The following is a 56,373-nucleotide window of genomic DNA, read 5'->3' as shown; positions in this document are numbered from 1 at the left end:
GATGTTGCCCCACCCCTTGTGGAAAACGGTGAAATAGCCCCGATTGTCCAGAGCATCATAGCCCAGGCGCACCACGGACAGGTCCTGATACACCGTCTGGATCAGACAGCCGTTGCCCAGATTGGGGTCCATCATGATGTTCCAGCCTTCGACGAACCCCTTGTCGACCAGTTGCTGTGACCACGCGGAAGTGGCGGTGAAGGCGGCGAAGGTCAGGGCGAGAAGGCGTTTCATGGCGGGTTCCGATATCAAATGGGTCAGGCTAGGGCATAGTACACGGTGGGGGGTCGACGGAAAGATCATTCTAGGCCTCGGCAGCAGTGCATGATGATCTATGTGCATGGAACAACACGGCTTTGCCTTGTGGGGCGGGCGCTTGAAACAAGGACGTTGCAAAATACGTCTTGCCCAATAGACCAAGGAGCAAGCCATGCCTCAACATCCAAGAACATTCTCTCACATCGGGTTGTCCGTCCCGAACGTGGACGAAGCCGTGAAATTCTATTCCGAGGTTTTGGGATTTTACGTGATCATGCCGCCAACCGACGTGGTCGAGGATGACACGGACATCGGCGTGATGTGCACGGACGTGTTTGGCCCGAATTGGAAAAAACTGCGTATCGCGCATCTGGCGACCGCCGATCGTATCGGGATCGAGCTTTTTGAGTTTGATGGAAACTACGCGCCGGAAAACAACATCGACTTTCGCAGGAACGGGACGTTCCATTTCTGCGTCCAGGATCCTGATGTCGAAGGCTTGGTGGAAAAAATCGTGGCGGCCGGCGGGAAACAACGCATGCCTATCCGATACTACTACCCCGGCGAGAAACCCTACCGCATGGTCTATGTCGAGGATCCGTTTGGGATAGTCTTCGAGATCTACAGCCATTCCTATGAATTGACCTACTCGTCGGGTGCCTACACCTGACCGATGGGTAAAGTGGTACCTTGCAATCGAGGAGGGGCGAGAGCGTGCTGCTTGCAGGCAGCACGCGGCGGCTACAGTTCTTTCCGCGCCCGCAGCGCTGCGGTGATGGTCCCGTCATCCAGATAGTCCAACTCGCCCCCGATCGGCACGCCCTGCGCCAGCGAGGTCAGGCGGACCTGTCCTTCCAACTGATCTGCGATGTAATGGGCCGTGGTCTGCCCGTCGACGGTCGCGTTCAGGGCCAGGATTACTTCCGTGATGTTTTCGGCGGTGACGCGGTCGCGTAGGCGGGGGATGCGCAGGTCTTCCGGGCCGACGCCGTCCAGCGCCGAGAGCGTTCCGCCCAGCACATGGTAGCGGCCTTTGAACACGCCCGCGCGTTCCATCGCCCACAGGTCGGCCACGTCTTCGACCACGCACAGCTCTCCGGTGGCGCGGTCTTCGGAATTGCAGATGTCGCAGATGTCGGTGGTGCCCACGTTGCCGCAGTTCAGGCATTCGCGTGCGGTGGCGGCGACCTGCTGCATGGCGTCCGACAACGGCGTCAGCAGCAGGGCGCGTTTGCGGATCAGGTGCAGCACCGCCCGCCGGGCCGAGCGCGGTCCCAGCCCCGGCAGCTTGGCCATCAGATCGATCAGGGCGTCGATGTCACTGTTCGAACTCATGGCCTGTCCTGCGTGGCTTTGGCGGCGGGGGTTTGAGGGGCGAAGATCAGAACGGCAGCTTGATGTCCGCCGGCAGGCCCATGCTTTCGGTCAGCTTGGCCATTTCTTCCTGCGACCGCTCGGCGGCTTTGGTCTGCGCGTCCTTGATTGCGGCCAGGATCAGGTCCTCGACCACTTCCTTGTCGTCGCTGTTGAAAATCGAGGGGTCGATGTCCAGACCTTTCAGTTCGCCCTTGGCCGAGGCCGCGGCCTTGACCAGGCCCGCGCCGGATTCGCCGACGACCATGATGGTGTTCAGCTCTTCCTGCATCTGCGCCATCTTAGTCTGCAGTTCCTGCGCGGATTTCATCATCTTGGCCATGTCGCCCAGACCGCCGAGTCCTTTGAGCATCTGTATGTCTCCTGTCATTCGATTTGCGGCCTAAATACGGGCCGTCTGCGTCCTTCACAAGGGCAGCGCGCCTTCTGCGCGGATGATCAGTCTTCCTCGAACGGGTCCCATTCGTCTTCGACCTCGGGCAGGGCTTCGGTTTCGACCTTGGCCGCACGGTCCTCGGGTGTTTCAATCCGGGTGATGCGGGCCATGGGGAACTGTGTCAGAACCGCCTGAACCAAAGGGTGTTCTTCGGCCTTGGCCTTCAGCGCCAGCTCGGCCGCGTCGCGCAGTTCGGCGATGGTGGGCGCGTCCCCGTCCGAGACGATCGAGACCGCCCAGCGATTGCCGGTCCAGCGCTGCAGCGCGGACCCGAGCCGCGCGGCCAGGTCGGTGGGCGCCTTTTCGGTGGGCGTGAACTCGATCCGGCCCGGCTGGTACGAGACGAGGCGGACGCCGTTCTCGACCTCGACCAGCAGCTTCACGTCACGGTTGGAGCGGATCAGCTCGACCACATGCTCAAACGTTGGATAACGCGCCAGCGCGGTCTGCACGTCTTGGGCCAACGCCGCCGTGGGCGCGCCGCCCGCACCGCGCGGGGCCGGCGCATGGGCCGAGGCCGTCGCAGTCACGGGCGGGGCGCTGTTTCCGGCGACCGGAACGCCGCCCCCCGGCCCGCCGGCGGGCGGCGGAGGGCTGTCCTGAAGGCGCTTGATCAACTCTTCCGGGCTAGGCAGGTCGGCCACATGGGTCAGGCGGATCACCGCCATTTCCGCGGCCATCATCGCGTTGGGGGCGGCCGAGACTTCCTCGAGCGCCTTCAGCAGCATCTGCCACATCCGGGTCAGCACCCGCATCGGCAACGCCTCGGCCATCTGCTGGCCGCGGGTGCGCTCATCGGGCGAGACGGTGGGGTCTTCGGCCGCGTCGGCGGTGATCTTCACCACCGAGACCCAATGCGTGATTTCGGCCAGATCGCGCAGCACCGCCAGCGGGTCGGCGCCCTCGGCATATTGCGCGCCCAGTTCGGTCAGGGCCCCGGCCGCATCGCCGCGCAGGATCATGTCCATCAGGTCCAGCACGCGGCCCCGGTCGGCCAGTCCTAGCATTGCGCGCACCTGATCGGCAGTGGTTTCTCCGGCACCATGGCTGATCGCCTGATCCAGCAGCGAGGTCGCATCCCGGGCCGAGCCTTCGGCGGCGCGGGTGATCAGGGCCAGCGCGTCATCCGAGATTTCCGCGCCCTCGGCGGTGGCGATCTTGCGCAGCAGGCCGATCATCACCTCGGGCTCGATCCGGCGCAGGTCGAACCGTTGGCAGCGCGACAGCACGGTGACCGGAACCTTGCGGATTTCGGTCGTGGCGAAGATGAATTTCACATGCTCGGGCGGTTCCTCCAGCGTTTTCAACAGCGCGTTGAAGGCGCTGGTCGACAGCATGTGGACTTCGTCGATGATGTAGATCTTGTAGCGCGCGCTGGCCGCGCGATAGCGCACGCTGTCGATGATCTCGCGGATGTCGTTCACGCCGGTGCGGCTGGCGGCGTCCATTTCCAGCACGTCCACGTGGCGACCTTCCATGATGGCCACGCAATGCTCGCACTGGCCGCAGGGTTCGGTCGTTGGGCCGCCATTGCCGTCGGGGCCGATGCAGTTCATGCCCTTGGCGATGATCCGGGCCGTGGTCGTCTTGCCGGTGCCGCGGATGCCGGTCATGATGAAGGCCTGCGCGATCCGGTCCGCCTCGAACGCGTTTTTCAGCGTGCGCACCATGGCATCCTGACCGACCAGGTCGGCAAAGGTTTCCGGGCGGTATTTTCGGGCGAGAACCTGATAGGCGGGGCTGGACTGTGTGGTCATGTCTGCTCTGACGGATTCGTACTGACGATGCAGGGTAGAGTTCCAGGTGCCCCGCGTCCACAGCACCGGTGCAGGTTTTTCGCTTTGGCGAGCGCGCGGTGTGAGGCATACTGCGCGGATCAAGTTCAATCAGCCAGTTTCGGGGGGAACGTCTGATGACAAATCTTGTGGTTCATGCATTGCAGGTGGGTGGCGGCACGCTGGCCCTGACCTCGGTTCCCGGCGGTGGCGGCGACTATGAAGGAGACCTGGACCTGATTTCAGCCTGGGCGCCGGGGCTGGTGATTTCGATGACAACCCTTGCCGAACTGGTTTCTGTGGGTGCAGGCGAATTGGGCTGTGACATTCATCGGCGCGCCTGTCGGTGGGCGCATCTGCCGGTCGCCGACTTCTCGGCGCCGTCGACCGAGATATCCGGCCGCTGGCCCGAAGTCAGCGCCGCCGCCCGCCATGCGCTGTCGGGCGGCGGGCGGGTACTGGTCCACTGCCGGGGCGGTTGTGGGCGGTCTGGCATGGTTGTTCTGCGCTTGATGATCGAGAGCGGCGAGCAGCCGGAACAGGCCCTGAAACGCCTGCGGGCCGTACGCCCCTGCGCGGTCGAGACTGATGCTCAGATGGACTGGGCCGTCGCCCCGGCGCGCGAGGCACTGGCGACCTGACCTTCAGGCGGTTGCGCGGAACTCGCGCTCGGCCCTGACCACGGGCATGATCGCCGTGGCCTGCAGCATCGCACAGGGTCGATCACTGATGACCTGCGCAGGCAGGGCGTCGCTCTGGTCGTCAAACAGCATGTCGGCGTAGGTATCAAGGCAGTCGGACGGTGTGTCGGCGGCCGCTCCGCAATACACGCGGATCCGTTCGGGACGTGCATCGAACCGCGCCGTGCAGCCATGTTCGCAATGGGCCAGTTCGCTACTGCCTTCCACTTGGAAGTCGGGGGATGTAGCGGCCTGCGCCGTCGCCATTGCCTGCGCGATGGCCCGTGCCATGCGCGCCAATGCCGGGCAGGTCTTTCCGGTGCGCTGGCAGATGGTTGCCGCGAATTCATGGGTATCGGTCTTCCAAATCATGTTGCGCCCTCCGCGCGCTGGGCGAGGTGGATTTGGACAGACGCCGGTTTCAAGGCCAGACCCTGCCCGGACACCCCGTCCGAGTTTCGGTTTCACGTTTGATGGCAGGTCTCCTGACTTGCGGGTCTTTGCTTTGCCGACCTTCCCAACCTTGCGGTCAGTGGTATTTAGGCATCGCTCTCCGCCTACAGTTGCGGGGGCAGTCGCGGCCTTGGTCCGCTCCGGAGTTCCGGGTTGGACCGCACCGTGTTCCCTTTTCATCCCGGACCGAAACGGCACGGGAACCATCCCCTCATCGCTAGCGGTGTATCCGGGATCGAGTCAAGACGGTTTCAGCCCGGTTGCCGGAGTGAGTCCCAAGGGAACAGATCAGGCAGTCTGCGCAGCACATTCGAATCCCTGCGGGCACGGGCCAATTGCCAGCCGCCTTGCATCACGATGAACAGGGTGTCCGCAGCATTTTCAGGGTCGGAAACTCCGAACCGCGCGGCGTGGTTTCGAACTTCGATGATCCAGCTTTCATACAGACGGTCGGCATGTTCCCGAAACGCGCGGTTGTCGGGGCTTTCGAACAGGGTGGCGGCGATCGGGCAGGTCTCCCATTGGGCCGAGGTGTCGAACAGCTTCGCGATCTTGTGGCACAGGGTGGTGACCCCGTCGCGAAAATCCGCGGCGTCGTCGAATGCCGCAGCAATCATGCTCAACATCCCGTCCGAGGCCCAACTGGCCGCCGCCAGGGCCAGATCCGGCTTGCCCTTTGGAAAATGGTGATAAAGCGAACCCTTGGGGGCTTGCGCTTCGGCCAGCAATTCCGCCAGACCGATACCGTTATAGCCCGAGCGCTGGAACAGTCGGGCGGCAGTCACGATCAGGCGATCTTTGGTGTTTGGTGGACGTTGGGTCATGCAGGCCAAATATTGACAGGCCTAGACCAATTGGTCCAGACACAAAGTATTAGACCGATCGGTCCAGAGTGTTTGGAGGCAAAGATGTTGGATTCGCAGCACGCGGTTGACGTGGAAGACTTTAAGTTTCCGTCGGGCCAGACCCAGCTGGCGGCGCGGCTTTACACTCCGGCGGTCGAGCCGCAAACCGTTGTTGTGCTGAACGGCGCAACAGGAGTGCCACGTGACTACTATCAGCACTTTGCTCGCTGGCTGGCCGCCGAGCGCGGTATGGCTTGCCTGACATATGATTACCGGGATTTCGAGCATTCGCTGACCGGGCGGCTGAAAGACTCGAAGGCCACGATGGCGGACTGGGCGCTGATCGACATGCCCGCAGCGCGTGCCGAGATGCGCCGTCGATACCCGCAGGCAAAACTGTGGGTGATCGGGCATTCGGTCGGTGGAATGCTGGGTCCGCTGCAACCGGAAATCGAACAGATCGACCGGATGATCTGTGTGTGCGCAGGTTTGGTGACGGTGGCCGATCACCCGTGGCCCTACAAGGGCTTGGCGACTTTGTTCTGGTATGGCCACGTGCCACCTCTGGTGCGTCTTCTGGGGTACCTGCCGGGGAAACTTCTGGGATTCGGAGCCGATTTGCCGGCGGGCGTCTATTGGCAATGGCGCAAGTGGTGTACATCGCCCACCAGCTATCTGCCCGAATTGGGAGACACGCTTCCCCAAGCGGATTGGAGTCGGGCGAACGCCACGGCGGATATCATTGCGTTCGAGGATGACCAGACTGTGCCACCGCCCGCCGTCTGGCGGCTGGCTGAACTCTATGGTCCGACCGCCCGTCGGCATTTGTTGGAGCCGAGGGATTTCGGACTGTCCGAAATCGGTCATATCGGCGCCTTCGCCCGGCGCAGCAGTGCCGTTTGGCCGCGATTGATCGCCTGACCCGCCCGCAAGCGCGGTTTTCAGGAACAACGACGAAATACAGAGGTTGGATTGACCGGGCCGAATACGTGGCGTGGCGTCAAGTGAGAGGTTGGACATCGACCCAAGCGGGGCTCGTTGTGGCTGCTTCCTTCCGGACCTGACCAGGTTGGCGAGGCGCTTGCCCGCGCCAACCTCTCGACCGACGATATAGGCATCACGCACCCGCTTGGCAACCCGTCACAAAGACAGGCGTACCCTAAGAAACCCGCGCGCGTCCTGCCCGTCGGTGGTGGCTGCAAAGTGGTCGAGCTCGCGCAGGTAGTTTGCAGCGCGTGGCCCGGTCTTCAGAATCACGGACCGGCCCGCCTGCGGAACAAAGGAAAAGCTTTGGGCGGTGTTTTCCACCGGATCCGGACCCAATCGTCCCGCCAGGTAGTCGCGCAAGATTCCCTGGAGGCTCAGCGGCGGCACCGGGATCAGCCGGGCCGGGTCTGGGACGGGAAAGTTGCCGCCGCCATTGGCTCGGTAGCTGTTTGATGCAACGACGAATTGTTCATCCGGATCGACGGGGCGACCCTGATAGGCAAGATCGCGCAGGCGGGAATGGGACGTGTCGATCGACTGGCCGCCCAAATCATATCGCGCGGGCTGCGTCAGATCGAACCTGTAGGTCACCCCATGCAGCACGTCGAAATTGTGCCCGGTGCCCTCGGGGTTGATCAGAACCTGCTCGTCGCTATCGCCAAGTTGCGAGAATTGGGCAGCCGACATCTCCAGCCAATCGGCGATCTGGCGGCCATCCAGCAGCATGGCGGCCAATTGGTTCGGGAACACATGCAAGTCCGAGACATGCCGTACGGTGACATCGCCAGCCGGGACTTCGGTGTAGTGTCTTGGGCCGGCCCGGCCTCCGAATTTCGAAGGTGCGGCTGCGGACAGAACTGGCAGAGTCTCAAAGGCCGTCCCGGCCAGAACCGGTCGCAGGGCTGCCGCCTGGGCTGCGGCGACCAAGTTCAGCCCCTGATCCACCCCGCAGAAGGTGAAATAGCTATGCAAAGGACGATTGATCCGGCCCACCGGCTGGGCAGCGGCTTTGCGGGTCACTTTGTGGGCTGCGGCAAAAAGTTCGACCATCTCAGGGTCTTCAGGAACGACCCAATCTCCGGCTTCAGCCCCGCCCGGGCAGATCGCGCGCAGATGCGCTCTGCGACCAGCAATTCTCGCTTCTCCCGCGGCGTTCATAGCAAGCGTGAGGTCGATCACCCCCAAATGCGACCCCGCTGATCCGGGCATGACCACGGGTCTGGCCTGCTGCGGGTTACCATCGCTTGGGTCGGGCAGTGTCAGGTGCGTGTGTCCGGCCACGATTGCATCAATACCGCCCAGAGCAGAAAGCTGTGCGACCACATTTTCCGACATCGGCGCGACGTCGGGCTCGCCTAGACCAGAATGTGCAAGAGCCACAATCAGGTCGCAGCCCTGACGACGCAAATTCTCGGCCATCCGGCGCGCCGTGGCGACGGCATCCTCGGCTGCAACCTGGCCTTCCAATTGTGGTGCTTCCCACTTCACCGTCTGCGGTGGCAGGATCGAGAACACGCCAATTCGGACAGGAGTGCTTTGGCCGTTGATGTGGACATGACGGGTCAGGATGGCCTGTTTCTGCCAGGGCGCTACCCCGGTCAGACACTGCATGTTGCTGCACAAAACCGGGCAAGGTGCCCGAGAAACGATCCGGCCCAGAGCTGGCAGACCAAAGCCGAAATCGTGGTTCCCCAGCGCAATTGCGTCGTAGCCCAAGCGCCCAAAGGCGGACATCAAAGGGTGGGTCGCGTCGGTCTGTTCGACCGCCCAGTCACCCAGAAGTGTCCCCTGAAGGGAATCGCCGTTGTCGAACAGCAGGACAGTTGCATTTGCCTCTTCCGCCTCTCGACGTGCAGAGCGGATCAAACTGGCGGTTCGGGTGAAGCCCACACTCGGTTCCGGCCGGTCAGCATAATAGTCGAAACTGGTCAGATTCATGTGCAGATCGGTCGTTGCAAGAATCCGGATGTGCGCGGTTTTCAAGTGGGGATGTGCCTGAAGCAGGGAGGATTTCAGAGCCAATTTTCTTCTTTTAGGTGCTGTTGTGCATACGTTTTCACTGAAAGGTAGAATACAGGTAATCGTCAGGGCTTCCATGCGTCCTTTGCGACAACGATGCTTTTTGCGAGTGTGAATTCCCATTGCACCAGTGCCCAAGTCGTGGCAGCCCTTGTGCAAATTCCAAAGGGACAGGCATGAAACGGGCGGAAAGCGTGACATTTGGCAGCTCTGGACTGGACCGGGCGGCGCAGATCCGTACCGATGCCAGAGCTTTGGAGGCAGCACGGTCCGATCCCACGGCGCGGTGCATCCTGATGTGGCGGGGCAAACCGCTGGTCATGGGCGAAGCGCTGGACCAGTTGGCCTTGGTTCCGATGGACCACGATCTGGTTGCGAACGGACCCGGCGGGGCGGTTGACCAACCGATCTTGCTGGGGCGCAGTGATGCGGGTGCGCCGCTGTTTGCAATGGACATTTCGAATTGGTCTGCCGACGGGTTGGACCTGTCGGGCGTTGGAGCGTTCGTGGACCGAACCGAACAGCAGCATCCGGGGCTGCCCGTGGGCCACGTGTTCGCCGAGCTTCGTCGGATCATGACCCGGCTGTCGGCCGGGGACGCCGAATTGGCAGCCACCGCCAAGGCCGTGATCGGCTGGCACGAGACGCACAGGTTTTGCGCGCGCTGCGGCAACCCGACCAACATTTCACAGGCCGGGTGGCAACGGCTGTGCCCGGCCTGTGGCGGGCAGCACTTTCCACGCACCGATCCGGTGGTGATCATGTTGGTCACGCATGGTGATACTGTCCTGATGGGCAGATCTCCGGGGTGGCCCGACGGTATGTATTCACTGCTGGCCGGTTTCGTCGAACCGGGCGAAACCCTTGAGGCCGCCGTGCGACGCGAGGTCATGGAGGAGGCCGGCGTTCCGGTCGGACCCGTCAGCTATCTGGCAAGTCAACCCTGGCCATTTCCGTCGTCGCTGATGTTCGGGTGTGCAGCGCAGGCGCTGTCGCGCGAGATCACGATCGACCCGGTCGAGATCGAGGACGCGATGTGGGTCACCAAATCCGAGATGATGCAGGCTTTTGCAGGCGAGCACCCCAAGCTTCTGCCAGCGCGGAAGGGGGCAATCGCGCATTTTCTTTTGCGTAACTGGCTTGCAGATACGCTGGACTGACGAAACACTGGCACCCTGACTGAGCAGAAAAGGCCGACATGCAGGTTTCAGCACGCGAAGATATCCAGGCGCCGATCGATGCGGTGTTCGACATGGTCGCGGATTTCGAACGGTTCGAGCGCATGGCGATGCGCCGCGGTGTCGAGGTTCGACGCACCGTCGAGATGCCGGGTCACTGGGTCGGGTCGTGCTGGGAAGCCGATATCATGATCCGTGGCAAGCCCCGCCACGTCGCGGTCGAGGTGGCCGAGTTCGATCGCCCCACAGCCATGCGGTTTCGATCGACAAGCAAGGGGATGAACGGCCTGACCACGATTGATCTTCTGTCGCTGTCGCAGAAGCAGACGCGGCTGAGCATCGAGATGTCACTGGCGGCCAAGACCTTGCCTGCGCGTCTGCTTCTGCAGTCGTTGAAGCTGGGCAAGGCCAGATTCCGACGCCAGTTCCAGATGCGACTGAGCGATTTTGCGCGCGAAATGGAAGAACGCTATCTGCACGGGGCTTGAGAGCCGGCATTTGACCGGCCTCCAGCAGTCCCAAGCGGCTTGCGCGTGGGAGCAGACTAACCGCGTGGTCGAGCAGCGGGGTACACGCCCAGCACTTCCACATTCGTGGTGAAATGCTGCAGTTCATCCATCGCGAGTTGCACGTTGCGGTCTTCCGGGTGGCCGACGATGTCCGCGTAGAACTGAGTCGCCGTGAACGAGCCATCAACCATGTAGCTTTCCAGCTTGGTCATGTTGATGCCGTTGGTGGCAAAACCGCCCATGGCCTTGTACAGCGCCGCCGGAATGTTCCGGACCTGGAACACGAAGCTGGTGATCATCCCGTGCTCGCCACGGCGGCTGCGGTCGTCCTCGCGCGACATCACCAGAAAGCGGGTCGTGTTGTCGTCGCTGTCTTCGATGTGGCGCGCCAGCAGTTCAAGGCCATAGATTTCGCCAGCAAGCTCGCTGGCCAGGGCCGCCGAATGTTTCTCACCCGCTTCCGAGACCTCACGCGCCGCGCGGGCGTTGTCAGGGCTGACCCGCCCGCGGATGCCATGGGCCTTCAGGAAGCTTGCGCATTGCGGCAACAGCACCAGATGCGAATGGGCTTCGGTGATATCTTCGAGTTTTGCGCCCGGCACGCCCAGCAAGTTGATGTGAACCCGCACGAAGGCCTCGTCCACGATGTGCAGCCCGCTGTGCGGGAGCAGGCGGTGGATATCGGCCACTCGTCCATAGGTGCTGTTCTCGACCGGCAGCATGGCCAGATCGGCCTCGCCCGAGCGCACCGATTCGATCACGTCCTCGAATGTTCGGCAGGGTAGGGCCTCCATATCCGGACGCGCATTGCGACAGGCTTCGTGACTGTAGGCGCCGGGTTCCCCCTGAAAGGCGATGCGTTTGGTCATTTGGTCGATTCCGTGCAACAAGTTCCAGAATTGGGCGTTTCGTCGCGGTGTCTATACCTTGCCTCTTGCAAGGGGAAGCCTTAGACACCCCGAAGACAGCTGAAATGGACTCGCGATCAATGTTCGACACGATGACAGTTACCAAGGCCGCAGCCGGCCTGTTCGGTGCCTTCCTTGTACTCCTCCTGGCAAAATGGGGGGGCGACGTTCTCTACCATGTCGGCGGGCACGGCGAAGCCGCCTATGTTATTGAAACCGAAAGCTCGGGCGAAAGCGCTGACGGCGAAGAGGTGGTCTTTGCCGATCTGCTGGCCGCAGCTGACCCGGAAAAGGGCGCGAAGGTTTTCCGCAAGTGTTCGGCTTGCCACAAGCTGGAAGAAGGCGCCAATGGCACCGGTCCCTACCTGTATGGCGTCGTGGACCGCCCGGTCGCGGCGGCCGCGGGCTTCGGCTACTCGGCGGCGATGCAGTCGCACGGCGGCAACTGGACCCCGGAAGAGCTGGATGCGTTCATTGCAAACCCCAAAGGCTATATCCAAGGCACTTCGATGAGCTTTGCCGGTCTCAAAAAGGCTCAGGAACGCGCAGACCTGATCGCGTACCTGCAGACGATTGGCGGCTGATCTGCCCATCCAGACACCGAAATGCGAAAGCCGCTGCCATGTGCAGCGGCTTTTTTTGTCTGAGCAAAACTTCACAAAGCGCTCACGCATTCTAAACTTGCAAGTGTCAGTGCTGGGCTTTTAGCTTGCCCACAAGGACATGGACAGAAGACAACATCGAAGGATGACCCGTATGATTTCCCATCTGCCTGGCGCGCGCGAACAAGGTTTTCGTCATTGGGTCGCGGCATTGGGCATTTCGGCGGCGTTGGTTCTGGGGCAGGCGGGGCCAGTCCGGGCCGACGAGGACCAGATCATTCGCAGCCATGGCTACTCGTACTTCGGCAATCTCGACTACCCCGCCGACTACACGCACTTGAACTATGCCAACCCGGATGCACCCAAGGGCGGCGAGCTGTCATTGGCCGCATCGGGCACGTTTGATTCCCTGAATCCATATTCACGCAAAGGTCGCCCCGGAGCGTTGACGACACTGCAATACGATCGGCTGATGGACAGCACCGATGACAGTGTCGGCCAGTACTACGGCGTATTGGCTGAGAGCCTGGAGTATGACGCCGACCGCAACTGGGTCATTTTCCACCTGCGCCCCCAAGCGACGTTCTGGGATGGCACGCCCGTCACCGCCGAGGATGTGGTCTACAGCCACCGCCTGTTCATCGAACAGGGCCTGCCGTCATATGCGCAGGCCGTCGGGCGGATGGTGACCGGCGCCGAGGCGCTGGATACGCACACGGTCAAGTTCACGTTCAATCCCGAATTGACGGCCCGCAGCCGGATCGAAACCGTCGGCGCGACGCCCGTATTTTCGAAAGCGTGGTTCGAGGCCGATCCGTCCCGTCGCCTCGACGAGCCGCGCCTGGAAGTGGCCGTTGGATCTGGGCCGTACAAATTGGAGAGCTACGATATCAACCGGCGCATCGTCTACAAACGCCGGGACGACTACTGGGGCAAGGACTTGCCGTTCAACAAGGGCCGGCACAACTATGATACCATCCGAGTCGAGTATTTCGCGGACCAGACAGCCGCCTTTGAAGGCTTCAAGGCAGGCGAATACACGCTGCGGATCGAAAGCGATCCCAAACTGTGGGCGACCGGCTATGACTTCCCCAAGTTGAAAGAGGGCTATGTCGTCAAGGACGCGATTGCGAATGGCAGTCCGCCGACCCCGTCGGGATTTGTGTTCAACCTCGCGCGTCCGCAATTTGCGGACAAGAATGTTCGAAAGGCACTGGCGCTGGCATTCAACTTTGAATGGGCCAATGAGTCTCTGCTGTTCGGGCTGAACTCGCCCCGCGATTCGTTCATCGAAGGCACGCCGCTTGAAGCGATGGATACACCGCAGGGGCCAGAGCTGGCATTTCTGCAAGCTTTGGGCGACGTGGTTCCACCCGAGCTGTTTTCCGAACCGGTGACGACCGTTCACGAATCCAACCCGGCGCGCCTGAACGATCGGCGCAACCTGCGCAAAGCCTCAAAACTGTTGGACGAAGCCGGATGGCCGGTGGGCGACGGCAACTTGCGCCGCAATGCTCAGGGTCAGACCCTGCGGGTGAACATCCCCTATCCGTCCAACCTGCCGACATCGACAGCCACGATGATCGAGACCTTTGTCCAAAACCTCCAGGCGCTGGGCGTGGATGCGTCGGCCGAAAAGGTCGATCCGGCGCAGTACACCCTGCGCAGCCGCGAGCGTGACTATGACATGGTTTATTCAACACGCTATGGCGCGTTCCTGTCCACGGGCGGTGGCCTCAGTCAGATGTATGGCTCGAAAGAGGCCGAGTTCAGCCTGTTCAACCCGGCAGGCCTTGCCAGCCCGTTGGTGGACGCCATCATCGAGGCGTCTTTCGCGACCAACAATCAAACTGATCAGGACGCAGCGCTTATGGCCTTGGATCGCGCCTTGCGCTATGAGTTCTTCATCATACCGGATGGGTATATCGCGGAATACTGGACAGCCTACTACAACATGTACGAATACCCCGATCAGTTGCCGCCCTATGCGCTGGGATACCTTGATCTGTGGTGGATCAATCCCGAAAAGGAAGCGGCCCTGAAAGCAGAAGGCGCGCTGCGTTAACATGGGCGCATATATTCTTCGACGCCTGTTGCTGGTCATTCCGACCCTTCTGGGCATCATGATCGTCAACTTCACGCTGGTGCAGTTCGTGCCCGGCGGTCCGGTCGAGCAGATCATCGCCCAGATCGAAGGGCAGGGCGATGTATTCGCGGGTTTTGCGGGGTCCGGTGACGCGGGTGCCGGGGCCGAACCCGGCGGTGGCGTTTTCGATGACAAATACGTGGGCGCCCGCGGCCTACCGCCGGAATTCATCGCCGAACTGGAGAAAGAATTCGGCTTCGACAAACCGCCGGTCGAGCGGTTCCTGAACATGATGGGCAACTATCTGACGCTGGATTTTGGCGAAAGCTACTTCCGCTCGGTCTCGGTGATCGACCTGGTGCTCGAGAAGATGCCGGTCTCGATCTCGCTGGGCCTGTGGTCGACGCTGATCGCCTATCTGGTCTCGATCCCGCTGGGCATCCGAAAGGCGGTCAAGGATGGTTCACGCTTTGACACATGGACCAGCGCGACCATCATCGTGGCCTATGCGATTCCCGGCTTCCTGTTTGCGATCCTGCTGCTGGTGCTGTTTGCGGGCGGCTCCTACTGGCAGATCTTCCCGCTGCGCGGGCTGACCTCGGACAATTGGGAAGACCTCAGCCTGCTGGGCAAAGTGGCCGACTACTTCTGGCACATCGCCCTGCCGACCATCGCACTTACGATTTCCGCGTTTGCCACGCTGACGCTACTGACCAAGAATTCGTTTCTGGACGAGATCAAAAAGCAATACGTCATGACCGCTCGCGCCAAGGGGCTGAGCGAGCAGCGCGTTTTGTACGGCCACGTATTCCGCAACGCGATGCTGATCGTGATCGCCGGCTTCCCGGCGGTGTTCATCGGCGTGTTCTTCGGCGGGTCGATCATCATCGAGACGATCTTCTCGCTGGATGGCCTCGGTCGTCTGGGCTTTGAGGCCGCAGTGGCGCGCGATTATCCGGTGATCTTCGGGACGCTGTTCATTTTCGGTCTGCTCGGTCTGGTCGTCGGCATCATCAGCGACCTGATGTATGTGCTGGTCGATCCGCGCATCGATTTCGAGAAACGCGAGGGGTAAATGGCACTTTCTCCTCTGAACCAACGTCGCTGGCGCAATTTCTGCCGCAACCGCCGGGCCTTCTGGTCGCTGATCATCTTTTCGGTGCTGTTCGGTCTGTCGCTGTTCGCGGAATTCATCGCCAATGACAAACCGATCCTTGTGAAGTATCGGGGCGAGTTCTATACGCCCATCTTCAACTTCTACGCCGAGACCGAGTTCGGCGGCGACTTCCAGACCGAGGCGATCTACCGCGACCCCGAGGTCCGCTGCCTGATCGACAGCGGCGGGCTGGAAGACTGTTTCGATGACCCCGAAGGCATCATCGAGCAAATCAAGGCGGGAACGTTCCAAGCCGAGGGTTTCGAGCGTGGCTGGGCCATCTGGCCGCCGATCCCCTATTCCTACAACACCAGCGTCGACCGTCCCGGAGCCGCGCCCCTGCCGCCCAACGGGCAGAACCTGCTGGGCACCGATGACACCAAGCGCGACGTGCTGGCGCGCGTCATCTATGGCTTCCGCCTGTCGATCCTGTTCACCCTGATCGTCACCGGCGCGGCCAGCCTGATCGGCATATTCGCCGGCGCGTTGCAGGGCTTTTTCGGCGGCTGGCTGGATCTGATCTTCCAGCGCATCATCGAGATCTGGTCATCCACCCCGTCGCTTTACGTCATCATCATCATGTTCGCGGTGCTGGGGCGCAGTTTCTGGCTGCTGGTGATCCTGATGGTGTTGTTTTCCTGGACAGGCCTGGTGGGCGTGGTGCGGGCCGAGTTCCTGCGCGCCCGCAACCTGGAATATGTGCGCGCGGCCAAGGCGCTGGGCGTGGGCAACCTGACCATCATGTTCCGCCACATGCTGCCCAACGCGATGGTGGCCACGCTGACCTTCATGCCGTTCATCGTGACCGGCACGATCGGCGGGCTGGCCAGCCTCGATTTCCTGGGCTTTGGCCTGCCGTCCTCGGCACCCTCGCTGGGTGAACTGACCCTGCAGGCCAAGCAGAACCTGCAGGCGCCGTGGCTGGCCTTCACCGCCTTTTTCACCTTTGCCATCATGCTGTCGCTGCTGGTCTTCATCTTCGAAGGCGTGCGTGACGCGTTCGACCCGCGAAAGACCTTCTCATGAGCTTGCTGGATGTCAAAAACCTGAAGGTCTCGTTTCGTCAGGACGGGCAGGTGACCACCGCGGTTCGGGGCGTGTCGTTCCATGTCGATCGCGGGGAAACCGTTGCGCTGGTGGGCGAGTCCGGGTCGGGCAAATCGGTCACCGCGCTGTCCACCGTGTCGCTGCTGGGCGACAGCGCGATCGTCGAAGGGTCGGTCACCTATGACGGGCAGGAGATGATCGGCGCATCCGAGCAGCGTCTGATGGAGGTGCGCGGCAACGACATCAGCTTTATCTTTCAGGAGCCGATGACCTCGTTGAACCCGCTGCACACGATCCAGAAGCAGATGGCGGAATCGCTGGCCCTGCACCAGGGGCTGACGGGCGACGCGGCGCGGGCCCGGATCGTCGAATTGTTGAACAAGGTCGGCATCCGCGACCCCGAGGAACGGCTGGACGCCTATCCTCATCAGCTGTCCGGCGGACAGCGGCAGCGGGTGATGATCGCCATGGCGCTGGCCAATCAGCCCGACATCCTGATCGCGGATGAGCCGACCACCGCGCTGGACGTGACCATTCAGGCGCAGATCCTCGAACTGCTGGCCGAGCTGCAGAAATCGGAAAACATGGGGATGCTGTTCATCACCCATGATCTGGGCATCGTGAGGCGCATCGCTGACCGGGTCTGCGTGATGAAGGATGGCGAGATCGTCGAGACCGGCCCTGTGGCCGAGATCTTCGACAACCCTCAGCATCCCTATACGCGCAAGCTGCTGGCGGCCGAACCCACGGGCATACCCGACCCGATCGACCCCGCGGCCGAAGAAGTGGCCCGGACCGAGCATCTGAAGGTCTGGTTCCCGATCCAGCGCGGGTTCCTGAAGCGCACGGTCGGCTATGTGAAGGCCGTGAACGACGCTACGCTCAGCGTGCGGGCGGGCGAAACCGTTGGGATCGTGGGCGAAAGCGGCTCGGGCAAGACCACGCTGGCGCTGGCGATCATGCGGCTGATCGCCTCCGAGGGCGGGATCACCTTCCGCGGGCAGGATGTGCGCCGCTGGTCCACGCGTGAACTGCGCCGCCTGCGCAAGGACATGCAGATCGTGTTTCAGGACCCGTTCGGCAGCCTCAGCCCGCGTATGACCTGCCAGCAGATCATTGCCGAGGGTCTGGCGATCCACAAGGTTGATCCGCACCGCGCCCCGCGCGAGCTGGTGGCCGAGGTGATGACCGAGGTGGGCCTGGACCCGGCGGCCATGGACCGCTACCCGCACGAGTTTTCGGGCGGGCAACGCCAGCGCATCGCGATTGCCCGCGCCATGGTGCTGCGGCCCAAGCTGTTGGTTTTGGATGAACCTACCAGTGCGTTGGACATGACGGTGCAGGTGCAGATCGTCGAACTGCTGCGCGACCTGCAGAAGAAATACGGGCTGGCCTACCTGTTCATCAGTCACGACCTGAAGGTGGTGCGGGCGATGTCACACAAGGTGATCGTCATGCGCAACGGAGACGTGGTCGAGATGGGCGCTGCCGAAGACCTCTTCGTCAACGCCCAGGATGACTATACCCGCGAACTGATCGCAGCGGCGGGCTAGGCGTTGGCCGCTTCGCGCGCCGCCGATTTCGGCACCGGGCCGCGAAGCTCTTCATAGTGGTCGAATTGCAGCTTGACCCAGCCGGTCCCGCGCGTGGCGCTGGCCAGCGTGCGGTGCAGCTCGTCCTCGGCCACGGCGGGCAGTTTGGCGTTGAAGATTTCCCAGCCCGGCGCGTTCGGGTTGCCCTCGAACCCCAGGACCTGCCCCTGAAGCGAACTGATCGTGGGTACCAGATCGCCCACGAAGGCCGACGGAACATGGATCTCGGCGTTCAGGATCGGCTGCAACACGACGGGTTTGGCCTGGGGCAAGGCCTCGCGCACGGCGTTTTTGCCGGCCGTCCGGAAGGCAAAATCGGAACTGTCCACGTTGTGATGCTTGCCGTCATGCAGCGTGACCTTCACATCCACCACGGGAAAACCCTCGGGGCCCTGCGCCAATGCATCGACCGCGCCTTGTTCGACTGAGGGGATATAGTTCTTGGGCACCGCCCCGCCCTTGACCACCTCGTCGAACTGAAAGCCAGATCCGCGCGGTAGCGGCGCGACCGAGATCACCACGTCTGCGAACTGCCCCGCGCCGCCGGATTGCTTGCGGTGGCGGTGCCGGTGTTCGACGGTGGCGCGGATGGTCTCGCGATAGGCAGTCTCGACCGGAGAGGTTTCGATCTCGATCCCGAAATCCTCGGCCAGCTTGGCGACCACCCGACGCATATGCTGCGGGCCTTGCGAGCCCAGAACGGCGTGGCCGCTCAGCTCGTCCTGTTCCAGCGTCAGGCCCGGGTCGATCTCGACCAGCCGGGACAGCGCGTTGGACAGGCGCACGTCGTCGCGTTCATGGGCCGGCGACACCACCTGCCGATAGGCGACCGGATGCGCCTTGGCCCAATCCGGCAGCGGCGTGGAGCCGCTGCTGTCATAGATATTGCCGGGGTTGAGGTGATCGGATTTCACCGCCAGCCCGATCTCGCCGGCCTTCAGCCCGTCGATCTGGGTTTTGGCGTCCAGCGCGGTCAGGTTGCCAACGGTTTCGCCGCCCAGCGGGTCATGCGCCTTGATCCCGTCGCCCAGCCCCCGCAGGACGATGATCTTGCCGATGTGCTTCTTGACGTCGGCAAACCCGGCGATGGCGCGGGCGGCCTCGGGCGCCGCGTCCCGGTCGGCGGCGATGTCGAACTCGGGCGCCTCGTGCCGCAGGGCCTTCATCAGGCGGGTCAGCCCGTTGCCATGGCTGGCCGCGCCCAGGCAGGCCGGGATCAGCTGGTGGTTCTGCAACACCTGCGCTGCCAAGTCATAGATCTCGGCGCTAGGCGGCTGTTTGTCCTCGATCAGCTGCTCGAGCAAGTTGTCGTCGAAATCCGACAGGGTTTCGAGCAGTTCGGTGCGGGCTTCGGCCTCGCGATCCGCAACCGATTGCGGCAGTTCGATCAGCGCCGAGGGCTGACCTTCCTGATATTTCCACGCGCGCTCCGAAATCAGGTCGACGGCCCCGATGATGGTTTCGCCTTCACGGATCGGAACCTGCCGCAAGGTGATGTGATGGCTGCAATAGGTCTGCAGCGCGGCGATGATGTCGCGGATGCGGCCGTTGGGGTTGTCCATCCGGTTGATAAACAGAAAGCAGGGAATGCCCGCCTCCTCGACCAGCCGCAGATAGGGGGCGCATAAAACCGCCGCGTCCGGATCCGGCGGGACCACGACCACCGCCGCGTCGGAAATGGCCATGGCGGGCCCGGCATAGGCCAGCGCATCGCCCCCGCCATCCACGTCGATCGCGCACCACGGTTCGTCCAGATAAGAAAAACCGTGCAGATGCACGGTTCCGGATAGGTCGAATGTGGTGGGCCGGCCATCAAGGCGACTGATGGCCTCGACCAGTGTTGTCTTGCCCGATTGGCTGGGGCCGAGGACGGTGAAAACGCGCATGGGTGTAGTCCCTTCGTCAAGTTGCAGAGTGGCTGCACGAAAGGACCTGTCGGACGCGGATGCGCCGGCGAGTTTTGTCTGAATGATGGCCTGCCTCGGCGTCGGGCGGCCTGCCGCCCGTCTTCCGAGTGTGGGGAAAACCCACCGCGCGCGTCAACCCCCCGCTTTTTAGCATTGTGGCGACTGGCCGGCATGCGGCCTGCCGCCTGTCGTTAGATCGCCGAGCTGTGGCCCGCCTTGCTCAGGTCATAGGCGTCGAAGGTGCGGGCGATCATCCGGGTCAAGGCACGCGCTTCGGGCGGGATGAACAGCCCGTCATCGGTGACTTGCAACAGCCCGTCGAAGGTGTCATTGGCGCGCTGGTACATCGCCGTCAGCTCGGCCGCCGAGATGTCGTGGTCGCGCAGGATCTCGGCCGTGTCGATGCGGAAGTCGCACATCAGGGCCTCGATCAAACGGGCACGCAGAATGTCCTGATCCTTGAACAGATGCCCGCGCGAGGTCGAGAACCGGCCATCGCGTACCGCTTTGGTATGGGCCGACGTGGCTGGCGCGTTCTGCGCATAGCCCTGCGGGAAGCGCGAGATCGAGCTGGCGCCGACGCCGATCAGAACCTCGGCCTGGTCGTCGGTGTAGCCCTGGAAGTTCCGCTTGAGCCGCCCGGCTTTCAGTGCATGGGTCAGCCCGTCATCCTTGGTGGCGAAATGGTCGATGCCGATTTCTTTGTAATTGTCCCAAAGGAACAGACGGCGGGCGGTATAGAACAGATCAAGCCGCTGTTCCGGCGTCGGCAGGGCGTCGGACGGGATCAGCTGCTGGCGTTTCGCCATCCACGGCACATGCGCGTAGCCATACAGGGCCACCCGGTCGGGGTTGAGCGACAGCAGCTTTTGCACGCTTTCGGTCATCCGCGCCTTGGTCTGGTGTGGCAGTCCATACAGGATGTCAGCGTTCAGGCTGGGCACGCCGCGCTCGCGGATCATGTCGATCGCCTCGCGGGTGGTGTCATAGCTCTGGATGCGCCCGATAGTCTTCTGGATCTCGTCATCGAAATCCTGAACCCCGATCGAGGCGCGGTTCATCCCGGCTTCGGCCAGCGCATCCAACCGGGCGGCATCCACCTCGTTGGGGTCGATCTCGACCGAGAATTCCGCGTTGTGTCCCAGTGGGACGATGCCCAGAATATGCGCGGCCAGTTCGCGCATCAGGTCGGGGTTCAGCAGCGTGGGCGTGCCCCCGCCCCAATGCAGGCGCGACAGGGTCACCCCGCTGGGCAGGCGCGCGGCCAGCAGGTCCAACTCGGCCTTGAGGACATCGACATAGGCGATGACCGGGTTGTCGGTCTGGGTGCCCTGGGTGCGGCAGGCGCAGAACCAGCACAGCCGGCGGCAGAACGGCACATGGACATAGAGCGAGATCGAACTGCCCGGCCGGATGGCGGAAATCCAGTCGCCAAACATGTCGGGCCCCACGTCATTGCTGAAGTGGGGGGCGGTCGGATAGCTGGTATAACGCGGTACCTTCGCGTCAAAAAGTCCGAGCTTTGCCAATTGAGGTTTTACTATCATGACGACACCGGTATAGGCTCGACGACCAGAAAACCTTGACCGAGATCAAGTGGACGCGCGCATGACTCTGAATACCCTCGTTGACCACTCCAATTGCGAAGACTGCCCAATTCGGCATCGAGCCGTCTGCGCGCGCTGCGATGCGGACGAGTTGGTCGCTTTGGAAGAGATCAAGTATTACCGCAGCTTCGAGGCCGGTCAGACGATCATCTGGTCGGGCGATCAAATGAATTTCGTCGGCTCGGTCGTGTCCGGGATCGCGTCTCTGACCCAAACCATGGAGGACGGGCGCACCCAGATGGTGGGCCTGCTGCTGCCCAGCGACTTCGTAGGGCGGCCGGGGCGCGACTCGGCGCCTTATGACGTGCAAGCCACCACCGACGTGGTCATGTGCTGTTTCCGCAAGAAACCGTTCGAGGACCTCATGGGCCGCACGCCGCATATTGCCCACCGCTTGTTGCAGATGACGTTGGACGAGTTGGACGCGGCGCGTGAATGGATGCTGGTTCTTGGCCGCAAGACCGCGCGCGAGAAGATTGCCAGCCTGCTGTCGATCATCGCGCGCCGCGATGCGTCTGCCAGCCAGAAGGGTTCATCCGGCCCAATCGTCTTCGACCTGCCGCTGACCCGCGAGGCGATGGCCGACTACCTTGGTCTGACGCTCGAAACCGTCAGCCGTCAGATATCTGCGCTGAAAAAGGATGAAGTGATCCTGCTGCAGGGCAAGCGCCACGTGACCGTTCCAGATATCGGCCGCCTGATGGAAGAGGCCGGGGATGATTCGGACGGCGGGTTTCTGGTCTAAGCGGTTTTTCTGAGCCACTCGACAACGCGCCCAACCGGTGTCTGCGACCGGACCGCACGTGGCGACCACAGCTTGAGCCTGTCGGGAAGAGTGACCACCGTTTCGAACGGAGCCACCAGTCGATCGCTGTCCAGATGCGGCTGGACCAGCGCCCTGTGTCCCATCAACACTCCCGCACCGTTCAGCGCTTCTTCGACTGCCAGCGCGTACAAAGAGAAGACCGGCCCGCGGGGTGTGAACGCCCATCCGGGTCGCGCCGCGGCCACCCAGGTTTGCCAATCGTCGAACCAGGTAGAGTCGGACAGGCAGGTCACATTCGCCAGGTCCTCGGGCGTAGTCAGGCGATGCGCCAAGGCCGGCGCGCAAACCGGAAAGATGGCGTCTTCGGCGATGGGGTCCCCCAAGTCTCCGCCAAAAAACAGGTAGATGTCGAAGGGCGCGCGCTTGAGGTTGGGCGGGGTTTCCTCGGCCGTGAGCGAAACTTCGATTTCCGGCTCTGCGGCTCGAAGTTCGGGCAACCTTGGCGACAGCCATAGCTGTGCAATCGAGGGTAGCGTCACGATATGCACCACCTGCGGCTGTGCCTGGGCGCGCATGGTCAACGTGGCTTGTCCCAAGGTGTCGAAGGCCTTGGTCAGGTCCGGCAACGCCTTGTGCCCCAGCGCGGTCAGGGCAACGCCTCTCGCGGTGCGCTCGAACAGGGGCGCACCCAGTTCGTCTTCCAACGTTTTGACATGGGCTGATATCGCCCCTGCGCTGACGCCAAGTTCCGTAGCCGCCGCCGAGAACCCGCCCAGGCGGGCAGCGGCCTCAAACGCCCGCAGCGCGTTCAAAGGTAGGGGCTTGGGGCGCGGTGGAGCAACGGGCATGGATTTAGGCTCAATTTTTCTGACCCTAATTTTTCGCAAAACTGATTTGCGCGCAAGTCAGGATCTTTGCATCGTTGGCCGCAAAGACGGAGGATCAGATGCAGCACCTTGCTCACCGTGCCTGGGTTCCGGGCGACTGCGAAAACCTTGTTCAGACCATCGCCCGGCAAGTTGCCGACAGCAGCTCGGAGGCGATTGAGGCCCGGATCGACGCGCTGATCGCGCGAAACTCGGATATTCATGATGCCGAGTGTTTCAATCTGAACCCGGCGACGAATGTCATGAATCCAAGGGCTGAAGCTGCACTCGCCGCGGGTCTGGGCAGTCGTCCATCTTTGGGCTATCCGGGCGACAAATACGAGATGGGGCTTGAGGCCATCGAGGAGATCGAGGTGATCGCGGCCGAGCTTGCGGCCCGCGTGTTCAACGCGCGATACGCCGAAATCCGGGTGGCATCCGGCGCCTTGGCCAATCTGTATGGCTTCATGGCTCTGACACGGCCCGGCGATACGATCATCGCGCCGCCGGCAGCGATCGGCGGGCACGTGACCCACCATGAGGGTGGCTGCGCAGGGCTTTATGGGCTGCAAACGATCAATGCACCAGTGGATGCGGACGGGTACAGTCTGGATCTGGCCGCGCTGAGCGACATGGCCAAAACGCACCGCCCCCGGTTGATCACCGTTGGTGGCTCGCTGAACCTGTTTCCGCATCCTGTGTCGGCCGTGCGCGAAATTGCCGACGAAATTGGGGCCAAGGTTCTGTTCGATGCGGCCCACCAATGCGGGATCATTGCCAGCGGGGCTTGGGCGAATCCGTTGGATGAAGGCGCGCATCTGATGACGATGAGCACCTACAAAAGCCTAGGCGGCCCTGCGGGTGGGCTGATCGTCACCAACGACGCCGAAATTGCCGAACGGCTGGACGCCATCGCCTTTCCCGGAATGACGGCCAATTTCGATGCCGCGAAATCGGCGGCTCTGGCAATTTCGTTGCTGGACTGGGTCGACTGCGGGCCGGCCTATGGGCAAGCGATGATCGATCTTGCGCAGGCAATTGCCAGCGAGATGGAAGATCAGGGATTGCCAGTGTTCAAGGGGGCTGGTGGCGTCACCACCTCGCACCAATTCGCGCTGAAGGCCGCCGACTATGGGGGCGGGCAGGCGGTGTCAAAACACCTGCGGCGGGCTGGGTTCCTGGCATGTGGTATCGGTTTGCCGATCGCCTCGGTTGCGGGTGACATGAACGGATTGCGGATCGGAACGCCCGAGTTGGTCCGGCGGGGAGTGACCCCCGAACATGCCGGAGACCTTGTGGCCCTGTTCGCCGAGGCACTGTCGGCGGATGATCCCGCATCGGTTGCGCCCAAGGTGCGGGATCTGCGATCCGGGTTCCAGGGGATGCACTACGTTCGTGCGTGACCCAACGGCCCGGCCGTGTTCTAATGCCTTTGCGTGAAACAATATTCAGGAGCAAGGCATGGAATTCAGTAGCCTATTGGCAATGCTGATCATCGGCGCGATCGCGGGCTGGTTGTCGGGCAGGATCATGAAGGGGCGCGGCTTTGGCGTGATCGGGAACATCATCGTCGGGATCGTTGGCGCTTTTCTCGCCGGAACGATTTTTCCCGCACTCGGGTTTTCCGTCGGCGGCGGTATGGTGTCGTCGATTTTCTTTGCAACGATCGGAGCCGTCATCCTTCTGTTCCTGATCGGTTTGGTCAAAAAGGTCTGACGAAATAACCGCCCCGTCTGGGGCGGTTATTTCTTTTGCCGTGCCCGCAGTTCAGTGGGCCAGGAAAACCGGAACCGAGGACTGTTCCAACATGTTCCGTGTCGCGCCACCCAGAATGGCCTCGCGGAACCGCGAGTGACCATAGGCGCCCATCACGATCATGTCGGCTTCGACGTCTGCGGCGTGACGGTTCAGAATGTCGGACACACGCGTCATCGTCTTGCTCAGCACGTCGATTTCGCATTTCACGCCATGGCGGGACAGCATTTGCGACAGCATACCGCCCGGGTCCGAGCGATCAGGGCCGTGACGCGGCGGGTCGATCACAACGATCCGGGTCAGTTCGGCCGCCCGCAGGAACGGCAGCGCGCGCCGAATGGCATTCATCGCCTCGACACTCTCATTCCAGCCGATCAGAACCGTCCGAGGGCTGGCGAATGGTTTCGCCTCATCCGGTACCACCAGAACCGGGGCGTGACCCTCGAACATGGCGGCCTCGATGATCGGTTCGGCCTCGGCGCCGCGATCTTTGCCATAGGGCTGGGGCAAAACGACAAGGTCCGAGAAACGGGCCCGGTGCGCGACGTGCCGACCCAAGTCGGCGATCTGCGCCACGCCGTTTTCAGCGGACCAGCGTACGCCTGACTTGCCCAGGAAATCCTCGGCAAAGGCAAGCACTTCATCGGCCTCGGCATTTGCGCGCTTCAAGGTCTCCTGAAGGATCAGGGCGTTTGCGCCCGCGTAGTAGTAGCCGGTCTGGCTACGGTCGACACCGAGGCACAGCGCTTCGGCATGGCCGTCCTGCGCTTCGGCCAAGGCGACCAACTGGGCCAGAGCCGGCTCGGCAAACTTGGTTTCCGTCATGACGGTGAGAAGAGATTTATAAGCCATTTCGACCTCGTGTTTCGGGTTCTGAAACCTGTGCGACCAGGTAACCCATTCATTTGCTTATGCCTGTCACAGTTTTCAGGCTATTGTCTTGATGCAGATCAAAGCAGCATTGGTTGTGCATGGATCATACAGCAACCAGTCAACGAAAGCTCCATGCGGCACAAGAATCGCCCGGAGCATGGCAAAGGGACGCAATATGTCGAATTACATCAAGCTGATCGCGCTTGGTCTGGTCGTGCTGTTCGCAGCGATCGGATCCAACTATGCGCGGGATTTGGCGTATCAGGTGCACGCGATACTGGTGATGCTCATCGCCGGTGGCCTGTTCATCTGGACGCTGCGAAATACGGATGAGCCGGATATTCTTGTCGATCGTTCGGGTGAGTACATGGATGGCGTGATCCGCTATGGCGTGATCGCAACCGCCTTTTGGGGTGTCGTAGGGTTCCTGGTGGGAACCTTCATCGCGTTCCAGCTGGCCTTTCCGGTGCTGAACTTCGAATGGGCGCAGGGGCTTCTGAACTTTGGCCGGTTGCGCCCGCTGCACACATCAGCGGTCATTTTCGCGTTCGGCGGCAACGCCCTGATCGCCACATCCTTCTACGTCGTGCAGCGCACAAGCGCCGCGCGTCTCTGGGGCGGAAACCTTGCCTGGTTCGTGTTCTGGGGCTATCAGCTGTTCATCGTTCTTGCCGCGACCGGCTATGTGCTGGGCGGGACCCAGTCCAAGGAATATGCCGAGCCTGAATGGTATGTGGACCTGTGGCTGACCATCGTCTGGGTGGCCTATCTGGCCGTGTTCCTGGGGACGATCGTCAAGCGGAAAGAGCCCCACATCTATGTGGCGAACTGGTTCTACCTGGCGTTCATCGTTACCGTCGCGATGCTGCACCTGGTCAACAACATGACCATTCCGGTCAGCATCTGGGGTTCGAAATCGGTCATCGTCTGGTCGGGCGTTCAGGATGCCATGATCCAGTGGTGGTATGGGCACAACGCCGTGGGCTTCTTCCTGACCGCGGGCTTCCTGGGCATGATGTATTACTTCATTCCCAAGCAGGCCGAACGTCCGGTCTTCAGCTACAAGCTGTCGATCATCCACTTCTGGGCACTGATCTTCCTGTATATCTGGGCCGGTCCACACCACCTGCACTATACCGCGCTGCCTGACTGGGCCTCGACGCTGGGCATGGTGTTCTCGGTCGTGCTGTGGATGCCTTCGTGGGGTGGCATGATCAACGGCCTGATGACCCTGTCGGGCGCTTGGGACAAGCTGCGTACCGACCCGGTCATCCGCATGATGGTGATCTCGGTCGGCTTCTACGGCATGTCCACCTTCGAAGGTCCGATGATGTCGATCCGCGCGGTGAACTCGCTGTCGCACTACACTGACTGGACCATTGGTCACGTACATTCCGGCGCGCTGGGCTGGAACGGCATGATCACCTTTGGTGCGCTGTACTTCCTGGTGCCGGTTCTTTGGAAGCGCGAGCGTCTGTACTCGCTGCAGATGGTCAGCTGGCACTTCTGGCTCGCCACCATCGGCATCGTGCTCTACGCCGCGTCGATGTGGGTCACCGGTATCATGGAAGGCCTGATGTGGCGTGAAGTGGATGCCAACGGCTTCCTGGTGAACTCGTTCGCCGACACCGTTGCGGCCAAGTTCCCGATGTATGTGGTGCGTGCGCTGGGCGGTGTTCTGTTCGTCGCTGGTGCGCTGATCATGTGCTACAACCTGTGGATGACCGTCCGGCGGGCTCCGGCCAAAGAGGCCAGCCTGACCGTCGCGGTCCCGGCTGAATAAGGAGGGCCGGAGCAATGGCAATTCTCGACAAACACAAGATCCTCGAGACCAACGCGACCCTCCTGCTGATCTTCAGCTTCCTGGTCGTGACCATCGGTGGCATCGTTCAGATCACCCCGCTGTTCTACCTTGAGAACACAATCGAGAAGGTGGAGGGCATGCGCCCTTACACCCCTCTCGAGATGGCGGGGCGTGAGATCTACATCCGCGAAGGCTGCTATGTCTGCCACAGTCAGATGATCCGCCCGATGCGGGACGAGGTCGAGCGCTATGGCCACTACTCGCTGGCGGCCGAGTCGATGTACGACCACCCGTTCCAGTGGGGGTCCAAACGCACCGGGCCTGATCTGGCCCGTGTGGGTGGCCGCTACTCGGATCAATGGCACGTGGACCATCTGCGTGATCCGCAATCGGTGGTGCCGGAGTCCGTGATGCCGAAATACGGCTTTCTGGAAAACCGCAAGATCGACGGCCGGTATATCGGTGACATCATGGCCACCAATGCGGTTTTGGGCACGCCTTACACAGACGAGATGCTGGAAAACGCAGTTGCCGATTTCCGGGCGCAGGCCGATCCGGACAGCGACTATGACGGGCTGCTGGAGCGTTACGGCGAAAACGTCAACGTGCGCAACTTCGATGGTCAGCCGGAACTGACCGAAGCCGATGCGTTGGTTGCATATCTGCAGATGCTGGGAACGCTGGTCGACTTCTCGACCTTCACCCCGGATGCAAGCCGCTAAAGGAGGGTGTGATGGAAGAATACACGATCCTGAGGCAATTCGCGGATAGCTGGATGCTGCTGCTGTTGTTCGCCTTCTTTGTCGGCATCGTCATCTGGGTGTTCCGCCCCGGTGCCAGCAAGGAATACAAGGACACCGCAAACATCCCGTTCCGGCATCAAGACAAACCCGCCACATCCGAGGAGGCGCGGAAATGAGCAAGACACCTGAAAAACAGCCGGGTGATCCCAAGACGACCGGTCACAGCTGGGATGGCATCGAGGAATTCGACAATCCGATGCCGCGCTGGTGGTTGTGGACCTTCTACGCGACCATCTTCTGGGGTGTGATCTACACGATCATGTATCCGGCGTGGCCGCTGGTGCAATCTGCAACCGCCGGTGTGCTTGGCTGGTCCTCGCGCGAGCTGGTGCAGAAGGAGATGGTTTCGTTCGAAGAGGCCAACGCTCCGTGGAACGCCAAGCTGGTCGAGACACCGCTGGATGATATCGCCAAGGATGCCGAGCTGCAGCAATATGCGGTCAACGCCGGTGGCGCCGTGTTCCGCACCTGGTGCGCTCAGTGCCACGGTTCGGGCGCGCAGGGCGCAAAGGGTTTCCCGAACCTTCTGGACGACGCCTGGCTGTGGGGCGGCACCTTGGATGACATCGTCACAACGGTCAGCTACGGCATTCGCAACGAAGAAAGCGACGACGCGCGCTACTCCGAAATGCCGGCGTTCGGCGAGATCCTCGAGCCCGAGGAAATCACCCAGGTCGTGCAATATGTGATGTCGCTGACCAACGCCCAAACCGACGATGCTGCGGCGCAGGCGGGCAAGGTTGTCTACGAGGACAATTGCGCAGCCTGTCACGGTGAAGACGGCAAGGGCGATATTGCGCAGGGCGCACCGAACCTGACGGATGCGATCTGGCTGTATGGCGGCGATGAGAAAACGCTGACCGAAACGGTGACCCACAGCCGGTTTGGCGTCATGCCCCCCTGGGACACGCGTCTGACCGAGGCGCAGATCCGCGCCGTGTCGGCCTATGTCCACCAGTTGGGTGGCGGTCAATAAGATCCGAGAACACCTTCGGGCGGCGTGCCGCCCGAAGGCCCAGGTGCCGGCTGTTCCATCTGTTCGCGCGTTTCCTGAACAGCCGGCACCGCATTTTCCGAAAATAGTGCCGACAATGGCCCCGGTCCAGCGCGGGCACGCAAACTGATCCTAAAGGTTGCGCGGATCCAACTCGCGGCTCTTGCTGACCCACCAGTGTCCGGCGGGCAGCCATTTTTTCCTTTTTGGCGCATTCGGTTTGGGCGCGTCGCGCAGCTTGGGTGCGTTCAACCGCGTGGCGGTCATGAAGGAAGCAGCGTAGATGTTCAGTATGGTCTTTCTCCTGATGCGATGAACTCGGGTTCCAGCATCGGCTCTTGACCGGATATTTGCGACTCAATTACCGTGTTCATATGTAAGCACAGGTTACATATGGACTGGCTGAACCTTCCGCCACTATCGGCGCTACGGGCTTTCGCTGCATTCGCCGAGCACAGAAACATCGTCAAGGCTGGCGATGCGTTGAATGTAAGTCATGCCGCCATAAGCCAGCAGTTGCGCGCGCTTGAGGCGCATATGGGCGTGACCCTGTTGGACCGGTCGGGCAAGACTCTGGTCCTGACGTCGGATGGCGAACACTTGGCCCGCAGCGTTCAGCTGGGGTTTGGCGCCATCCATGCGGCGGTCTCGGACCTGGTGCACGCGGGAGAGGATCGGCCGGTACACGTTTCGCTGACCTCCTTATTTGCAGCTTCATGGCTGATGCCGCGGCTGCCGATTTTCCGGTCGGATCACCCGGGGATCGATCTGACCTTGGATCCGTCACCGGAACTGGTCGATCTGCGCCCCGGCGGGGTGGATGTCGCGATTCGATACGGGGCAGGCGGTTGGCCGGGCGTCCGGTCCGAGATGTTGTTGAAAACCCCGATGGTCATCGTTGCCGCGCCCAGTCTCTTAGGGTCCAGATCCGAGTGGTCGCCGGCTGATCTGGCCCGTTTGCCGTGGCTGGAAGAGGTGGGCACGACCGAAGCCAGCACATGGCTGGCACAACATGGGGCGGCCATGGACCCAGGCGCCGGACGGACCAGTCTGCCGGGCAACCTGGTCCTTGAGGGCGTTCGCGCGGGGCAGGGGGTCACGGTGACGGTGCGACATTTCGTCGAACGTGATATCGTGGCCGGAAGACTAGTTGAACTTCATGTCGCACCTGACGCCCGAGGCTACCACATCGTGACCGCGCAAACGCCGCAGAGAAAGGCGGTGAAGACGTTCGTCGGGTGGCTGAAACGCCAAGCGAACCAGGTGTGACAAAAGGTGTCTGCGCGATGCGCTTTTGACCCATGTCAAAGTTGTCCGGTGTATGATCTGGAACAAGTCGCCCGACAAACAGCAAGATCCGGAGCCATGCCGTGAGCGATCACACCCCAGCCCCCAGCCTTTACGCCGCAAGGGAACCGATCTTTCCACGGCGCGTTTCCGGCAAGTTTCGGAACCTCAAATGGATCATAATGGCCGTCACGCTTGGCATCTATTATGTGACGCCGTGGATCCGGTGGGATCGGGGGCCCAGCCTTCCGGATCAGGCGGTGCTGCTGGATCTTGCGAACCGCCGCTTTTACTTCTTCTGGATCGAGATCTGGCCACACGAATTCTATTTTGTAGCCGGTCTGCTGATCATGGCCGGCTTGGGCCTGTTCCTGTTTACGTCGGCCTTGGGCCGAGTGTGGTGCGGCTATGCCTGCCCACAGACGGTTTGGACCGACCTTTTCATTCTGGTCGAGCGCTGGATCGAGGGCGATCGAAACGCCCGCCTGCGCCTGCATCGTCAGAAGAAGCTGGATTTCCGCAAGGTTCGCCTGCGATTGACCAAATGGGTGGTCTGGTTCCTGATCGGTCTGGCGACCGGCGGGGCCTGGGTGTTCTATTTCGCGGATGCGCCGACCCTTGCGCGGGACCTTGTGACCGGCAACGCTCATCCGGTCGCCTATACCACCATGCTGGTTCTGACCGGCACGACCTTTTTCTTCGGTGGGTTCGCGCGCGAGCAGATCTGCATCTATGCCTGTCCGTGGCCGCGAATTCAGGCGGCGATGATGGACGAGGACACGCTGGTGGTTGGCTACCGAGAGTGGCGGGGCGAGCCGCGCGGCAAGGGCAAACGGACGGCCGACTCTGAACTGGGCGACTGCATCGACTGCATGGCCTGCGTCAATGTCTGCCCGGTCGGGATCGACATCCGTGATGGCCAACAGCTGGAGTGCATAACCTGCGCGCTGTGCATCGATGCCTGCGACGACATGATGGCCAAGATCGGCAAGCCGCGCGGTCTGATCGACTATATGGCGCTCAGCGACGAAACGCGTGAACGCGCGGGCCACCCCCCAAAAAATGTGTGGAAGCACATCCTGCGGCCCCGGACAATCATGTATACCGCGCTTTGGTCGTTGGTGGGTTTTGGCCTGCTGTTTGCGCTGTTCATCCGGTCGGATATCGATCTGACGGTGGCGCCAGTGCGCAATCCGACATTCGTGACCATGTCCGACGGTTCGATCCGCAACACCTACGACGTGCGGTTGCGAAACAAACATGGCGAAGACCGCCTGTTCAAACTGTCTCTGGTCGGTGACCCAAGCCTGCAGGTTCAGATTGAAGGAACGGAACTGGATACGGTAAACGTAACTGCGGACACGGCACAGTTGACCCGGGTCTACATCGTCGCCGCGAAAGACACAGCGCCCGCAATGGCTGAAACGACACCGGTCCGGATCTGGGTCGAAGACCTGCAAAGCGGCGAGCGCGCCTACAAGGACACCACGTTCAACGGGCGGGGGAACTGAATAATGGCCGAGCGCAAATTCACCGGAAAGCACGCTCTTGCGGTTTTTGTCGGGGCCTTCGGGGTCATCATCGCAGTTAATCTGGTGCTGGCCTACAAGGCAGTCGCGACATTCCCCGGGCTCGAGGTCAAGAACTCCTACGTTGCCAGTCAGGAGTTCAATGAAAAGCTGAAGGAGCAGCAGTCTCTGGGCTGGGATGCAGAGGTGGAAACCAAGGGCGGCCTGCTGATCCTTCGCATCACGGATGCGCAAGGCGTGCCTGTGCGGGTGGCCGAACTGCAGGCCGTGGTCGGCCGCGCAACTCATATGCGCGAGGATTTTTCGCCGGACTTCACCTTTGACGGTGTGGCGTATTCCACCCCGGCGACGCTTGGAAAAGGCAACTGGAATGTCCGTATTGTCGCGCGCGATGCGGACGGCGCGGAATTCAGTCGGCGCATTCCGTTGTACATCAAGGGTTAGGCCGATGTCGTCGCAGGTGACATCCGGGACCGCGGCCTGTCCGGGCTGCATCGCGGCTCCGGCGGAACCGGCCAGGCCGGTACCGGTCGACGTTCAGATCGCGCTGTCACTGCCGGGCATTCATTGCTCGGCCTGTATTGCCAATGTCGAACGTGCGTTGAACGCGCACCCCGGCGTACAGGACGCGCGGGTCAACCTGACGCTCAAGCGCGCTCTGATCAAGGCAGGCCCCGAGGTTCGGGCAACGGACCTGATCCCGGTCCTCGATCGGGCCGGGTACGAGGCGCATGAGCTGGATCCCGGTGCCCTGTCAGCCACGCAATCAGACAAGGCCGGACGAGACCTTTTGATGCGGCTCGCGGTCGCCGGCTTTGCATCGATGAACGTGATGCTGCTGTCAGTGTCCGTCTGGTCCGGCGCCACTGACGCGACGCGCGACATGTTTCACTGGATATCGGCGGCCATCGCCCTCCCGGCCATTGCGTTCTCGGCCCAACCGTTTTTTGCCAACGCGTGGAGCGCGCTGCGTGTTCGCCGCCTGAACATGGACGTGCCGATCGTTCTGGCAATCCTGCTGGCCTTGGTCACTTCGCTTTGGGAAACGGCGCTGAGCGGTGAGCACGCCTATTTCGATGCGGCTTTGACGCTGACGTTCTTTCTGCTGGCGGGGCGCTATCTGGATTACCGCACCCGTGCCGCGGCCCGGTCCGCCGCGGAAGAGCTGACAGCCCTCGAGGTGCCGCGCGCCATCCGTCTTGTTGACGGGGCCGAACGCGAGGTCGCCGTTGCCGAACTGGCCGTCGGTGACCTGATCCTGGTGCGACCAGGGGGGCGGATGCCGGTGGACGGCAAGATCGTGACCGGTGAATCCGAGTTGGACCGGTCTTTGCTGACCGGTGAAACCCTGCCGGTATTTGCCCAGCCAGGCACGCAAGTCAGCGCGGGTGAGGTCAACCTGACCGGGCCGCTGATCATTCAGGCAACGGCGGTGGGCGAAGAGACTTCGCTGCACCGCATGGCAGATCTTGTGGCCATCGCGGAATCCGGGCGGTCGCGCTATACGTCCTTGGCGGACAAGGCGGCCAAGCTGTATGCCCCCGGGGTTCATATCCTGTCCGCACTCAGTTTCGTTGGCTGGTACATCTATTCTGGCGATCTGCGCACAGCGCTGAACATCGCCGCCGCTGTGCTGATCATCACCTGCCCCTGTGCGTTGGGGTTGGCGGTTCCTGCGGTCACCACCGCGGCCTCGGGGCGGCTGTTCCGCAAGGGGATGCTGATCAAGGACGCCACGGCGTTGGAGCGGTTGGCCGAGGTCGACACCGTGGTGTTCGACAAGACCGGAACGCTCACATCAGGCGCGCCTCAACTGGTCAACGGTGGCAAACACACAGGCCGTGAGATCGAGATCGCTCTGGCCTTGGCACAGGCTTCGGCGCATCCGCTGGCGGTCGCCCTGACCCGGGCCACTCGGGACGAGGGGTATACCCCGGCCGAGGTTGAAAACGTCACCGAGATTCCCGGTCACGGGACCGAGGGCCAGTTTCAGGGGCAACTCGTGCGGCTGGGCCGAGCCGAATGGGTGGGCGCGACGGAAGGTGATTACACCGCGGCCTGGTTGGCGGTGGGGGACGATCGCCCGGTCGAGTTCCGCTTTGCCGACTCTTTGCGCCCCGGCGCCGCCGACGCGGTCGCGGCTTTGCGTGATGCGGGCAAGGACGTCATCCTCATGTCCGGGGACACGACCAACGCCGTGAAAGCTCTGGCCGAGAAGCTGGGGATCGAGACCTGGATCGCGCGGGCACTGCCGCAGGACAAGGCGCGACACATTCAGAAGCTGGCAGACCAAGGCCGCCGGGTTTTGATGGTCGGTGACGGGTTGAACGACACAGCCGCGCTGGCGGCGGCCCATGCCTCGATCTCTCCGGCTTCGGCACTGGATGCGGCCCGTGTGGCTTCGGACATCGTTCTGCTGGGCAATGACCTGTCGCCGATCGCCGATGCCTGCCATACTGCTGTCCGGGCGACGCAGCGCATCCGCGAGAATTTTCAGATTGCGACGATCTACAATGTCATCGCGGTGCCTTTGGCCGTTGCCGGCCTTGCGACGCCCTTGATCGCGGCCTTGGCGATGTCCACATCGTCGATTACCGTATCCCTGAACGCTCTGCGCCTGAGGTGATCCTTATGGAAGTTCTGGCCTATTTGATACCGATTTCGCTGCTGTTGGGCGGTGTTGGGCTGGTGGCATTCATCTATACGGTCCGCAGCAACCAATATGACGACCCCGAAGGCGACGCCCGACGGATTCTGAGCGACGAGTGGGATGATCGCCCCAAGTCCTGACCGGGTGCAATCGTGATGCCGACGGCCCTTGAAATTGCCGCAATGCCCGGCTATGTCCGGCCCATCCGCTAGCAGAGAGACCAAGCCTAATGGCCACCACAAACCCGATCCAGTTCATTCAGCAAGTCCGTTCCGAAGTTGCAAAGGTCGTCTGGCCGACGCGGCGCGAGGTTCTGCTGACCACGGTCATGGTGTTCATCATGGCGGCTCTGACTGCCGTGTTCTTTGCTCTGGTGGATCTGGGCATTCGCGGCGGTCTGCAACTGATCCTGGGTATGTTCAGCTAAAGCCGACTGCCGGGTCCCGTCGGATCGCGCCGAGACGCGCCCGCTTCGGGCGCCCGACCGGCACTGCCCCCTTGCACAGCAGGCAATGTCAGAGTAGTTGACGCGGGACCTTTCGGGATGGGCGTGCGGCGATTCGGACTGCGCGCCGCTTTTTATTCCGGAACACGCGGCCGGGCCGCGACGAAATTTCAATTCAGGTGCTTCCGCCCGACGCGGCGCGCCAAAGGCAAACAAGGACGACAGGTTCATGGCGAAACGGTGGTACTCGGTCAGCGTTCTTTCGAATTTCGAAAAGAAGATCGCAGAGCAGATCCGCACGTCGGTGGCCGAGCACGGCCTTGAGGACGAGATCGACGAGGTTCTGGTTCCCACCGAAGAGGTGATCGAGGTGCGCCGGGGCAAGAAGGTCACGACTGAACGCCGTTTCATGCCCGGCTACGTACTGGTGCACATGGAAATGTCGGATCAGGGCTATCACCTGATCAACTCGATCAACCGGGTCACCGGTTTCCTGGGTCCGCAGGGCCGCCCGATGCCGATGCGCGACGCCGAGGTGAACCAGATTCTCAACCGTGTTCAGGAAGGTGAAGAAGCACCCAAGCTGATGATCAGCTTCGAGGTTGGCGAGAAGGTCAAAGTCAACGACGGCCCGTTCGAGGATTTCGACGGTATGGTCGAGGGCGTGGACGACGAGAACCAGAAGCTGAAGGTTACCGTCTCGATCTTCGGGCGCGAAACTCCGGTCGAGCTGGACTTTACGCAGGTCACCAAGCAGAGCTGATCTTTCCTGCAGGAACTGATCGTGCAGAAATCGAACGCGCCGCCGTAACAGGCGGCGCAACTGTTTCTGGTGGTTGCCGGTAAGGTTACGCCACAGCCTTGGCCGCTTGCCCTAACTCCTTGCCTGATGCACACTTGTGCTTGGTACAGGTATGACCGTTGCGCAGCCGGGCTCGTGGGCCAGAGGATTTGCGCGCAGTGATGCTTTGGGAGGACTCTGTCATGACATCCAAGGCTGCAGGCCCCACGCCACCCGACGAGCTGACCCCGCCTCAGCGGACGATCCCTGTGGTCAACACGGTCACCGCCGCCGACATCACCGACTCGCTGAAGGCCGGGTTTTCCGACTTTCTGGCGCGTCCCATAATGAGCGGATTTTTCGGATTGTTCTATGCCGTCTTCGGGTTTCTGCTGGTCTGGAGCCTGGTCTGGCTTGGCAAGATTTGGATGATCATTCCTGCCGTCGTGGGATTTCCGCTGGTCGCCCCTTTCGCAGCTGCAGGCCTCTATGAGATGTCGCGTCGACTTCAGGCCGGAGAGGATTTTGGCTGGTCGGAAATACTGACGGTCATGGCCAATCAGCGTAAGCGGGAAATGGGCTGGATGGCCTTCGTTACGCTGTTCGTTTTCTGGGTATGGATCTACCAGGTTCGGCTTTGGTTGGCGATCATCCTGCAGAATGCCTCGTTTTCGGATTTCGACGGGTTCCTGAACACCGTGTTCTTTACCTCCCAAGGCTGGGCTTTCCTGGCTGTTGGCACCTGCGTCGGTGCGTTTCTGTCCGCCGTTCTGTTTTCGGTGACTGTTGTTGCCATGCCCTTGCTGCTGGATCGCGACACCGATTTCGTAACGGCAATGCTTACGTCGCTCCGTGTTGTCGCCGAAAGCCCTGTGGTTATGCTTGGCTGGGCGGCCATCATCTCGGTCACGATGCTGTTGTCGCTGGTGCCGGCATTTCTGGGGCTTGTCTTTACGTTGCCGATCCTTGGGCATACCACTTGGCATCTCTACCAGCGCGCCGTTCAGTCGGAGGCGCCTGCCGGTCCATAGCGGGGGCGGGGCCTGCATGCCGACGGACGCGGTTGGGAAGGCGGCTTCGCCAGCCATCCGGTTTTCAGTGGCATGCTCTTGCCAACCCATTCGTTCCCCTGTAAACGCCGCCCCTATCGTCTTCGGGCGAGATTCTCTCGTGGGAGATCGCAGGGATCGCGATTCCGGATCGGACCACGCAACATAAAACCGGATGGGACGCGTCCCATTCACGTTGAAAGGAAAACCAAATGGCCAAGAAGCTTGCTGGTACGATGAAGCTGCAGGTTCCTGCAGGTCAGGCGAACCCGTCGCCGCCAGTTGGTCCGGCGCTGGGTCAGCGCGGCATCAACATCATGGAATTCTGCAAGGCGTTCAACGCCAAGACCGCAGACATGGAGCCCGGCGCTCCGTGCCCGACCGTGATCACCTACTATCAGGACAAGTCCTTCACCATGGACATCAAGACGCCGCCCGCGTCTTACTACCTGAAGAAGGCGGCCGGTCTGAAGCCGGTCGGCAAGCGTAACCGCCCCCGTGGCGCGGAGAACCCCGGCCGTGAGACCGTGGCAACCGTGACCACCAAGCAGGTGCGCGAGATCGCCGAAGCCAAAATGAAGGATCTGAACGCCAACGACGTCGAAGGCGCAATGAAGATCATCCTGGGCTCGGCCCGTTCCATGGGCATCGAGGTGAAGTAAGATGGCAAAACTCGGTAAACGTACCCGCGCAGCGCGCGAAGCCGTCGCCGGCAAGGAAAACCTGTCGGTCGAAGAGGCAGTTGCACTGGTCAAGGCCAACGCAACGTCGAAGTTTGACGAAACCATCGAAATCGCCATGAACCTGGGCGTCGACACCCGTCACGCAGACCAGATGGTGCGCGGTGTCGTCGGTCTGCCGAACGGCACCGGCAAGGACATGCGCGTTGCTGTCTTCGCGCGCGGCCCCAAGGCTGACGAGGCGAAAGAAGCCGGTGCGGACATCGTCGGCGCCGAGGACCTGATGGAAAGCATCCAGGCCGGCAACATCGACTTTGACCGTTGCATCGCAACCCCGGACATGATGCCGATCGTCGGTCGTCTGGGTAAGGTTCTGGGCCCCCGCAACCTGATGCCAAACCCCAAGGTCGGCACCGTGACCATGGACGTGAAAGCGGCCGTGGAAGCAGCCAAGGGCGGTGAAGTTCAGTTCAAAGCGGAAAAAGGTGGTGTCGTACACGCAGGCGTTGGCAAGGCGTCGTTCGACGAAGCCAAGCTGGCGGAAAACGTCCGCGCCTTCATCTCGGCCGTTGCCAAGGCGAAGCCGTCGGGCGCCAAGGGCACCTATATGAAGAAAATCGCGCTGAGCTCGACCATGGGCCCCGGCGTGACCGTGGATGTGGCGCAAGCTTCGGGCGAATAAGCTGACACTTTCTTTCGGAAATTCGAACCCCGGGCGGTCATGCTGCCCGGGGTTTTCCTTTGCTCTCAGATAGCAGGTTCGACTGTGACCTGATTGGGTATTTCGCGCACGCGTGCCTTGTCGGCCTCCAGCCTGAGGTCGCGCTCGGCAACGGTCAATGCCTGGTTCGCAGCCGCGTGGGCCGCGGTTGTCATTGCACCGTCTTGAGTCTGCGTCAGTCGGGTCAGCGCGCTGAGAATGGCCTCGTGGACTTCGACCTTGTCACCGGCATCCCGGGAAATGGCCGCATAAGCGTCACGAAGGAATGTGTCGATCGCGATCTCGGGGGCATGGATTTTCGGGAACTGCGGGTCGGCGGGTTGGGTGGGCCGCGAGCCAAGTGGGAGGAGAACCCGCAGCAACCTCTCGACCATCTGAATTGCAGTCATCGGGTCGTTGATACCCGGTGAGAGCGCGCGCTGCGCGATTTCGGACAGGGTTTGAATGCCAAAGCGGGGGTCTTGATTGAAGCTGCGCTCGGTCCCGATCACGAAGGCTTCCCGGATGGTTTCACCATCCATTTTCCGGGTCGCTCTGGCCAGGGGTTGGCCTTCGGTCACGAACTGCCCCGGCAGCGCCATGATCCAGATCTCGCAGTCGTTCTCTTCGGCGCAGGAATGCAGCATGCCGACATCCACGTGGCGCACGTTCCCTGTCGAACTGGCCCGCACGTCGTGACCGGTTTGCGGAACATCCGCGGCGGCTTGATACGGAATGGCGCCGAGGCACGGCAGTTCTATGGCTCGGGTCATGGTGTCCTTGGCGTTCTTTTCTATCTTGCGCGCCGTTTCGGAGATGCTGCCATAGCTGGGCAATTGGTCGATCCAGAGCAAGAGCGCCAGTGTCACCAAAAAGATCACCACCAAGGTGAACGCAAGCGCAACGGCGATGGACTGCTGGGTATAGACCCCGGTTTCGACAAGGATCAACGATACGAGCGCGAAGATGAATGCGCCGAGAAACGTGGCCAGCACGTTTTGCGAGACACTGTCTTCTTCGATCACCTGCTGGGCGCGCGGGGAGGACTGGTTCGAGGCCCATCGCTGTGCTGCGACCATGATCGAAAGCGAAAAGGTCGTGACCGCCAGCATGGACGACGCCAGAATGCCGAGGATCTTTGCCACGGCCTCGGTGCTCAGCCGTTGTGTGAGAAAGTCGGGGACGAAGCCGCCGAGGTAGGTGCCAATCCCTGCGCTGACCACGGCGAGAGCGGCGATCAGGCTGGTGCGAACCCACAATTGGCGAGAAATCTGACGAAACAGGAATTGCGGCTTGGAAATGGATTTCAATTTGATCATCCGTTGATCCTGTTCGGGTTTGCGGTCATTGTCTACCGGCTTGGGGTACGGGCCAATTTACCCCTTGGAAACCCCGGCCATCTGCCCTAAAGAGGGTTGCGGAGTAAAGCGTGCGATTCGTCGTGCGCTTTATTTCGTTTCGTCCAAGACGGTGGGTGGGTCCTTCCGGCCCCTTAATTCCCTGCCTGAGACGGGTAAGACCAAAGAATTTCGAGGGTCCAGACCCTCGGGCGCATTTTGGCCAATCCCGTAACAACGGACCTGAACGCCGGGGCGCAGCCCTCGGCAAATATGAGCCGGGGTGAAGCATCGCCCCTAACTTGGAGAGAACTGTGGATAGAGCCCAGAAAGAGAAAGTGGTCGAGGAACTCGGCCAAATCTTCGAAAGCTCTGGCGTCGTAGTGGTTGCTCACTACGCCGGTCTGACAGTTGCCGAGATGCAGGACCTTCGCGCACGTGCTCGTGACGCGGGCGGTTCCGTGCGTGTTGCCAAGAACAGGCTCGCCAAAATCGCCCTCGACGGTAAGCCATGTGCGAGCATTGCTGACCTGCTGACGGGTATGACTGTTCTGACCTATTCCGAGGACCCCGTGGCAGCAGCCAAGGTGGCCGAGGACTTCGCCAAGGAGAACCAGAAGTTCGAGATCCTTGGCGGTGCAATGGGCGAGAACGCTCTGGACCGGGCTGGTGTCACAGCCGTGTCGAAAATGCCGTCGCGTGAAGAGCTTATTGCTTCGATCGTGGGCTGCATCGGCGCGCCTGCTTCGAACATCGCCGGTGCAATTGGCGCACCTGCAAGCAACATCGCAAGCATCCTTTCCACCATCGAAGAGAAGGCGGAAGCTGCGTAAGCGGTTGGCACTGAATGATCTGCGTGGGGCACATGCCCTGACGTTGGAACACACACTGTAAACGGAAAGAGCTGATACAATGGCTGATCTGAAGAAACTGGCAGAAGAGATCGTTGGTCTGACCCTGCTGGAAGCACAAGAACTGAAAACCATCCTCAAGGACGAGTACGGCATCGAGCCCGCAGCTGGCGGCGCCGTCATGGTCGCAGGCGCAGCTGGCGATGCCGGCGGTGCAGCTGAGGAAGAGAAAACCGAATTCGACGTCGTTCTGAAGAACGCCGGCGCTTCGAAAATCAACGTCATCAAAGAAGTTCGCGGCATCACTGGCCTGGGCCTGAAAGAAGCCAAGGAACTGGTCGAAGCCGGCGGCAAGATCAAAGAAGGCGTGGACAAGGCAGAAGCCGAAGAGATCAAGGGCAAGCTGGAAGCAGCTGGCGCCGAGGTCGAGCTGGCCTAAGCCTGTCTTTCGGTGCATCGCGGATGCGCCGTGGAATTTGGCTGGGCCCGGAGAAATCCGGGTCCAGCCGAACCTGTCTTAGAAAGGGCCTCATAGGCTGGGGCGTTTTCTAAGACGCGGTTCGCGGATCGGGAGGCTACCATTCGGGACGGTGGCCACGAATTGATCCGGACGTGTCGTCTCGTATGTGCAAGGCGCCGGGGCCCGACGGTGTTTTTGCCCGCTGAGAACATCGAAAGGTGACATCTGACATGGCTCAATCGTTCCTTGGCCAGAAACGTCTTCGGAAATACTACGGCAAAATCCGCGAAGTCCTGGAAATGCCGAACCTCATTGAGGTCCAGAAATCCTCCTATGATCTATTCCTGCGCTCTGGCGATGCCGACCAGCCGACCGACGGCGAAGGTATCAACGGCGTGTTCCAATCGGTCTTTCCGATCAAGGATTTCAACGAAACTTCCGTGCTGGAATTCGTGAAATACGAGCTGGAAAAGCCGAAATACGACGTTGAAGAGTGCATGCAGCGCGACATGACCTACAGCGCGCCGCTGAAGGTCACCCTGCGCCTGATCGTGTTCGATGTCGACGAAGACACTGGGGCCAAATCGGTCAAGGACATCAAGGAACAGGACGTGTTCATGGGCGACATGCCCCTGATGACGCCGAACGGTACCTTCATCGTGAACGGCACCGAGCGTGTGATCGTGTCCCAGATGCACCGGTCGCCCGGCGTGTTCTTCGACCACGACAAGGGCAAGACCCACTCCTCGGGCAAGCTGCTGTTTGCCTGCCGCATTATCCCGTACCGCGGCAGCTGGTTGGACTTCGAGTTCGACGCCAAGGACATCGTCTATGCCCGGATCGACCGTCGCCGCAAACTGCCGGTGACCACGCTACTCTATGCCCTGGGCCTGGACCAGGAAGCGATCATGGACGCGTATTACGACACCGTGTCCTACAAGCTGAACAAGAAGAAGGGCTGGGTCACCCCGTTCTTCCCCGAACGTGTGCGCGGCACCCGTCCCACCTATGACCTGATCGACGCAAAAAGCGGTGAAGTGATTGCCGAAGCCGGCAAGAAGGTCACCCCGCGCGCGGTCAAGCAGCTGATCGACGAGGGCAAGGTCACCGACCTACTGGTGCCGTTCGACCACATCGTCGGCAAGTTCGTCGCCAAGGACATCATCAATGAAGAAACCGGTGCGATCTATGTCGAAGCCGGTGATGAGCTGACCCTAGAATATGACAAGGATGGCGAGCTGATCGGCGGCACCGTGAAGGAGCTGATCGATGCCGGCATCACCGATATTCCGGTTCTGGACATCGACAACATCAACGTCGGTCCGTACATCCGCAACACCATGGCGCAGGACAAGAACATGGGCCGCGAAAGCGCGCTGATGGACATCTACCGCGTCATGCGTCCGGGCGAGCCGCCCACCGTCGAGGCCGCGTCGGCTCTGTTCGACACCCTGTTCTTCGACAGCGAGCGCTATGATCTGTCGGCCGTTGGCCGCGTGAAGATGAACATGCGCCTGAACCTGGATGCTCCGGACACCCTGCGGACTCTGCGCCGCGAAGACATCGTGGCCTGCATCAAGGCACTGGTGGAGCTGCGTGACGGCAAAGGCGACGTGGACGACATCGACCACCTAGGCAACCGTCGTGTGCGCTCGGTCGGTGAACTGATGGAAAACCAGTACCGCGTCGGCCTGCTGCGCATGGAACGCGCCATCAAAGAGCGCATGTCGTCGGTCGAGATCGACACCGTCATGCCGCAGGACCTGATCAACGCGAAACCGGCGGCGGCCGCAGTCCGCGAATTCTTCGGCAGCTCGCAGCTGTCGCAGTTCATGGACCAGACCAACCCGCTGTCGGAAGTCACCCACAAACGCCGCCTGTCGGCGCTTGGCCCGGGTGGTCTGACGCGCGAGCGTGCGGGCTTTGAGGTGCGCGACGTGCACCCGACCCACTATGGCCGGATGTGCCCGATTGAAACGCCTGAAGGTCCGAACATTGGTCTGATCAACTCGCTGGCCACCTTTGCCCGCGTGAACAAGTACGGTTTCATCGAAACCCCCTATCGCGTCGTGAAAGGCGGGCAGGTGACCGATGAGGTTCACTACATGTCCGCGACCGAGGAAATGCGTCACACCGTGGCGCAGGCCAACGCGACGCTGGATACGGATGGCAAGTTCATCAACGATCTGGTCTCGACCCGTCAGGCCGGTGACTACACGCTTGCCCCGCGCGAGAACGTGGACCTGATCGACGTTTCGCCGAAGCAGCTGGTCTCGGTTGCGGCCTCGCTGATCCCGTTCCTTGAAAATGACGACGCCAACCGCGCTCTGATGGGCTCGAACATGCAACGTCAGGCGGTTCCGCTGCTGCGGGCCGAGGCGCCGCTGGTCGGTACCGGGATTGAGGAAAAGGTTGCGATCGACTCGGGTGCTGCGATCCAGGCGAAACGTGCCGGTATCATCGACCAGGTCGATGCCCAGCGCATCGTTATCCGCGCCACTGAAGATCTGGAACTGGGCGACGCTGGTGTGGACATCTACCGTCTGCGCAAATTCCAGCGGTCGAACCAGAACACCTGCATCAACCAGCGTCCGCTGATCAAGGTGGGTGACACCGTCCAGAAGGGCGAGGTCATTGCCGATGGTCCGTCGACCGATATGGGTGAACTGGCTCTGGGCAAGAACGTGGTCGTCGCGTTCATGCCGTGGAACGGTTACAACTACGAAGACTCGATCCTGATCTCGGAACGTATCGCGCGTGACGACGTATTCACCTCGGTCCATATCGAGGAATTCGAAGTCGCCGCCCGTGATACAAAGCTGGGTCCGGAAGAGATCACCCGCGACATTCCGAACGTCGGTGAAGAAGCGCTGCGCAACCTCGACGAGGCGGGCATCGTTTACATCGGCGCGGATGTTGAGCCGGGCGATATTCTGGTCGGCAAGATCACTCCGAAGGGCGAAAGCCCGATGACCCCGGAAGAAAAACTGCTGCGCGCCATCTTTGGTGAAAAAGCATCTGACGTGCGCGACACTTCGCTGCGCGTGAAGCCGGGCGATTACGGTACGGTCGTCGAAGTCCGCGTCTTCAACCGTCACGGCGTCGAGAAAGACGAGCGTGCGCTGCAGATCGAGCGTGAGGAAGTCGAACGTCTGGCCCGTGACCGGGACGACGAGCTGGCAATCCTGGACCGCAACATCTATGCGCGTCTCAAGTCGATGATCCTGGGTAAAACCGCCGTCAAGGGGCCGAAAGGCGTCAAGGCGGGCTCGGAGATCACCGAAGAGCTGCTCGAGTCGCTGACCCGCGGTCAGTGGTGGCAGCTGGCGCTGGAAGACGAGAAGGACGCTCAGATCGTCGAGGCGCTGAACGAGCAGTACGAGGTGCAGAAGCGCGCCCTGGATGCCCGTTTCGAGGACAAGGTCGAAAAGGTCCGCCGTGGCGACGACCTGCCGCCGGGCGTGATGAAGATGGTCAAGGTCTTCATCGCCGTGAAGCGCAAGCTGCAGCCGGGCGACAAGATGGCCGGCCGTCACGGGAACAAGGGTGTGATCTCGAAGGTTGTGCCGATGGAGGACATGCCGTTCCTGGCCGATGGTACTCCGGTCGACTTCTGTCTGAACCCGCTGGGCGTGCCGTCGCGTATGAACGTCGGTCAGATCCTTGAAACCCACATGGGTTGGGCCGCGCGCGGTCTGGGTCTGAAGATCGACGAGGCGCTGCAGGAATACCGCCGCTCGGGCGACCTGACACCGGTCCGTGACGCGATGAAACACGCCTATGGCGAGGATGTCTACGAAGAGGGCATCAGCGGCATGGACGAAGATCAGCTGATCGAAGCGGCCAGCAACGTGACCCGCGGTGTTCCGATCGCAACCCCGGTCTTTGACGGCGCCAAAGAGGCCGACGTCAACGACGCGCTGATCCGCGCCGGTTTCTCGGAAAGCGGTCAGTCGATCCTGTTCGACGGCCGCACCGGCGAGCAGTTCGCGCGTCCGGTGACCGTGGGCATCAAGTATCTGCTGAAACTGCACCACCTGGTGGACGACAAGATCCACGCGCGTTCGACCGGGCCGTACAGCCTGGTGACCCAGCAGCCGCTGGGCGGCAAGGCGCAGTTCGGTGGTCAGCGCTTTGGTGAGATGGAGGTCTGGGCTCTGGAAGCTTACGGCGCCGCCTACACCCTGCAGGAGATGCTCACCGTGAAATCGGATGACGTCGCCGGCCGGACCAAGGTCTATGAGTCGATCGTCAAGGGCGAGGATAACTTCGAGGCGGGCGTACCGGAATCGTTCAACGTTCTGGTTAAAGAAGTCCGTGGCCTCGGCCTGAATATGGAACTCCTGGATGCGGAGGTTGAGGAGTAAGGGCGCTGCCCTTTCTCCCGTCCCCCCTTCCGCAAGATTTGAGGTAACAAATGAACCAGGAAATCACCAACAACCCGTTCAACCCGCTGACGCCCCCGAAGGTTTTCGACGAGATCAAGGTCTCGCTGGCGTCGCCCGAGCGGATCCTGTCTTGGTCCTATGGCGAGATCAAGAAACCCGAAACCATCAACTACCGGACGTTCAAGCCTGAACGTGACGGCCTGTTCTGCGCGCGTATCTTTGGCCCGATCAAAGATTACGAATGTCTGTGCGGCAAATATAAGCGGATGAAGTATCGCGGCGTTGTCTGCGAGAAATGCGGTGTGGAAGTCACCCTGCAGAAGGTTCGCCGTGAGCGTATGGGCCACATCGAGCTGGCCGCGCCGGTCGCTCACATCTGGTTCCTGAAATCGCTGCCGTCGCGCATCGGTCTGATGCTGGACATGACGCTGCGCGATCTGGAACGCGTTCTGTACTTTGAAAACTATGTCGTCATCGAGCCCGGTCTGACGGACCTGACCTACGGCCAGATGCTGACCGAGGAAGAGTACATGGACGCGCAGGATGCCTATGGCATGGACGCGTTCACGGCGAATATCGGTGCCGAAGCCATCCGTGAGATGCTGGCCCAGATCGATCTGGAAGCCGAAGCCGAGCAACTGCGCGCTGATCTGGCCGAAGCCACCGGCGAGCTGAAGCCCAAGAAGATCATCAAGCGTCTGAAGGTTGTTGAATCCTTCCTCGAGTCCGGCAACCGGCCCGAGTGGATGGTGATGACCGTGATTCCGGTCATTCCGCCGGAACTGCGTCCGCTGGTTCCGCTGGATGGTGGCCGTTTCGCGACTTCGGACCTGAACGACCTGTATCGCCGCGTCATCAACCGGAACAACCGTCTGAAGCGTCTGATCGAACTGCGCGCGCCTGACATCATCGTCCGCAACGAAAAGCGGATGCTGCAGGAATCCGTGGACGCTCTGTTCGACAATGGCCGTCGTGGCCGTGTGATCACCGGCGCCAACAAGCGTCCGCTGAAATCGCTGTCGGACATGCTGAAAGGTAAGCAAGGTCGCTTCCGTCAGAACCTTCTGGGTAAGCGCGTCGACTTCTCGGGCCGTTCGGTCATCGTGACCGGTCCGGAACTCAAGCTGCACCAGTGTGGTCTGCCCAAGAAGATGGCGCTGGAACTGTTCAAGCCGTTCATCTACTCGCGCCTTGAAGCCAAGGGTCTGTCTTCGACCGTGAAGCAGGCGAAGAAACTGGTCGAGAAAGAGCGTCCCGAAGTGTGGGATATCCTCGACGAGGTGATCCGCGAACACCCAGTCATGCTGAACCGTGCGCCGACACTGCACCGTCTTGGCATTCAGGCGTTCGAGCCGGTCCTGATCGAAGGTAAAGCCATCCAGCTGCACCCGCTGGTCTGTTCGGCCTTCAACGCCGACTTCGACGGTGACCAGATGGCCGTTCACGTCCCGCTGAGCCTTGAGGCGCAGCTGGAAGCGCGTGTTCTGATGATGTCGACGAACAACGTTCTGTCGCCTGCAAACGGCGCTCCGATCATCGTTCCGTCGCAGGACATGATCCTGGGTCTCTACTACGTGACCCTGGAACGCGAAGGCATGCCCGGCGAAGGCAAGGTCTTTGGTTCGATCGACGAAGTCCAGCACGCGCTGGACGCGGGCGAGGTGCACCTGCACTCGAAAATCACCGCGCGGATCACCCAGATCGACGAAGAAGGCAACGAGGTTCAGAAGCGTTTTGAAACCACGCCGGGCCGTGTTCGCTTGGGGGCTCTGCTGCCCAAGAACAACAAGGCACCGTTTGAACTGGTCAACCGCCTGTTGCGGAAGAAAGAAGTGCAACAGGTGATCGACACCGTCTACCGCTACTGCGGCCAGAAAGAGTCGGTGATCTTCTGCGACCAGATCATGTCGATGGGCTTCAAGGAAGCTTTCAAGGCCGGTATTTCGTTCGGCAAGGACGACATGGTGATCCCCGAGGACAAGTGGGGCATCGTGGACGAAACCCGCGAACAGGTGAAAGACTTCGAACAGCAGTACATGGACGGCCTGATCACTCAGGGCGAAAAGTACAACAAGGTTGTCGATGCCTGGTCGAAGTGTAACGACCGCGTAACCGAAGCCATGATGCGCACCATCTCGGCCGTGGCCAAGGATGAGGGCGGCGCTGACAAAGAGCCAAACTCGGTCTACATGATGGCGCACTCCGGTGCGCGTGGCTCGGTGACCCAGATGAAGCAGCTGGGCGGTATGCGCGGCCTGATGGCCAAGCCGAACGGCGACATCATCGAGACGCCGATCATCTCGAACTTCAAGGAAGGTCTGACCGTTCTTGAATACTTCAACTCGACCCACGGTGCCCGTAAGGGTCTGTCGGATACCGCTCTGAAGACGGCGAACTCGGGCTACCTGACCCGTCGTCTTGTTGACGTGGCGCAGGATTGCATCGTGCGCGAGGTTGATTGTGGAACCGACCGTGCGATCACGGCCGAAGCTGCGGTCAATGACGGCGAAGTCGTCGCATCGCTGGCGGAACGCGTTCTGGGCCGTGTGGCCGCAGATGACGTTCTGCGTCCGGGAACCGACGAGGTCATCGTCGCCGCCGGACAGCTGATCGACGAACGCATGGCCGATACGATCGACGAGGCCGGTGTTGCCTCGATGCGCATCCGCTCACCTCTGACCTGTGAGTCCGAGGAAGGTGTCTGTGCAACCTGCTACGGTCGTGACCTTGCCCGCGGGACCATGGTGAACACCGGTGAGGCTGTCGGCATCATCGCCGCGCAGTCGATCGGTGAACCGGGTACGCAGCTGACGATGCGGACCTTCCACATCGGTGGTGTTGCGCAAGGTGGTCAGCAGTCGTTCCAGGAAGCGAACCAGGACGGTGTCGTTGCCTTTGAGAACCCGCAGATTCTGGTCAATGCCGCCGGCGAAAGTCTGGTCATGGGCCGGAACATGAAGCTGGTGATCAACGACGAACACGGCGAAGAGCGCGCCAGCTTCAAGCTGGGCTACGGCTCGAAGCTGTTTGTCAAAGAAGGCACCAAGGTCAAGCGCGGCGACAAGCTGTTCGAGTGGGACCCCTACACCCTGCCGATCATTGCCGAGAAAGCCGGTACCGCAAAATACGTCGACCTGGTTTCGGGCATTGCTGTCCGCGACGAGACCGACGATGCAACCGGCATGACCCAGAAGATCGTGATCGACTGGCGCGCGGCCCCTAAAGGCAGCGATCTGAAGCCCGAGATTATTCTGGTGGACGACAACGGCGAGCCGGTCCGCAACGATGCGGGCAACCCGGTTCACTATCCGATGTCTGTGGACGCGATCCTGTCGGTCGAAGACGGTCAGAAGATCGAAGCCGGTGACGTTGTTGCGCGTATCCCGCGTGAAGGCGCCAAGACCAAGGACATCACCGGTGGTCTGCCGCGTGTGGCCGAACTGTTCGAAGCGCGTCGTCCGAAAGATCACGCAATCATCGCGGAAGCCGATGGTTACGTGCGCTTTGGCCGCGACTACAAGAACAAGCGCCGCATCAGTATCGAGCCGGTCGATGAGTCGCTGGAGACGATCGAGTACATGGTGCCCAAGGGCAAGCACATCCCGGTGCAGGAAGGCGACTTCGTGCAGAAGGGTGACTACATCATGGACGGCAACCCGGCTCCGCATGACATCCTGTCGATCATGGGTGTCGAGGCGCTGGCTGACTACATGATCAACGAGGTGCAAGAGGTCTACCGCCTGCAGGGCGTGAAGATCAACGACAAGCACATCGAAGTCATCGTACGCCAGATGCTGCAGAAGTGGGAGATATTGGACTCGGGCGACACCACCCTGCTGAAGGGCGAGCATGTCGACAAGCAGGAGTTCGACGCGGCCAACGAAAAGACCATCGCCCGCGGTGGTCGTCCGGCCCAGGGCGAGCCGATCCTTCTGGGGATCACCAAGGCATCGCTGCAAACGCGTTCGTTCATCTCGGCGGCGTCGTTCCAGGAAACCACCCGTGTGCTGACCGAAGCTTCGGTTCAGGGCAAGAAGGACAAGCTGGTTGGCCTGAAAGAGAACGTCATCGTCGGCCGTCTGATCCCGGCCGGTACCGGTGGTGCGACACAGCGTGTCCGCCAGATCGCGCAGCAGCGTGACAATGTCGTCATTGAGGCACGTCGCGAAGAGGCCGAGGCCGCAGCCGCGCTGGCCGCTCCGATGATGGATGATGACATGGTCGGCGATGAGCTGGACTCGCTGGTGGAAACTCCGGAAAGCCGCGAATAATATCGGCGACGAGAAACTCAGAAAGGCCCTGCGGTTCCGCGGGGCCTTTTTTGTTTCGGCCGGTGCCGGAAGCGGCCAGGGTTCGATCCAAACACTGTGATTTCAAATGGAACTGCTGCATACTCAAAAATCAGAATGTGGTAATGGAATTGCTCCCGTCATCACTGTTTGGAACTCAACACGGGTCTTGATCGGATGCTCATAGTCCTTGGATTGTATTTTGGCGTGATTTGGCTGGTCTTCTCCAAGTTCAGCCTGCTGCCCTGGAATGGCTTCTGGAAGACCGTTTCATACGGTGGGGCCGCCGTCGTCGCGTTGGTTGTCATCGGCGCACTCAACCACACGGCGCCTACGGGGCCTGTGTCGGTTCTGGGTGTTCAGACAAGCATTGTGCCTAATGTCTCCGGAACGGTCGTCGAAGTTGCCGTTGAGCCGAACCAGAAGGTCAACGAAGGCGATCTCTTGTTCAGAATCGATCCCGAGTTCTACGTGCTCGAGGTAGCGCGGCTGGAGGCATCTCTGGAAGCCGCCCGGTCGGCAGCGGACCAATTGACCACGGATCTGGCGGCTGCCGAAGCCGATATCGCTTCATTGACCGCGCAACTTGTTTTTGGGCAGCAGCGGCGGGATGACATCGTTCAACTGGAAGAGCGTGGCGCATCCACCACCTTCAAACTGCAGGAAGCGGTCGCGACGATCGAACAGCTCACCGCAAGCATTCGTGCAGCAGAAGCGCGAAAAGCGGGGCTGGAGCGCCGGATCGCAGCTCAGATCGACGGTGAGGATGTTGCGGTCGTGGAGGCCGAACAGGCGCTTGCGCAGGCCGAATGGAACCTCAAGCAGACGGAAGTCTTCGCGCCGGGCGACGGGATCGTCAGTGCGGTCACGCTGCGCCCGGGCAATCGCGCGACAACCTTCCAGGGCGCATTGACCTTCATAGATCCGACGAACCACGCGTTGGTGGCCTCGCTGCCCCAATCCAGCCGATCCAATGTCGGCCTTGGCGATGAAATCCGTGTGGCGCTGCGAACCCAACCGGGATCCGAGATCACGGGAACTATTTCAGGGTTCCCGCCGGCCCTGTCTGAGGGCGCATTGGATCTCCGCTCCGGTTTGCCCTCGATGCGCGAACTTGTCGGGATCTCCAGCTTTCCGGTCCTCATCGAACTGCCTGGCGATGTACCTCTGGAAACACTTCAATTCGGCGCGTCGGGCACCGCGCTTGTGATGACTGACAAGGCGGGGCCGATTTCGCCACTTGCAGAGATTCTGTTCTGGGTCACGCAGAAGCTGAACTACCTGTAGGCGGAAACACAGGGACCCGCCCCATAAAAGTGAACAGGTACAGCTACGATGCGTTGAACCTCGGGTCTGCGATCTGACCAAACAATATCGAATTGGCCGGATCACAAGTTGACAATCTGCTCAGGTGAGATGCCAATGCCGGGACCAGATTGAAACCGGGCCATGGCAATGACACCGAACGTCAAAGGCGCCCTGCTGATGATGGGCAGCATGGCCGCATTCACTGTGAACGATACACTGGTCAAGGCGGCCGGTCAGGAGGTGCCACTGTTCCAGCTGGTGGCTCTGCGCGGGTTGTTGGCGACGATCCTGGTTTTTGCGTTGGCGCGGCATCTGGGGGCATTGCATCTGCGGTTTGGGCGGCACGATCGCTGGTTGGTGGCTTTTCGCTGCGTGGCGGAATTGTCGGCGACGTTCTTCTTCCTCACGGCGTTGATGCACATGCCACTGGCCAATGTGACCGCGGTTCTGCAGGCCCTGCCGCTGACCGTAACCCTCGGTGCGGCCCTGTTCTTTTCGGAACAGATCGGGTGGCGGCGGATCATGGCCATAGCATTGGGATTTGCGGGAATGCTGCTGATCGTGCGACCGGGTCCGGACGGATTCAGCATCTATGCCATGTATGCCCTGATTGCCGTCATCTGCGTGACGGCTCGGGATTTGATCACCCGCCGAATGTCGCCAGAGGTGCCGTCGATGGTCGTTACTTTGGCAACCTCATTGACGATTACCACCGGAGCGGCAATTGCCTCGGCTTTTCAGGGTTGGGTTCCGATGACGGCCGGGTCGGGGATGCTGATTGCCTCGGCGGCTGTTTTCGTCCTGCTCGGGTATCTCTTCAGCGTAATGGTGATGCGCGTTGGCGAGGTTAGCTTTGTCGCACCGTTCCGATACTCGAGCTTGATCTGGGCCTTGGGTCTGGGCTGGGCGGTTTTCGGGGATTGGCCCGACCGGATCACCATGCTGGGCGCTGCACTGGTGGTCAGCGCGGGGCTGTTCACCCTCTTTCGTGAGCGGGCGCTTCAGACGTCCGAATAGACGCGTCGGACCATCTTCTGATCAATTGCAAACCGGGTTTCGAACTGCTTGGCCAGAGCGGGGGTCGGCGGTTCCAGCTTGGCCTTGCTTGCCCGGGTGTTGGGTGAATCGTTGAACCCGTTGAGACTGCGCACCCACATCGGTGGTTCGTTCTGGCTGATGACTGGCATGAAGTTGCCGATCTTGTGGTGGGCAAAGTTCATGATCGTCAGATCACACCCGCCGCGCACATACATCCCAAAACCAACACCCAGCAGCGACCGGTGAACCGGCGTGGCCTGGATTCCGCTGGCGTCGAACCGGGCAAGAAAGCCGTGATTGAAATCGATGGCAACCATTTTGTTGCGCCGTACCAGTCCTTCGGCGTCCTGAACCGCGCGGCGCAGTAATTCGACGAAATCCACCGCAACCGCATCGTCGTCATCGTGGCGGAATTGCAGGCATGGCAGGTCAGGGTTCAAGCGTGCCCGGTTCAGGACGTCCTTCATGACAGAGCGATGCCGGCCGGGTTCCTGCGAGACGATTTGCACTTGTTTCATGCCCGAAGTCAGGTCGTTCAGACGATCACGGGCGACCCGAGGCAGGCAGGTCCCGGTCACGATCACAAACTGAAACCGCGGATCGGTTTGGGCGCGCAGGGCGGGCAGGGCGCAGGTCTCGAACAGGCGGAACCGCTCGTCCAGACGTCGGGGGTCGTACAAGTGGCGTCGGCGCGCTTCGACCGACTCGTGCATGGTCTGGAACCCGCCGATGGCCGGGTAGGAGAAACGGCACAGACCAATGACTTGCATCTTCACTTCCGGTAGGAATACACCAGTGCGGACTATGCCCCGAGGGATGTGACACCGCAACCGATGTCGCTTCCGCTGCAACGCACGGCTGCAAGGCGGGCGGCCATCTGCCGGGGCTGTTGACAGTCGGGCCGACTCCCCCTATACGCCCGTCATCTCGGTACCGGGGGCCGCCCCAAAACCGATTTCAGTATTGAACTGGTCAAGGCCCGGACAATTTTGCAGTTCGCGCCCTCTGATAACCAACCGCGACGTTCACCTCGGAATGGGAACGCTCGCGGGTTTTGCGCTTGTGGACGCATTGGCGCAGCAAAGTTAGCCGCACGCAACGCGCGTGCATGTCATGTGTGTTGCAAAACGGGGAAGAAACCGGAATGCCAACTATTCAACAGCTGATCCGCAAACCGCGGCAGCCCAAAGTAAAACGCTCGAAGTCCATGCACCTGGAGCAGTGCCCGCAGAAGCGCGGCGTCTGCACCCGCGTGTACACCACCACGCCGAAGAAGCCGAACTCGGCTATGCGTAAGGTTGCCAAGGTGCGCCTGACCAACGGTTACGAAGTCATTTCGTACATCCCGGGTGAAAGCCACAACCTGCAAGAACACTCGGTTGTTCTGATCCGTGGCGGCCGTGTGAAAGACCTTCCGGGTGTCCGCTACCACATCCTGCGTGGTGTTCTGGATACCCAGGGCGTCAAAGACCGTAAGCAACGTCGTTCGAAATACGGCGCGAAGCGTCCCAAGTAAGAAGGAGAGGCTGATATGTCACGTCGTCACGCCGCCGAAAAACGCGAAGTCCTGCCTGACGCCAAATTTGGCGACAAGGTCCTGACCAAATTCATGAACAACCTGATGATCGACGGCAAGAAGTCGGTCGCAGAGCGTATCGTCTACAACGCCTTCGACCGCGTTGAGAGCAAGATCAAGCGCGCTCCTGTCGAGGTGTTCCACGAAGCACTCGACAACATCAAGCCGTCGGTCGAGGTTCGCTCGCGCCGGGTTGGTGGTGCAACCTACCAGGTTCCGGTCGAAGTGCGCCCCGAGCGCCGCGAAGCTCTGGCCATCCGCTGGCTGATCACCGCCGCGCGCGGCCGCAACGAAAACACCATGGAAGAACGCCTCGCCGGCGAACTGCTGGACGCCGTACAGTCCCGCGGTACTGCCGTTAAGAAGCGCGAAGACACCCACAAGATGGCCGAGGCGAACAAAGCCTTCAGCCACTATCGTTGGTAATCCCAGAGGCTTATCCAAATGGCACGCGAATATCCGCTCGAACTATACCGTAACTTCGGTATCATGGCGCACATCGATGCAGGCAAGACCACCTGCTCGGAGCGTATCCTGTATTACACCGGCAAATCCCACAACATCGGTGAGGTGCACGATGGTGCAGCCACCATGGACTGGATGGAGCAGGAGCAGGAACGCGGCATCACCATCACTTCGGCTGCGACCACCACCTTCTGGGAGCGCACCGAGGACGGTCAGACCGCCGATACCCCCAAGCACCGCCTGAACATCATCGACACCCCCGGCCACGTTGACTTCACCATCGAAGTCGAGCGTTCGCTGGCGGTTCTCGACGGTGCCGTTTGCGTTCTGGACGCAAACGCAGGTGTTGAGCCCCAGACCGAAACCGTGTGGCGTCAGGCTGACCGCTACAAGGTTCCGCGCATGGTCTTCGTCAACAAGATGGACAAGATCGGCGCGGACTTCTTCAACTGCGTTCGCATGATCGAAGACCGCACCGGCGCGCGCGCCGTTCCCGTCGGTATCCCGATCGGTGCAGAGAACGAACTTGAAGGCCTGATCGACCTGGTCACCATGGAAGAATGGCTGTGGCAGGGCGAAGACCTTGGCGCAAGCTGGGTCAAGGCTCCGATCCGCGACAGCCTGAAGGACATGGCTGAAGAATGGCGCGGCAAGATGATCGAAGCGGCCGTCGAAGAAGACGACGACGCGATGATGGAATACCTGGAAGGCAACGAGCCCGACATTCCGACCCTGCGCAAACTGCTGCGCAAGGGTACCCTGGCGCTGCACTTCGTGCCGGTTCTGGGTGGTTCGGCGTTCAAGAACAAAGGTGTTCAGCCGCTGCTCAACGCCGTGATCGACTATCTGCCCAGCCCGCTGGACGTTGTCGACTACATGGGCTTCAAACCCGGTGACGAGGAAGAAGTCCGTAACATCGCGCGTCGCGCTGACGATGACATGGCCTTCTCGGGCCTGGCGTTCAAAATCATGAATGACCCCTTCGTTGGCTCGCTGACCTTCACCCGGATCTACTCGGGCGTTCTGAACAAGGGCGACTCGATCCTGAACTCGACCAAAGGCAAGAAAGAGCGCATCGGTCGTATGATGATGATGCACTCGAACAACCGGGAAGAGATCGAAGAAGCGTTCGCAGGCGACATCATCGCTCTGGCGGGTCTGAAAGACACCACCACCGGTGACACCCTGTGCGATCCGAAGGATCCCGTGGTTCTGGAAACCATGACCTTCCCCGATCCGGTGATCGAGATCGCGGTCGAGCCCAAAACCAAGGGCGACCAGGAAAAGATGTCTCAGGGTCTGGCCCGTCTGGCCGCCGAAGACCCGTCCTTCCGCGTGGAAACCGACCTGGAATCGGGTCAGACCATCATGAAGGGCATGGGCGAACTTCACCTGGACATCCTGGTTGACCGTCTGAAGCGCGAGTTCAAGGTCGAAGCCAACATCGGTGCGCCGCAGGTGGCCTATCGTGAGACCATCTCGATGCCGATCGAACACACCTACACCCACAAGAAACAGTCGGGTGGTTCGGGTCAGTTCGCTGAGGTCAAGCTCGAGATCACTCCGACCGAACCGGGCGAAGGTTATTCGTTCGAAAGCCGCATCGTTGGTGGTGCCGTTCCGAAGGAATACATCCCCGGTGTCGAAAAAGGCATCCAGTCCGTCATGGACAGCGGCCCGCTGGCCGGCTTCCCCGTGATCGACTTCAAGGTTGCCCTGCTGGACGGTAAATTCCACGACGTCGACTCGAGCGTTCTGGCGTTCGAAATCGCGTCGCGGATGTGCATGCGCGAAGGTCTGAAAAAGGCCGGCGCGAAACTGCTGGAGCCGATCATGAAGGTCGAAGTGATCACCCCGGAAGAGTACACCGGCGGTATCATCGGCGACCTGACTTCGCGTCGGGGCCAGGTGTCTGGACAAGAGCCGCGCGGCAACGCGATTGCGATCGACGCATTCGTGCCGCTGGCCAACATGTTCGGCTACATCAACACTCTGCGTTCGATGTCGTCGGGCCGCGCCCAGTTCACCATGCAGTTCGACCACTATGATCCGGTTCCGCAGAACATCGCGGAAGAGATCCAGGCAAAATACGCATAACCGAAAAATAGAGGGAGCCTGCTGCCCGGGCTCCCTTCATTTCCGAAAAAGGAGGCCATCATGGCAAAGGAAAAGTTTGAGCGTACAAAACCGCACGTCAACATTGGCACGATTGGCCACGTTGACCACGGCAAGACGACGCTGACCGCAGCAATCACCAAGT

At 61.1% G+C, this 56,373-nt stretch carries 51 protein-coding genes, 1 other RNA gene and 1 riboswitch (1 of these 53 only partly in view); of the genes, 37 read left to right on the top strand and 15 right to left on the bottom strand.

All coding sequences use genetic code 11. The features are described from left to right. Positions 1-234, bottom strand: partial view of a hypothetical protein gene (locus ACR0FC_RS11110; protein ID WP_170341383.1) — the 5' portion only. 255 nt of this gene lie to the left of the window's left edge; only the first 234 of its 489 coding nucleotides appear in the window; its start codon is at positions 232-234; the stop codon falls past the left edge of the window. Positions 235-430: 196 nt separating this feature from the next. On the opposite strand from ACR0FC_RS11110, the gene ACR0FC_RS11105 reads away from it, so the two are divergent. Then, the gene (locus ACR0FC_RS11105) at positions 431-928 is read left to right on the top strand and encodes a lactoylglutathione lyase family protein (RefSeq protein ID WP_093964418.1); all 498 of its coding nucleotides are present in this window, start codon (positions 431-433) and stop codon (positions 926-928) included. A 71-nt stretch (positions 929-999) separates the two neighbouring features. Here ACR0FC_RS11105 and recR read toward each other — a convergent pair whose 3' ends face one another. The 3 genes from recR to ACR0FC_RS11090 all read right to left on the bottom strand — a co-directional run bounded on the left by recR (position 1,000) and on the right by ACR0FC_RS11090 (position 3,825). Further along, complete coding sequence (gene recR / locus ACR0FC_RS11100) at positions 1,000-1,593, bottom strand: recombination mediator RecR (RefSeq protein WP_170341385.1); 594 nt, start codon at positions 1,591-1,593, stop codon at positions 1,000-1,002. 46 nt (positions 1,594-1,639) lie between these two features. Then, the gene (locus ACR0FC_RS11095; protein ID WP_170341387.1) at positions 1,640-1,984 is read right to left on the bottom strand and encodes a YbaB/EbfC family nucleoid-associated protein; all 345 of its coding nucleotides are present in this window, start codon (positions 1,982-1,984) and stop codon (positions 1,640-1,642) included. Between the two features lie 86 nt (positions 1,985-2,070). After that, the gene (locus tag ACR0FC_RS11090; protein WP_170341389.1) at positions 2,071-3,825 is read right to left on the bottom strand and encodes a DNA polymerase III subunit gamma/tau; all 1,755 of its coding nucleotides are present in this window, start codon (positions 3,823-3,825) and stop codon (positions 2,071-2,073) included. 155 nt (positions 3,826-3,980) lie between these two features. Here ACR0FC_RS11090 and ACR0FC_RS11085 point away from each other — a divergent pair, with 155 nt between their 5' ends. Further along, positions 3,981-4,484 carry a protein-tyrosine phosphatase family protein gene (locus tag ACR0FC_RS11085; RefSeq protein ID WP_093964312.1) on the top strand — a complete coding sequence of 168 codons (504 nt, stop codon included), beginning with the start codon at positions 3,981-3,983 and terminating at the stop codon, positions 4,482-4,484. 3 nt (positions 4,485-4,487) lie between these two features. On the opposite strand, the gene ACR0FC_RS11080 is transcribed toward ACR0FC_RS11085, so the two are convergent. Next, on the bottom strand, positions 4,488-4,895 hold the full coding sequence (locus tag ACR0FC_RS11080) for a hypothetical protein (RefSeq protein ID WP_170341391.1): 408 nt from the start codon (positions 4,893-4,895) through the stop codon (positions 4,488-4,490). An 86-nt stretch (positions 4,896-4,981) separates the two neighbouring features. Then, positions 4,982-5,199: riboswitch (cobalamin riboswitch) on the bottom strand. A 28-nt stretch (positions 5,200-5,227) separates the two neighbouring features. Further along, a complete protein-coding gene (locus tag ACR0FC_RS11075; RefSeq protein WP_480656806.1) occupies positions 5,228-5,761 on the bottom strand; it encodes a TetR/AcrR family transcriptional regulator in 534 nt (177 codons plus the stop codon). A gap of 123 nt (positions 5,762-5,884) precedes the next feature. Here ACR0FC_RS11075 and ACR0FC_RS11070 point away from each other — a divergent pair, with 123 nt between their 5' ends. Next, positions 5,885-6,742 carry an alpha/beta hydrolase family protein gene (locus ACR0FC_RS11070; RefSeq protein WP_170341395.1) on the top strand — a complete coding sequence of 286 codons (858 nt, stop codon included), beginning with the start codon at positions 5,885-5,887 and terminating at the stop codon, positions 6,740-6,742. A gap of 81 nt (positions 6,743-6,823) precedes the next feature. Here ACR0FC_RS11070 and ffs read toward each other — a convergent pair. Beyond that, positions 6,824-6,922: signal recognition particle sRNA small type (gene ffs / locus ACR0FC_RS11065), an RNA gene on the bottom strand. A gap of 39 nt (positions 6,923-6,961) precedes the next feature. Continuing rightward, positions 6,962-8,791: a 5'-nucleotidase C-terminal domain-containing protein gene (locus ACR0FC_RS11060; RefSeq protein ID WP_302476854.1), complete on the bottom strand. Its 1,830-nt coding sequence runs from the start codon at positions 8,789-8,791 to the stop codon at positions 6,962-6,964. Between the two features lie 212 nt (positions 8,792-9,003). On the opposite strand from ACR0FC_RS11060, the gene nudC reads away from it, so the two are divergent. Both nudC and ACR0FC_RS11050 read left to right on the top strand, forming a co-directional pair. Continuing rightward, positions 9,004-9,987 (top strand): NAD(+) diphosphatase, encoded by a 984-nt coding sequence (nudC, locus tag ACR0FC_RS11055; protein ID WP_170341399.1) that lies wholly within the window; start codon positions 9,004-9,006, stop codon positions 9,985-9,987. 38 nt (positions 9,988-10,025) lie between these two features. Beyond that, positions 10,026-10,493, top strand: coding sequence for an SRPBCC family protein (locus ACR0FC_RS11050; protein ID WP_170341401.1), 468 nt, complete (start codon positions 10,026-10,028; stop codon positions 10,491-10,493). A 56-nt stretch (positions 10,494-10,549) separates the two neighbouring features. Here the strand turns inward: ACR0FC_RS11050 and ACR0FC_RS11045 are convergent, their stop codons facing one another. Further along, complete coding sequence (locus tag ACR0FC_RS11045) at positions 10,550-11,383, bottom strand: prephenate dehydratase (protein WP_093964319.1); 834 nt, start codon at positions 11,381-11,383, stop codon at positions 10,550-10,552. 119 nt (positions 11,384-11,502) lie between these two features. Between ACR0FC_RS11045 and ACR0FC_RS11040 the strand changes: the two genes are divergently transcribed. From ACR0FC_RS11040 to ACR0FC_RS11020, 5 genes are all read left to right on the top strand, one after another. Further along, on the top strand, positions 11,503-12,006 hold the full coding sequence (locus tag ACR0FC_RS11040) for a c-type cytochrome (RefSeq protein WP_170341467.1): 504 nt from the start codon (positions 11,503-11,505) through the stop codon (positions 12,004-12,006). A gap of 163 nt (positions 12,007-12,169) precedes the next feature. Beyond that, positions 12,170-14,089: an extracellular solute-binding protein gene (locus tag ACR0FC_RS11035; RefSeq protein WP_254437814.1), complete on the top strand. Its 1,920-nt coding sequence runs from the start codon at positions 12,170-12,172 to the stop codon at positions 14,087-14,089. Position 14,090: 1 nt separating this feature from the next. Further along, entirely contained in the window at positions 14,091-15,185 is a 1,095-nt protein-coding gene (locus ACR0FC_RS11030) for a microcin C ABC transporter permease YejB (RefSeq protein ID WP_170341405.1), read from the top strand. Then, positions 15,186-16,292, top strand: coding sequence for an ABC transporter permease (locus tag ACR0FC_RS11025; protein ID WP_170341407.1), 1,107 nt, complete (start codon positions 15,186-15,188; stop codon positions 16,290-16,292). Further along, positions 16,289-17,866 (top strand): ABC transporter ATP-binding protein, encoded by a 1,578-nt coding sequence (locus tag ACR0FC_RS11020; RefSeq protein ID WP_170341409.1) that lies wholly within the window; start codon positions 16,289-16,291, stop codon positions 17,864-17,866. Before ACR0FC_RS11025 ends, ACR0FC_RS11020 begins: the two co-directional genes overlap by 4 nt. Here ACR0FC_RS11020 and ACR0FC_RS11015 read toward each other — a convergent pair. After that, the gene (locus ACR0FC_RS11015) at positions 17,863-19,791 is read right to left on the bottom strand and encodes an elongation factor G (protein ID WP_170341412.1); all 1,929 of its coding nucleotides are present in this window, start codon (positions 19,789-19,791) and stop codon (positions 17,863-17,865) included. The genes ACR0FC_RS11020 and ACR0FC_RS11015 overlap by 4 nt on opposite strands. Before the next feature lie 212 nt (positions 19,792-20,003). After that, positions 20,004-21,359: an oxygen-independent coproporphyrinogen III oxidase gene (gene hemN / locus ACR0FC_RS11010; protein ID WP_170341414.1), complete on the bottom strand. Its 1,356-nt coding sequence runs from the start codon at positions 21,357-21,359 to the stop codon at positions 20,004-20,006. A gap of 61 nt (positions 21,360-21,420) precedes the next feature. Here hemN and fnrL point away from each other — a divergent pair, with 61 nt between their 5' ends. Beyond that, the gene (fnrL, locus tag ACR0FC_RS11005; protein WP_170341416.1) at positions 21,421-22,164 is read left to right on the top strand and encodes a transcriptional regulator FnrL; all 744 of its coding nucleotides are present in this window, start codon (positions 21,421-21,423) and stop codon (positions 22,162-22,164) included. Here fnrL and ACR0FC_RS11000 read toward each other — a convergent pair. Further along, a complete protein-coding gene (locus ACR0FC_RS11000; protein ID WP_170341418.1) occupies positions 22,161-23,033 on the bottom strand; it encodes a LysR family transcriptional regulator in 873 nt (290 codons plus the stop codon). The genes fnrL and ACR0FC_RS11000 overlap by 4 nt on opposite strands. A 98-nt stretch (positions 23,034-23,131) precedes the next feature. Here ACR0FC_RS11000 and ACR0FC_RS10995 point away from each other — a divergent pair, with 98 nt between their 5' ends. Both ACR0FC_RS10995 and ACR0FC_RS10990 read left to right on the top strand, forming a co-directional pair. Beyond that, positions 23,132-24,454, top strand: coding sequence for a serine hydroxymethyltransferase (locus tag ACR0FC_RS10995; protein WP_170341420.1), 1,323 nt, complete (start codon positions 23,132-23,134; stop codon positions 24,452-24,454). A gap of 58 nt (positions 24,455-24,512) precedes the next feature. Next, positions 24,513-24,767, top strand: a complete 255-nt coding sequence (locus tag ACR0FC_RS10990) for a GlsB/YeaQ/YmgE family stress response membrane protein (RefSeq protein ID WP_093964328.1) — start codon at positions 24,513-24,515, stop codon at positions 24,765-24,767. A 51-nt stretch (positions 24,768-24,818) separates the two neighbouring features. Here the strand turns inward: ACR0FC_RS10990 and ACR0FC_RS10985 are convergent, their stop codons facing one another. Then, entirely contained in the window at positions 24,819-25,658 is an 840-nt protein-coding gene (locus ACR0FC_RS10985; protein ID WP_170341422.1) for a universal stress protein, read from the bottom strand. A 196-nt stretch (positions 25,659-25,854) separates the two neighbouring features. Between ACR0FC_RS10985 and ccoN the strand changes: the two genes are divergently transcribed. The 14 genes from ccoN (at position 25,855) to rplA (ending at position 38,383) form a co-directional block, all read left to right on the top strand. Then, positions 25,855-27,462: a cytochrome-c oxidase, cbb3-type subunit I gene (gene ccoN, locus ACR0FC_RS10980; protein WP_093964421.1), complete on the top strand. Its 1,608-nt coding sequence runs from the start codon at positions 25,855-25,857 to the stop codon at positions 27,460-27,462. Between the two features lie 14 nt (positions 27,463-27,476). Continuing rightward, the gene (gene ccoO, locus ACR0FC_RS10975; RefSeq protein ID WP_093964330.1) at positions 27,477-28,205 is read left to right on the top strand and encodes a cytochrome-c oxidase, cbb3-type subunit II; all 729 of its coding nucleotides are present in this window, start codon (positions 27,477-27,479) and stop codon (positions 28,203-28,205) included. Between the two features lie 11 nt (positions 28,206-28,216). Beyond that, on the top strand, positions 28,217-28,402 hold the full coding sequence (locus ACR0FC_RS10970) for a cbb3-type cytochrome c oxidase subunit 3 (RefSeq protein ID WP_093964331.1): 186 nt from the start codon (positions 28,217-28,219) through the stop codon (positions 28,400-28,402). After that, positions 28,399-29,262 (top strand): cytochrome-c oxidase, cbb3-type subunit III, encoded by an 864-nt coding sequence (ccoP, locus tag ACR0FC_RS10965; protein ID WP_170341424.1) that lies wholly within the window; start codon positions 28,399-28,401, stop codon positions 29,260-29,262. Before ACR0FC_RS10970 ends, ccoP begins: the two co-directional genes overlap by 4 nt. 411 nt (positions 29,263-29,673) lie before the next feature. Beyond that, entirely contained in the window at positions 29,674-30,549 is an 876-nt protein-coding gene (locus tag ACR0FC_RS10960) for a LysR family transcriptional regulator (RefSeq protein WP_170341427.1), read from the top strand. 101 nt (positions 30,550-30,650) lie between these two features. Beyond that, entirely contained in the window at positions 30,651-32,078 is a 1,428-nt protein-coding gene (gene ccoG / locus ACR0FC_RS10955) for a cytochrome c oxidase accessory protein CcoG (RefSeq protein ID WP_170341430.1), read from the top strand. Between the two features lie 3 nt (positions 32,079-32,081). Next, on the top strand, positions 32,082-32,540 hold the full coding sequence (locus ACR0FC_RS10950) for a FixH family protein (RefSeq protein ID WP_093964335.1): 459 nt from the start codon (positions 32,082-32,084) through the stop codon (positions 32,538-32,540). Positions 32,541-32,544: 4 nt separating this feature from the next. Beyond that, on the top strand, positions 32,545-34,722 hold the full coding sequence (locus tag ACR0FC_RS10945) for a heavy metal translocating P-type ATPase (protein ID WP_170341431.1): 2,178 nt from the start codon (positions 32,545-32,547) through the stop codon (positions 34,720-34,722). Positions 34,723-34,727: 5 nt separating this feature from the next. Further along, positions 34,728-34,886 carry a cbb3-type cytochrome oxidase assembly protein CcoS gene (ccoS, locus tag ACR0FC_RS10940; RefSeq protein WP_170341432.1) on the top strand — a complete coding sequence of 53 codons (159 nt, stop codon included), beginning with the start codon at positions 34,728-34,730 and terminating at the stop codon, positions 34,884-34,886. Positions 34,887-34,975: 89 nt separating this feature from the next. Then, positions 34,976-35,173 carry a preprotein translocase subunit SecE gene (gene secE / locus ACR0FC_RS10935; protein WP_170341433.1) on the top strand — a complete coding sequence of 66 codons (198 nt, stop codon included), beginning with the start codon at positions 34,976-34,978 and terminating at the stop codon, positions 35,171-35,173. A gap of 247 nt (positions 35,174-35,420) precedes the next feature. Continuing rightward, positions 35,421-35,954 carry a transcription termination/antitermination protein NusG gene (nusG, locus tag ACR0FC_RS10930; RefSeq protein WP_093964422.1) on the top strand — a complete coding sequence of 178 codons (534 nt, stop codon included), beginning with the start codon at positions 35,421-35,423 and terminating at the stop codon, positions 35,952-35,954. A gap of 221 nt (positions 35,955-36,175) precedes the next feature. Then, entirely contained in the window at positions 36,176-37,003 is an 828-nt protein-coding gene (locus ACR0FC_RS10925) for a DUF2189 domain-containing protein (RefSeq protein ID WP_170341434.1), read from the top strand. 230 nt (positions 37,004-37,233) lie between these two features. Beyond that, entirely contained in the window at positions 37,234-37,683 is a 450-nt protein-coding gene (rplK, locus tag ACR0FC_RS10920) for a 50S ribosomal protein L11 (protein WP_093964340.1), read from the top strand. Between the two features lies 1 nt (position 37,684). Continuing rightward, positions 37,685-38,383: a 50S ribosomal protein L1 gene (rplA, locus tag ACR0FC_RS10915; RefSeq protein WP_093964341.1), complete on the top strand. Its 699-nt coding sequence runs from the start codon at positions 37,685-37,687 to the stop codon at positions 38,381-38,383. Between the two features lie 65 nt (positions 38,384-38,448). Here the strand turns inward: rplA and ACR0FC_RS10910 are convergent, their stop codons facing one another. Then, the gene (locus ACR0FC_RS10910) at positions 38,449-39,720 is read right to left on the bottom strand and encodes a DUF2254 domain-containing protein (RefSeq protein WP_170341435.1); all 1,272 of its coding nucleotides are present in this window, start codon (positions 39,718-39,720) and stop codon (positions 38,449-38,451) included. 332 nt (positions 39,721-40,052) lie between these two features. Here ACR0FC_RS10910 and rplJ point away from each other — a divergent pair, with 332 nt between their 5' ends. The 6 genes from rplJ (at position 40,053) to ACR0FC_RS10880 (ending at position 52,051) form a co-directional block, all read left to right on the top strand. After that, complete coding sequence (gene rplJ / locus ACR0FC_RS10905) at positions 40,053-40,571, top strand: 50S ribosomal protein L10 (RefSeq protein ID WP_093964423.1); 519 nt, start codon at positions 40,053-40,055, stop codon at positions 40,569-40,571. Between the two features lie 79 nt (positions 40,572-40,650). After that, on the top strand, positions 40,651-41,028 hold the full coding sequence (gene rplL / locus ACR0FC_RS10900) for a 50S ribosomal protein L7/L12 (protein ID WP_093964343.1): 378 nt from the start codon (positions 40,651-40,653) through the stop codon (positions 41,026-41,028). Positions 41,029-41,279: 251 nt separating this feature from the next. Beyond that, complete coding sequence (gene rpoB, locus ACR0FC_RS10895) at positions 41,280-45,416, top strand: DNA-directed RNA polymerase subunit beta (protein ID WP_170341436.1); 4,137 nt, start codon at positions 41,280-41,282, stop codon at positions 45,414-45,416. A 50-nt stretch (positions 45,417-45,466) separates the two neighbouring features. Continuing rightward, the gene (gene rpoC / locus ACR0FC_RS10890; protein WP_170341438.1) at positions 45,467-49,708 is read left to right on the top strand and encodes a DNA-directed RNA polymerase subunit beta'; all 4,242 of its coding nucleotides are present in this window, start codon (positions 45,467-45,469) and stop codon (positions 49,706-49,708) included. 195 nt (positions 49,709-49,903) lie between these two features. Then, positions 49,904-51,013 carry an HlyD family secretion protein gene (locus ACR0FC_RS10885; protein ID WP_170341439.1) on the top strand — a complete coding sequence of 370 codons (1,110 nt, stop codon included), beginning with the start codon at positions 49,904-49,906 and terminating at the stop codon, positions 51,011-51,013. A 168-nt stretch (positions 51,014-51,181) separates the two neighbouring features. Further along, entirely contained in the window at positions 51,182-52,051 is an 870-nt protein-coding gene (locus ACR0FC_RS10880) for a DMT family transporter (protein ID WP_170341469.1), read from the top strand. Here ACR0FC_RS10880 and ACR0FC_RS10875 read toward each other — a convergent pair. After that, on the bottom strand, positions 52,036-52,842 hold the full coding sequence (locus ACR0FC_RS10875; RefSeq protein WP_170341440.1) for a putative rhamnosyl transferase: 807 nt from the start codon (positions 52,840-52,842) through the stop codon (positions 52,036-52,038). The genes ACR0FC_RS10880 and ACR0FC_RS10875 overlap by 16 nt on opposite strands. Before the next feature lie 374 nt (positions 52,843-53,216). Here ACR0FC_RS10875 and rpsL point away from each other — a divergent pair, with 374 nt between their 5' ends. From rpsL to ACR0FC_RS10855, 4 genes are all read left to right on the top strand, one after another. Further along, positions 53,217-53,588 carry a 30S ribosomal protein S12 gene (gene rpsL, locus ACR0FC_RS10870; protein WP_005980675.1) on the top strand — a complete coding sequence of 124 codons (372 nt, stop codon included), beginning with the start codon at positions 53,217-53,219 and terminating at the stop codon, positions 53,586-53,588. 15 nt (positions 53,589-53,603) lie between these two features. Further along, positions 53,604-54,074: a 30S ribosomal protein S7 gene (gene rpsG / locus ACR0FC_RS10865; protein WP_093964348.1), complete on the top strand. Its 471-nt coding sequence runs from the start codon at positions 53,604-53,606 to the stop codon at positions 54,072-54,074. A gap of 18 nt (positions 54,075-54,092) precedes the next feature. Then, the gene (gene fusA / locus ACR0FC_RS10860) at positions 54,093-56,210 is read left to right on the top strand and encodes an elongation factor G (RefSeq protein ID WP_093964349.1); all 2,118 of its coding nucleotides are present in this window, start codon (positions 54,093-54,095) and stop codon (positions 56,208-56,210) included. 60 nt (positions 56,211-56,270) lie between these two features. After that, positions 56,271-56,373, top strand: a 103-nt coding sequence (locus ACR0FC_RS10855; protein ID WP_377181647.1) for a GTP-binding protein, incomplete at its 3' end; no start/stop codon positions are given.

Source organism: Ruegeria sp. BB9 (genome assembly GCF_056539345.1).
Note: the sequence above shows the minus strand (reverse complement) of the source record. Positions and strands in the feature narration are given on the sequence as shown.

What these genes read in the sequence shown, in the direction of transcription:
- ACR0FC_RS11105 (WP_093964418.1), top strand. Translation starts at nt 431, where the DNA reads ATGCCTCAACATCCAAGAACATTCTCTCACATCGGGTTGTCCGTCCCG.
- recR (WP_170341385.1), bottom strand. Translation starts at nt 1,593, where the DNA reads ATGAGTTCGAACAGTGACATCGACGCCCTGATCGATCTGATGGCCAAG.
- ACR0FC_RS11095 (WP_170341387.1), bottom strand. Translation starts at nt 1,984, where the DNA reads ATGCTCAAAGGACTCGGCGGTCTGGGCGACATGGCCAAGATGATGAAA.
- ACR0FC_RS11090 (WP_170341389.1), bottom strand. Translation starts at nt 3,825, where the DNA reads ATGACCACACAGTCCAGCCCCGCCTATCAGGTTCTCGCCCGAAAATAC.
- ACR0FC_RS11085 (WP_093964312.1), top strand. Translation starts at nt 3,981, where the DNA reads ATGACAAATCTTGTGGTTCATGCATTGCAGGTGGGTGGCGGCACGCTG.
- ACR0FC_RS11080 (WP_170341391.1), bottom strand. Translation starts at nt 4,895, where the DNA reads ATGATTTGGAAGACCGATACCCATGAATTCGCGGCAACCATCTGCCAG.
- ACR0FC_RS11070 (WP_170341395.1), top strand. Translation starts at nt 5,885, where the DNA reads ATGTTGGATTCGCAGCACGCGGTTGACGTGGAAGACTTTAAGTTTCCG.
- nudC (WP_170341399.1), top strand. Translation starts at nt 9,004, where the DNA reads ATGAAACGGGCGGAAAGCGTGACATTTGGCAGCTCTGGACTGGACCGG.
- ACR0FC_RS11050 (WP_170341401.1), top strand. Translation starts at nt 10,026, where the DNA reads ATGCAGGTTTCAGCACGCGAAGATATCCAGGCGCCGATCGATGCGGTG.
- ACR0FC_RS11045 (WP_093964319.1), bottom strand. Translation starts at nt 11,383, where the DNA reads ATGACCAAACGCATCGCCTTTCAGGGGGAACCCGGCGCCTACAGTCAC.
- ACR0FC_RS11040 (WP_170341467.1), top strand. Translation starts at nt 11,503, where the DNA reads ATGTTCGACACGATGACAGTTACCAAGGCCGCAGCCGGCCTGTTCGGT.
- ACR0FC_RS11035 (WP_254437814.1), top strand. Translation starts at nt 12,170, where the DNA reads ATGACCCGTATGATTTCCCATCTGCCTGGCGCGCGCGAACAAGGTTTT.
- ACR0FC_RS11030 (WP_170341405.1), top strand. Translation starts at nt 14,091, where the DNA reads ATGGGCGCATATATTCTTCGACGCCTGTTGCTGGTCATTCCGACCCTT.
- ACR0FC_RS11025 (WP_170341407.1), top strand. Translation starts at nt 15,186, where the DNA reads ATGGCACTTTCTCCTCTGAACCAACGTCGCTGGCGCAATTTCTGCCGC.
- ACR0FC_RS11020 (WP_170341409.1), top strand. Translation starts at nt 16,289, where the DNA reads ATGAGCTTGCTGGATGTCAAAAACCTGAAGGTCTCGTTTCGTCAGGAC.
- ACR0FC_RS11015 (WP_170341412.1), bottom strand. Translation starts at nt 19,791, where the DNA reads ATGCGCGTTTTCACCGTCCTCGGCCCCAGCCAATCGGGCAAGACAACA.
- hemN (WP_170341414.1), bottom strand. Translation starts at nt 21,359, where the DNA reads ATGATAGTAAAACCTCAATTGGCAAAGCTCGGACTTTTTGACGCGAAG.
- fnrL (WP_170341416.1), top strand. Translation starts at nt 21,421, where the DNA reads ATGACTCTGAATACCCTCGTTGACCACTCCAATTGCGAAGACTGCCCA.
- ACR0FC_RS11000 (WP_170341418.1), bottom strand. Translation starts at nt 23,033, where the DNA reads ATGCCCGTTGCTCCACCGCGCCCCAAGCCCCTACCTTTGAACGCGCTG.
- ACR0FC_RS10995 (WP_170341420.1), top strand. Translation starts at nt 23,132, where the DNA reads ATGCAGCACCTTGCTCACCGTGCCTGGGTTCCGGGCGACTGCGAAAAC.
- ACR0FC_RS10990 (WP_093964328.1), top strand. Translation starts at nt 24,513, where the DNA reads ATGGAATTCAGTAGCCTATTGGCAATGCTGATCATCGGCGCGATCGCG.
- ACR0FC_RS10985 (WP_170341422.1), bottom strand. Translation starts at nt 25,658, where the DNA reads ATGGCTTATAAATCTCTTCTCACCGTCATGACGGAAACCAAGTTTGCC.
- ccoN (WP_093964421.1), top strand. Translation starts at nt 25,855, where the DNA reads ATGTCGAATTACATCAAGCTGATCGCGCTTGGTCTGGTCGTGCTGTTC.
- ccoO (WP_093964330.1), top strand. Translation starts at nt 27,477, where the DNA reads ATGGCAATTCTCGACAAACACAAGATCCTCGAGACCAACGCGACCCTC.
- ACR0FC_RS10970 (WP_093964331.1), top strand. Translation starts at nt 28,217, where the DNA reads ATGGAAGAATACACGATCCTGAGGCAATTCGCGGATAGCTGGATGCTG.
- ccoP (WP_170341424.1), top strand. Translation starts at nt 28,399, where the DNA reads ATGAGCAAGACACCTGAAAAACAGCCGGGTGATCCCAAGACGACCGGT.
- ACR0FC_RS10960 (WP_170341427.1), top strand. Translation starts at nt 29,674, where the DNA reads ATGGACTGGCTGAACCTTCCGCCACTATCGGCGCTACGGGCTTTCGCT.
- ACR0FC_RS10950 (WP_093964335.1), top strand. Translation starts at nt 32,082, where the DNA reads ATGGCCGAGCGCAAATTCACCGGAAAGCACGCTCTTGCGGTTTTTGTC.
- ACR0FC_RS10945 (WP_170341431.1), top strand. Translation starts at nt 32,545, where the DNA reads ATGTCGTCGCAGGTGACATCCGGGACCGCGGCCTGTCCGGGCTGCATC.
- ccoS (WP_170341432.1), top strand. Translation starts at nt 34,728, where the DNA reads ATGGAAGTTCTGGCCTATTTGATACCGATTTCGCTGCTGTTGGGCGGT.
- secE (WP_170341433.1), top strand. Translation starts at nt 34,976, where the DNA reads ATGGCCACCACAAACCCGATCCAGTTCATTCAGCAAGTCCGTTCCGAA.
- nusG (WP_093964422.1), top strand. Translation starts at nt 35,421, where the DNA reads ATGGCGAAACGGTGGTACTCGGTCAGCGTTCTTTCGAATTTCGAAAAG.
- ACR0FC_RS10925 (WP_170341434.1), top strand. Translation starts at nt 36,176, where the DNA reads ATGACATCCAAGGCTGCAGGCCCCACGCCACCCGACGAGCTGACCCCG.
- rplK (WP_093964340.1), top strand. Translation starts at nt 37,234, where the DNA reads ATGGCCAAGAAGCTTGCTGGTACGATGAAGCTGCAGGTTCCTGCAGGT.
- rplA (WP_093964341.1), top strand. Translation starts at nt 37,685, where the DNA reads ATGGCAAAACTCGGTAAACGTACCCGCGCAGCGCGCGAAGCCGTCGCC.
- ACR0FC_RS10910 (WP_170341435.1), bottom strand. Translation starts at nt 39,720, where the DNA reads ATGATCAAATTGAAATCCATTTCCAAGCCGCAATTCCTGTTTCGTCAG.
- rplL (WP_093964343.1), top strand. Translation starts at nt 40,651, where the DNA reads ATGGCTGATCTGAAGAAACTGGCAGAAGAGATCGTTGGTCTGACCCTG.
- rpoB (WP_170341436.1), top strand. Translation starts at nt 41,280, where the DNA reads ATGGCTCAATCGTTCCTTGGCCAGAAACGTCTTCGGAAATACTACGGC.
- rpoC (WP_170341438.1), top strand. Translation starts at nt 45,467, where the DNA reads ATGAACCAGGAAATCACCAACAACCCGTTCAACCCGCTGACGCCCCCG.
- ACR0FC_RS10885 (WP_170341439.1), top strand. Translation starts at nt 49,904, where the DNA reads ATGCTCATAGTCCTTGGATTGTATTTTGGCGTGATTTGGCTGGTCTTC.
- ACR0FC_RS10880 (WP_170341469.1), top strand. Translation starts at nt 51,182, where the DNA reads ATGACACCGAACGTCAAAGGCGCCCTGCTGATGATGGGCAGCATGGCC.
- ACR0FC_RS10875 (WP_170341440.1), bottom strand. Translation starts at nt 52,842, where the DNA reads ATGCAAGTCATTGGTCTGTGCCGTTTCTCCTACCCGGCCATCGGCGGG.
- rpsL (WP_005980675.1), top strand. Translation starts at nt 53,217, where the DNA reads ATGCCAACTATTCAACAGCTGATCCGCAAACCGCGGCAGCCCAAAGTA.
- rpsG (WP_093964348.1), top strand. Translation starts at nt 53,604, where the DNA reads ATGTCACGTCGTCACGCCGCCGAAAAACGCGAAGTCCTGCCTGACGCC.
- fusA (WP_093964349.1), top strand. Translation starts at nt 54,093, where the DNA reads ATGGCACGCGAATATCCGCTCGAACTATACCGTAACTTCGGTATCATG.